55 protein-coding genes (2 of these 55 only partly in view) are annotated in these 57,671 nt (G+C 41.3%); 13 read left to right on the forward strand and 42 right to left on the reverse strand.

Annotated elements, in window-relative coordinates:
- Positions 1-733: the 5' portion of an acyl-CoA dehydrogenase gene (locus CUU64_RS09310; RefSeq protein WP_101633297.1), read on the reverse strand. The gene continues 479 nt to the left of window position 1, outside the view; 733 of the gene's 1,212 nt are visible here — the first part of the coding sequence; it begins with the start codon at positions 731-733; the stop codon falls past the left edge of the window.
- Positions 734-884: 151 nt separating this feature from the next.
- Entirely contained in the window at positions 885-2,240 is a 1,356-nt protein-coding gene (locus CUU64_RS09315) for a TrkH family potassium uptake protein (RefSeq protein WP_101633298.1), read from the reverse strand.
- 542 nt (positions 2,241-2,782) lie between these two features.
- Here CUU64_RS09315 and CUU64_RS09320 point away from each other — a divergent pair.
- Positions 2,783-2,980 carry an alpha/beta-type small acid-soluble spore protein gene (locus tag CUU64_RS09320; protein ID WP_101633299.1) on the forward strand — a complete coding sequence of 66 codons (198 nt, stop codon included), beginning with the start codon at positions 2,783-2,785 and terminating at the stop codon, positions 2,978-2,980.
- Positions 2,981-3,116: 136 nt separating this feature from the next.
- On the opposite strand, the gene CUU64_RS09325 is transcribed toward CUU64_RS09320, so the two are convergent.
- The 3 genes from CUU64_RS09325 to CUU64_RS09335 form a co-directional block, all read right to left on the reverse strand.
- Positions 3,117-4,280 carry an anti-sigma factor domain-containing protein gene (locus tag CUU64_RS09325; protein WP_101633300.1) on the reverse strand — a complete coding sequence of 388 codons (1,164 nt, stop codon included), beginning with the start codon at positions 4,278-4,280 and terminating at the stop codon, positions 3,117-3,119.
- A complete protein-coding gene (gene sigI, locus CUU64_RS09330) occupies positions 4,277-5,017 on the reverse strand; it encodes an RNA polymerase sigma factor SigI (protein ID WP_101633301.1) in 741 nt (246 codons plus the stop codon). The genes CUU64_RS09325 and sigI overlap by 4 nt, the downstream gene beginning before the upstream one ends.
- A 256-nt stretch (positions 5,018-5,273) precedes the next feature.
- Positions 5,274-6,038 (reverse strand): TerC family protein, encoded by a 765-nt coding sequence (locus CUU64_RS09335; protein ID WP_101633302.1) that lies wholly within the window; start codon positions 6,036-6,038, stop codon positions 5,274-5,276.
- Between the two features lie 265 nt (positions 6,039-6,303).
- On the opposite strand from CUU64_RS09335, the gene CUU64_RS09340 reads away from it, so the two are divergent.
- Positions 6,304-7,485 carry an FtsW/RodA/SpoVE family cell cycle protein gene (locus CUU64_RS09340; protein ID WP_257985468.1) on the forward strand — a complete coding sequence of 394 codons (1,182 nt, stop codon included), beginning with the start codon at positions 6,304-6,306 and terminating at the stop codon, positions 7,483-7,485.
- 85 nt (positions 7,486-7,570) lie between these two features.
- Here the strand turns inward: CUU64_RS09340 and CUU64_RS09345 are convergent, their stop codons facing one another.
- The 4 genes from CUU64_RS09345 to CUU64_RS09355 form a co-directional block, all read right to left on the reverse strand.
- Entirely contained in the window at positions 7,571-8,575 is a 1,005-nt protein-coding gene (locus tag CUU64_RS09345) for an EAL domain-containing protein (RefSeq protein WP_257985469.1), read from the reverse strand.
- A gap of 215 nt (positions 8,576-8,790) precedes the next feature.
- Positions 8,791-10,362, reverse strand: coding sequence for a peptide chain release factor 3 (locus CUU64_RS09350; protein WP_101633306.1), 1,572 nt, complete (start codon positions 10,360-10,362; stop codon positions 8,791-8,793).
- 289 nt (positions 10,363-10,651) lie between these two features.
- A complete protein-coding gene (locus CUU64_RS22530) occupies positions 10,652-10,777 on the reverse strand; it encodes a hypothetical protein (protein ID WP_257985470.1) in 126 nt (41 codons plus the stop codon).
- Positions 10,778-10,862: 85 nt separating this feature from the next.
- Positions 10,863-11,330, reverse strand: a complete 468-nt coding sequence (locus CUU64_RS09355) for a hypothetical protein (protein ID WP_101633308.1) — start codon at positions 11,328-11,330, stop codon at positions 10,863-10,865.
- Positions 11,331-11,756: 426 nt separating this feature from the next.
- On the opposite strand from CUU64_RS09355, the gene CUU64_RS09360 reads away from it, so the two are divergent.
- Together CUU64_RS09360 and CUU64_RS09365 are read left to right on the forward strand one after the other, a co-directional pair.
- Positions 11,757-11,960, forward strand: coding sequence for a cold-shock protein (locus tag CUU64_RS09360; protein ID WP_101633312.1), 204 nt, complete (start codon positions 11,757-11,759; stop codon positions 11,958-11,960).
- Between the two features lie 160 nt (positions 11,961-12,120).
- Positions 12,121-12,540: an organic hydroperoxide resistance protein gene (locus CUU64_RS09365; RefSeq protein WP_101633314.1), complete on the forward strand. Its 420-nt coding sequence runs from the start codon at positions 12,121-12,123 to the stop codon at positions 12,538-12,540.
- Between the two features lie 280 nt (positions 12,541-12,820).
- Here the strand turns inward: CUU64_RS09365 and CUU64_RS09370 are convergent, their stop codons facing one another.
- The 3 genes from CUU64_RS09370 to CUU64_RS09380 form a co-directional block, all read right to left on the reverse strand.
- Positions 12,821-12,979 carry a YvrJ family protein gene (locus CUU64_RS09370; RefSeq protein ID WP_101633317.1) on the reverse strand — a complete coding sequence of 53 codons (159 nt, stop codon included), beginning with the start codon at positions 12,977-12,979 and terminating at the stop codon, positions 12,821-12,823.
- Between the two features lie 174 nt (positions 12,980-13,153).
- Entirely contained in the window at positions 13,154-13,372 is a 219-nt protein-coding gene (locus tag CUU64_RS09375) for a DUF2922 domain-containing protein (RefSeq protein ID WP_101633319.1), read from the reverse strand.
- Between the two features lie 33 nt (positions 13,373-13,405).
- Positions 13,406-13,624 (reverse strand): DUF1659 domain-containing protein, encoded by a 219-nt coding sequence (locus tag CUU64_RS09380; protein WP_101633322.1) that lies wholly within the window; start codon positions 13,622-13,624, stop codon positions 13,406-13,408.
- 110 nt (positions 13,625-13,734) lie between these two features.
- Between CUU64_RS09380 and CUU64_RS09385 the strand changes: the two genes are divergently transcribed.
- On the forward strand, positions 13,735-14,592 hold the full coding sequence (locus tag CUU64_RS09385) for a glycerophosphodiester phosphodiesterase (protein ID WP_180954524.1): 858 nt from the start codon (positions 13,735-13,737) through the stop codon (positions 14,590-14,592).
- A 108-nt stretch (positions 14,593-14,700) separates the two neighbouring features.
- Here CUU64_RS09385 and CUU64_RS21935 read toward each other — a convergent pair whose 3' ends face one another.
- From CUU64_RS21935 to CUU64_RS09415, 6 genes are all read right to left on the reverse strand, one after another.
- Complete coding sequence (locus tag CUU64_RS21935) at positions 14,701-15,417, reverse strand: hypothetical protein (protein ID WP_180954525.1); 717 nt, start codon at positions 15,415-15,417, stop codon at positions 14,701-14,703.
- A gap of 155 nt (positions 15,418-15,572) precedes the next feature.
- The gene (locus CUU64_RS09395) at positions 15,573-15,887 is read right to left on the reverse strand and encodes a DUF3243 domain-containing protein (protein ID WP_101633326.1); all 315 of its coding nucleotides are present in this window, start codon (positions 15,885-15,887) and stop codon (positions 15,573-15,575) included.
- A 106-nt stretch (positions 15,888-15,993) separates the two neighbouring features.
- Positions 15,994-17,484 carry a UDP-N-acetylmuramoyl-L-alanyl-D-glutamate--2,6-diaminopimelate ligase gene (locus CUU64_RS09400; RefSeq protein ID WP_101633327.1) on the reverse strand — a complete coding sequence of 497 codons (1,491 nt, stop codon included), beginning with the start codon at positions 17,482-17,484 and terminating at the stop codon, positions 15,994-15,996.
- 300 nt (positions 17,485-17,784) lie between these two features.
- The gene (cphA, locus tag CUU64_RS09405; RefSeq protein WP_101633328.1) at positions 17,785-20,400 is read right to left on the reverse strand and encodes a cyanophycin synthetase; all 2,616 of its coding nucleotides are present in this window, start codon (positions 20,398-20,400) and stop codon (positions 17,785-17,787) included.
- Positions 20,397-21,209, reverse strand: coding sequence for a cyanophycinase (locus CUU64_RS09410; protein ID WP_101633330.1), 813 nt, complete (start codon positions 21,207-21,209; stop codon positions 20,397-20,399). Before CUU64_RS09410 ends, cphA begins: the two co-directional genes overlap by 4 nt.
- 244 nt (positions 21,210-21,453) lie before the next feature.
- The gene (locus tag CUU64_RS09415; RefSeq protein ID WP_101633332.1) at positions 21,454-21,753 is read right to left on the reverse strand and encodes a DUF3817 domain-containing protein; all 300 of its coding nucleotides are present in this window, start codon (positions 21,751-21,753) and stop codon (positions 21,454-21,456) included.
- 149 nt (positions 21,754-21,902) lie between these two features.
- Here CUU64_RS09415 and CUU64_RS09420 point away from each other — a divergent pair, with 149 nt between their 5' ends.
- On the forward strand, positions 21,903-22,025 hold the full coding sequence (locus CUU64_RS09420) for a 3-methyladenine DNA glycosylase (RefSeq protein WP_101633333.1): 123 nt from the start codon (positions 21,903-21,905) through the stop codon (positions 22,023-22,025).
- Positions 22,026-22,069: 44 nt separating this feature from the next.
- On the opposite strand, the gene CUU64_RS09425 is transcribed toward CUU64_RS09420, so the two are convergent.
- On the reverse strand, positions 22,070-23,113 hold the full coding sequence (locus tag CUU64_RS09425) for a M42 family metallopeptidase (protein WP_101633334.1): 1,044 nt from the start codon (positions 23,111-23,113) through the stop codon (positions 22,070-22,072).
- 151 nt (positions 23,114-23,264) lie between these two features.
- Positions 23,265-23,417: a hypothetical protein gene (locus CUU64_RS21940; protein ID WP_180954526.1), complete on the reverse strand. Its 153-nt coding sequence runs from the start codon at positions 23,415-23,417 to the stop codon at positions 23,265-23,267.
- A gap of 247 nt (positions 23,418-23,664) precedes the next feature.
- Here CUU64_RS21940 and CUU64_RS09430 point away from each other — a divergent pair, with 247 nt between their 5' ends.
- A complete protein-coding gene (locus CUU64_RS09430; protein ID WP_101633336.1) occupies positions 23,665-24,300 on the forward strand; it encodes a Bax inhibitor-1/YccA family protein in 636 nt (211 codons plus the stop codon).
- A 58-nt stretch (positions 24,301-24,358) separates the two neighbouring features.
- On the opposite strand, the gene CUU64_RS09435 is transcribed toward CUU64_RS09430, so the two are convergent.
- From CUU64_RS09435 to CUU64_RS09455, 5 genes are all read right to left on the reverse strand, one after another.
- The gene (locus tag CUU64_RS09435) at positions 24,359-24,871 is read right to left on the reverse strand and encodes an acyl-CoA thioesterase (RefSeq protein WP_101633483.1); all 513 of its coding nucleotides are present in this window, start codon (positions 24,869-24,871) and stop codon (positions 24,359-24,361) included.
- A gap of 79 nt (positions 24,872-24,950) precedes the next feature.
- A complete protein-coding gene (locus CUU64_RS09440) occupies positions 24,951-25,499 on the reverse strand; it encodes a M15 family metallopeptidase (RefSeq protein WP_308302349.1) in 549 nt (182 codons plus the stop codon).
- Positions 25,500-25,677: 178 nt separating this feature from the next.
- Positions 25,678-26,382: a DUF459 domain-containing protein gene (locus tag CUU64_RS09445; protein ID WP_101633338.1), complete on the reverse strand. Its 705-nt coding sequence runs from the start codon at positions 26,380-26,382 to the stop codon at positions 25,678-25,680.
- Positions 26,383-26,567: 185 nt separating this feature from the next.
- Positions 26,568-26,741 carry an aspartyl-phosphate phosphatase Spo0E family protein gene (locus CUU64_RS09450; protein WP_101633340.1) on the reverse strand — a complete coding sequence of 58 codons (174 nt, stop codon included), beginning with the start codon at positions 26,739-26,741 and terminating at the stop codon, positions 26,568-26,570.
- Between the two features lie 634 nt (positions 26,742-27,375).
- Positions 27,376-28,587 (reverse strand): MFS transporter, encoded by a 1,212-nt coding sequence (locus tag CUU64_RS09455; RefSeq protein ID WP_101633341.1) that lies wholly within the window; start codon positions 28,585-28,587, stop codon positions 27,376-27,378.
- A 365-nt stretch (positions 28,588-28,952) separates the two neighbouring features.
- Here CUU64_RS09455 and CUU64_RS09460 point away from each other — a divergent pair, with 365 nt between their 5' ends.
- Entirely contained in the window at positions 28,953-31,193 is a 2,241-nt protein-coding gene (locus tag CUU64_RS09460; RefSeq protein ID WP_180954527.1) for an EAL domain-containing protein, read from the forward strand.
- A 295-nt stretch (positions 31,194-31,488) separates the two neighbouring features.
- Here CUU64_RS09460 and helD read toward each other — a convergent pair whose 3' ends face one another.
- Positions 31,489-33,837 carry an RNA polymerase recycling motor HelD gene (gene helD / locus CUU64_RS09465; RefSeq protein WP_101633343.1) on the reverse strand — a complete coding sequence of 783 codons (2,349 nt, stop codon included), beginning with the start codon at positions 33,835-33,837 and terminating at the stop codon, positions 31,489-31,491.
- Positions 33,838-34,188: 351 nt separating this feature from the next.
- Here helD and CUU64_RS09470 point away from each other — a divergent pair, with 351 nt between their 5' ends.
- The 4 genes from CUU64_RS09470 to CUU64_RS09485 all read left to right on the forward strand — a co-directional run bounded on the left by CUU64_RS09470 (position 34,189) and on the right by CUU64_RS09485 (position 39,933).
- Positions 34,189-35,676 carry an aldehyde dehydrogenase family protein gene (locus tag CUU64_RS09470; RefSeq protein WP_101633346.1) on the forward strand — a complete coding sequence of 496 codons (1,488 nt, stop codon included), beginning with the start codon at positions 34,189-34,191 and terminating at the stop codon, positions 35,674-35,676.
- 335 nt (positions 35,677-36,011) lie between these two features.
- On the forward strand, positions 36,012-37,244 hold the full coding sequence (locus tag CUU64_RS09475; protein ID WP_101633350.1) for an aminopeptidase: 1,233 nt from the start codon (positions 36,012-36,014) through the stop codon (positions 37,242-37,244).
- A gap of 620 nt (positions 37,245-37,864) precedes the next feature.
- Positions 37,865-38,857 carry an LLM class flavin-dependent oxidoreductase gene (locus tag CUU64_RS09480; protein ID WP_101633352.1) on the forward strand — a complete coding sequence of 331 codons (993 nt, stop codon included), beginning with the start codon at positions 37,865-37,867 and terminating at the stop codon, positions 38,855-38,857.
- A 296-nt stretch (positions 38,858-39,153) separates the two neighbouring features.
- Complete coding sequence (locus tag CUU64_RS09485) at positions 39,154-39,933, forward strand: Cof-type HAD-IIB family hydrolase (RefSeq protein ID WP_101633354.1); 780 nt, start codon at positions 39,154-39,156, stop codon at positions 39,931-39,933.
- Positions 39,934-39,987: 54 nt separating this feature from the next.
- Here the strand turns inward: CUU64_RS09485 and CUU64_RS09490 are convergent, their stop codons facing one another.
- The 8 genes from CUU64_RS09490 to CUU64_RS09530 form a co-directional block, all read right to left on the reverse strand.
- Entirely contained in the window at positions 39,988-40,281 is a 294-nt protein-coding gene (locus tag CUU64_RS09490) for a YxcD family protein (RefSeq protein WP_101633356.1), read from the reverse strand.
- Positions 40,269-40,703 carry a hypothetical protein gene (locus CUU64_RS09495; RefSeq protein ID WP_101633358.1) on the reverse strand — a complete coding sequence of 145 codons (435 nt, stop codon included), beginning with the start codon at positions 40,701-40,703 and terminating at the stop codon, positions 40,269-40,271. The genes CUU64_RS09490 and CUU64_RS09495 overlap by 13 nt, the downstream gene beginning before the upstream one ends.
- Before the next feature lie 242 nt (positions 40,704-40,945).
- Complete coding sequence (locus CUU64_RS09500; protein ID WP_257985471.1) at positions 40,946-42,214, reverse strand: coiled-coil domain-containing protein; 1,269 nt, start codon at positions 42,212-42,214, stop codon at positions 40,946-40,948.
- A 371-nt stretch (positions 42,215-42,585) separates the two neighbouring features.
- Entirely contained in the window at positions 42,586-43,362 is a 777-nt protein-coding gene (locus CUU64_RS09505; protein WP_101633361.1) for a CPBP family intramembrane glutamic endopeptidase, read from the reverse strand.
- 572 nt (positions 43,363-43,934) lie between these two features.
- On the reverse strand, positions 43,935-45,641 hold the full coding sequence (locus CUU64_RS23335; RefSeq protein ID WP_101633363.1) for a methyl-accepting chemotaxis protein: 1,707 nt from the start codon (positions 45,639-45,641) through the stop codon (positions 43,935-43,937).
- Between the two features lie 14 nt (positions 45,642-45,655).
- Positions 45,656-46,234 (reverse strand): helix-turn-helix domain-containing protein, encoded by a 579-nt coding sequence (locus CUU64_RS09520; protein ID WP_142383608.1) that lies wholly within the window; start codon positions 46,232-46,234, stop codon positions 45,656-45,658.
- A gap of 35 nt (positions 46,235-46,269) precedes the next feature.
- Entirely contained in the window at positions 46,270-47,001 is a 732-nt protein-coding gene (locus CUU64_RS09525; RefSeq protein ID WP_101633365.1) for an EAL domain-containing protein, read from the reverse strand.
- A 359-nt stretch (positions 47,002-47,360) separates the two neighbouring features.
- Positions 47,361-48,071 carry a LytR/AlgR family response regulator transcription factor gene (locus CUU64_RS09530; RefSeq protein WP_101633370.1) on the reverse strand — a complete coding sequence of 237 codons (711 nt, stop codon included), beginning with the start codon at positions 48,069-48,071 and terminating at the stop codon, positions 47,361-47,363.
- A 233-nt stretch (positions 48,072-48,304) separates the two neighbouring features.
- Between CUU64_RS09530 and CUU64_RS09535 the strand changes: the two genes are divergently transcribed.
- Complete coding sequence (locus CUU64_RS09535) at positions 48,305-48,823, forward strand: DUF2179 domain-containing protein (protein ID WP_101633371.1); 519 nt, start codon at positions 48,305-48,307, stop codon at positions 48,821-48,823.
- Between the two features lie 170 nt (positions 48,824-48,993).
- On the opposite strand, the gene CUU64_RS09540 is transcribed toward CUU64_RS09535, so the two are convergent.
- From CUU64_RS09540 to CUU64_RS09575, 8 genes are all read right to left on the reverse strand, one after another.
- Positions 48,994-50,550 (reverse strand): glycine betaine ABC transporter substrate-binding protein, encoded by a 1,557-nt coding sequence (locus CUU64_RS09540; RefSeq protein WP_101633372.1) that lies wholly within the window; start codon positions 50,548-50,550, stop codon positions 48,994-48,996.
- On the reverse strand, positions 50,543-51,697 hold the full coding sequence (locus tag CUU64_RS09545; RefSeq protein ID WP_101633373.1) for an ABC transporter ATP-binding protein: 1,155 nt from the start codon (positions 51,695-51,697) through the stop codon (positions 50,543-50,545). The genes CUU64_RS09540 and CUU64_RS09545 overlap by 8 nt, the downstream gene beginning before the upstream one ends.
- A gap of 529 nt (positions 51,698-52,226) precedes the next feature.
- Entirely contained in the window at positions 52,227-52,745 is a 519-nt protein-coding gene (locus CUU64_RS09550; RefSeq protein WP_101633374.1) for a hypothetical protein, read from the reverse strand.
- 239 nt (positions 52,746-52,984) lie between these two features.
- The gene (locus CUU64_RS09555) at positions 52,985-53,761 is read right to left on the reverse strand and encodes an ABC transporter permease (RefSeq protein WP_101633376.1); all 777 of its coding nucleotides are present in this window, start codon (positions 53,759-53,761) and stop codon (positions 52,985-52,987) included.
- 37 nt (positions 53,762-53,798) lie between these two features.
- Positions 53,799-54,548: an ABC transporter permease gene (locus CUU64_RS09560; RefSeq protein WP_101633377.1), complete on the reverse strand. Its 750-nt coding sequence runs from the start codon at positions 54,546-54,548 to the stop codon at positions 53,799-53,801.
- A complete protein-coding gene (locus CUU64_RS09565; RefSeq protein WP_101633378.1) occupies positions 54,548-55,360 on the reverse strand; it encodes an ABC transporter ATP-binding protein in 813 nt (270 codons plus the stop codon). The genes CUU64_RS09560 and CUU64_RS09565 overlap by 1 nt, the downstream gene beginning before the upstream one ends.
- Before the next feature lie 91 nt (positions 55,361-55,451).
- Complete coding sequence (locus tag CUU64_RS09570) at positions 55,452-56,516, reverse strand: ABC transporter substrate-binding protein (protein ID WP_101633379.1); 1,065 nt, start codon at positions 56,514-56,516, stop codon at positions 55,452-55,454.
- Positions 56,517-56,930: 414 nt separating this feature from the next.
- Positions 56,931-57,671, reverse strand: the 3' portion of a protein-coding gene (locus tag CUU64_RS09575) for a hydroxymethylglutaryl-CoA lyase (RefSeq protein ID WP_101633380.1). 141 nt of this gene lie beyond the right edge of the window; only the last 741 of its 882 coding nucleotides appear in the window; its start codon lies off the right edge, out of view; its stop codon occupies positions 56,931-56,933.

Consider the following 57,671-nt stretch of genomic DNA (forward strand, 5'->3'; position numbering starts at 1 on the left):
CCCAGAGCATATTTTCAGCAGGCACCCTTACGTTTTCATATGTAATCTCTGCATGTCCATGAGGGGCATGGTCATATCCGAAAACCGGGAGCATCCGTTCGATTTTTACACCTGGAGTGTCAAGGGGTACCAAAATCATCGATTGTTGTTCATGACGGCTTGCTTCGGGGGCAGTTTTTCCCATGACGATGGCGATTTTGCAGCGAGGATCCCCTGCCCCTGAAGACCACCATTTACGGCCGTTAATCACATAATGGTCGCCGTCCCTTTCAATCCTTGCTTCTATATTGGTAGCGTCTGAAGAAGCGACATCCGGCTCGGTCATTGAAAAACAGGAACGGATTTCACCTGCCAACAGCGGTTTTAGCCATTCGTCCTTCTGTTTTTCAGTGCCATAACGCTCCAAGACTTCCATGTTGCCCGTATCCGGGGCGTTGCAATTGAATACCTCAGGCGCGATTAGTGAACGGCCCATAATTTCACAAAGCGGGGCGTACTCAAGGTTTGTTAATCCAGCTCCATTTTCGCTCTCTGGCAAAAACAGATTCCACAGGCCCTCTTCCTTTGCTTTTGCAGTAAGTTCTTCCATGATAGGCGGTATAGCACTCCATCTATCGCTTTGAGCTTTAAGCTGCTGTTCATACACCGCTTCATTTGGATAAACATGCTCCTCCATGAAACGTGTTAATCTTTGCTGAAGTTCTTTTACCTTTTCAGTGTAGGAAAAATTCATGAACTGATCCCCCTTTATTAAACTAACCGGTTAGTATGTATCACTTTTAAGTATACGTTCTTTTGTAAAATATTCAACTATTAAACTAAAAATTTTAAATATTCAAATACAATTCACAAAAAAGGGCGGCCAATTTTGGCCTACCCACTTTTTAACCAATGATAATTCTTTCTTTTGGATAATGGTAATTGTCCGTTTTTTCTTTCCGCCCGATGATAAAAAGAAAAGAAACAATTCCAACACGGCCAATGAACATCAAGATCATGGCAATAATTTTCCCCGTGATGCTTAACTCTGGGGTAATGCCAAATGAAAGTCCCACTGTACCGAAAGCCGAGCATACCTCAAATATAATTTTTATAAGGGGAAAATCCTCAGTTATCGTCATGATGATGATTGAAATAAAACATAGTACGATACCCATCAGCATGACTGCCGTGGCTTTATAGATATCTTCCTCGCAAATTTCCCGGTCAAATACTTTGATGGACCGGCTGCCTTTTGCGAAATTCCATAAAAATAAAATCATGATTGCAAACGTAGTCGTTCTTATGCCGCCACCCGTGGAGCTTGGGGATGCCCCAATGAACATCATAAAGCTCATCAACAATTGGGTTGGCTCAGAAAAGTCATTGATATCCATCGTGGAAAGCCCAGCGCTTCTTGTATTGGAAGACATGAATAAAGAATAAAAGAATGCTTCATGCCATTCTTTCCCTGCCATAAACCCATTAATTTCCAATAAATAAATAAATAAGGTCCCTCCAAATACAAAGCCGAAAAACGTGACCGAGGTTATCTTTGTAAAAAGTGAAAAGCGAAACTTATACACCCTGGCCCTGTTTGAAAGAAATTCCTTTGTTTCGATCAAGACCGGAAACCCGATTGCACCGAGAATTAGGAGAAGAATCGTGACCGTCTGGATAAAATAATCGTCTTTATAAGGAATGAGCGATTGCCCGGTGATATCAAAGCCGGCATTTGTCGTAGCGCTCACCGCAAGGAACAACCCATGAAGCACGGCATCATTAAAATTAGCAAAATATCTAAGAAAATAAATCCCTAGCACAATCGCACCGATTAGTTCGATGATGACAATAATCTTGATTAACTGAATCAGAAGATTAACCAAACCTGATAGCTGCGTTTGATTTTGGTCTGTCATAATCAATTGCCGTTCCTTAAGACCAATCTTTTTTCCAAGGATGACCCATAGAAAGGTTCCAAGTGTCATCACGCCTATGCCTCCGAACTGAAGAACAAACATAAGAATAAAAATGCCTGGTGTTGTGAAAGTATCAACAATATTTATGACTGACAAGCCTGTTACACTTACCGCACTGACAGCTGTAAATAAAGCATCAATGAACGTCCATCTTACTCCCGGCTTTATTGCGATGGGAAGGCTTAACATCAAAGTTGAGACGCTAACCGCAATAAAATAATACCCTATCATGATTTGTACAGGGCTCAGTTTCTGAAGCCCCTTTTTAAATGAAGTCCACATAAAATTATTCCTTTCATTATATTCGCCGAGTGTGTCCATTTTTATTATGTATGAAAACCAAAAGGTTTTACACAAGCTATAAACGTGTTTAATTTGAATTTCACTTGTAGAACATTATTTTCGCGTTGATATATCCTGAATGTTTCTGATACTTCCCTATGTTTCCTGAAACCTGGGATTTTTCTATATACCCAAAATTTCAATGGTAAATTCCCAGGGTTCCTTGCGGATTTTCTTCTCAGATCAAGGGTAGCCGTTTTAACCAGATACCTGCTGATATTTCACATAGTATTTTTCTGAGAATACTTTTTACAAACTAAATGTCTTTGTCAGATTTAACATTCAATATCCATTATACACACAGTGTCAAAAAAGCAGGTAATGTCTGTTTTTTCTGCTTTCTTCATAACTGGCATCTTGAACCTTGTGAAATTACAGGAAGTTTTCCCATCATTATTTTTAGTAAAACATGCAGCAGAATCCATACTAGTAAATACAGGGGGCTTGTATCCTCTGTAATATGTGTTAGGGGGAGAATTACTATGGCAACGAGAGGCAGCAGAAGGCAACTTTTAGTACCAGGCGCTGAACAGGCATTGGAACAATTCAAATACGAAGTTGCACAGGAATTCGGCATTAAGCTTGGTGCTGAGCAGTACTCCCGGGCAAACGGTTCTGTTGGCGGTGAAATCGTAAAGCGACTCATTGCACAAGCTCAGTCTGAATTAAAAGGCCAATAACTGGTTTAAAAATTTCATACCATATGGATGATCCGCTTCGATGAAAAGCATTCAGATGCTTTATTAATTGGCAAATATAAAAGGCTGTCATCACTTTTGTTGTGATGACAGCCTTTCTTCCACTGAAAATGACATGTTACTCCTTGTGCAATTGGGGCTTGTTAGGATGCTGAACCTTTTTATTGTTCTTCTCAGCCTCATTGCCTTTTGTGCGATTTCCCGGTTGTTGTATCTTGTTTTTATTTTTTTCCGTGGCCTGCCCCTTTTTTAATTGATTTTTTTCGGGGATATGGATGTTTTTCCGTTCGGTCTGCTGTATTTTTTTATTTTCCGGCATTCTTTTCACCGTATTCTCGCGAGATGGCGGAGTGGGCTTTTTTATAGTGGCCGTATTAGGTCTGTTCGGTTTAGGATGGTCAGGTACTTTGGCTGGTGGAGCATGGTTCCTATGAACAGTGGTTTTCTCTTCTTCTTGCTTCAATTGATTTGGAACCATTCTGGATTTTACCGGTTCCTTCACAGGGTTTGCAGGTGTTAATGTTTTTTCCGTTCCCGCCCCCTTATTTGGCATTAATACCTTATCTTGCTCCTTTTTCCCGTCTTCCTCAGAATTAGAAGATTTATTTTTTGGTTGAAACATTTCAAGCTTCTTTTCCATGTACTTTCCGGTTGATAGGCCTTGTTTCTTCGCATTTTCCCGATCGGTTTCGGTCCCATCAATAATTTTAATATTTCTCCGGGGGACAAAGTCAGCCGTATTGGCAAGACCGGTGACCCTGTTTTTCAGCTCTTTTTCGAGCTTTTCATCCTCGTCGATTAATGTCGTCGACAGGACTAATTCCTGTTGTTTTTTGAAATATCCAAGCTTGTTTATTGTGCTGACAATTTGGCCCGTCACTTCGCTCAAGCTTTTGTCCCGTACAGCAATTTGGTGAACTACTTCTTCCCCTTCCTTATTCAAGCCTTTCACGTCTACTATTTCCAAATCATCATTTAAGGCCAATTCGATGCTGGGATTTACGTCTATCGTCATATATGCTGAGACTTTTTCCTGAAATGCTCCTGGCAGAATGGAGCATGTAAGGACGATTGCCGCCACCGAAACAAGAACCGATGTCTTTTTTATAGAAAGATGAAATAACGATGAAATTCTTCTTCTTTTCGGGTAAATGGGTGTAAATGAAATCTCTCCACCTATTTCATATGTCGCTTTCCCGCGCCGGGCCTTATGAAACTCACCTTCAGGGGTTAAGACGGTGACAAACTCCTGATCGATTTCTAAAATGATACCTTTTTTCATCGTTCAATCCCCTTTATATACTCATGCAAATAGAAAAAATCACCATTTAAAATGAGTGCAACAGCAATGATGTATTTTCGATTTCTTTCTATAGTTTTCCTGCTGACCTTCACTTTTGCTTCAAGCTGCTTTATAGGCAAACGTTTTTTAGCTAACAGCTTTTCCTGCAATTCTGGGTCGTTCACAAGCAATTTTGCTATGGAAATCGCACTCTCTCTCGCATCTGCATGCTTAGGTGAATTCTGGGCTAGATCGGCGAATGTCACATCAAACTCCGACAAACGTTTCTGGTAACGCAATATCTCTTCCCTGCGTTTTTCTGCTTCCTTCAGCTTTACATATTCCTGCATGGATTTTTCTGCTTCCAGATAATCCTGTGCTGAACTTTCCTCATTATCCAAACCAAGGTCAACGATGAGATCCTGCTTTCTGGACTGGCTTCTTAAATAGTCGATTACCCTTCGTTTAACCAAGGTTTCAGCAAACGCCAATAACGAGCTGCCCTTTGTGGGGCAATATTTATCTATGGCTTCATTAAAAGCAATAAGGCCTATGCTGAACTCATCGTCTGATTCATTTATAAAGCGTCTGCACACTGATGATACTGTTTTAGCAATAAACGGTTTGAAAGAGCTTATTAATTCATTGCGGAGAGGACCGTCCCCATTTTGGATTTTCATCACAGTCTCTTCTAACGATCCTTTTTTCTTAAATGGTGTAAATATCAGATTTAGCATAAGCTCCCCCCGTTTCTATGGCATATTCTAGGCATAGAAAGTACCAATTCTATTCTTATAAAGGTGAGCCTATAAAGACAGGTGCAAAAGACCTATTTTCTAGTACTTCTATCATGTTTCCTTGCAACTTGTTTGTAACTGATCCTTAAAGGACTATAAACAACAATACGAACCAAGGAGACATTTTGTGGGGGTAAAGGAATTTATTATCTATGTTATGCAAACAGCAAGGCCTGCCGTATGGCAAGCCCTGCTGTTATACTTCTTGTGTGTTCTTCTCTTTTTTTCCGGACAAAAAAAAGCCACCAACCGCAATCCCAATCAGGACAGTCCAGAAAATCGTTTTCCATCTAGTGCTTTCTGGGAAATGGGGATCCAGGACACCAACTTCAGGATGGGCGAGGGTGAAAATAGCGAGTTTTACGCCAACCCAACCAACAATTAGAAAAGCAGCCGTTTCAAGAGTTGGACGCTGATGAAGCAGCCTGACAAATGCTGTAGCAGCAAAGCGCATTATGGTTAATCCGATTATGCCTCCAAGGAACATAACCGTAAACTGCCCGGCATCAATACCGCCAATTTCGGACCATCCTGTTTCCGGAAGGGTTACCGCTAACGCAACCGCAGCCAGCATTGAATCAATGGCGAATGCGATATCGGCAAGTTCAACTTTTAATACAGTCACCCAAAAACCTGTTCCGCCATTCGTTTTTACTTCATTTTCATTTTCTCGTCCGACAAACCGTCGGTATATATGCTGGAATGCTATATATAAGAGGTAAATGGAACCTATTGCCTGCACCTGCCATACATCGGCGAGGAAGGAAATCATAAAGAGGCTCAGGAACCTGAATACAAAAGCTGCTAGAATCCCATAGAACAACGCTTTCCTTTGTTGTTCCTGAGGTAGATGCTTAACCATGACGGCCATGACCACCGCGTTATCAGCGGACAGGATTCCCTCCAGTCCTATAAGGACAAGTAAAACCCATCCATATTCCAGTAACATTGTTGTATCCATGTCATCGACCTCCATTTCTTAATATTCCTTTTCATAACTGTAATTAACGATTTTAAGGCAAAAAAAAAAGCGTCTACAAACTAAGGCCAAGCATCTTATATTTTGCAAAATATTTCCTATATATTCATTTGTGTTTTAAGTTCAAGATATTTTTAATATAAAGAAGCAAGAAAGAAAAACTTTTATTATGATTAAAGAAGTTTTTCCGTTACTATATAAGAAAGCAGTTAGAAGGCTTTTATCAACACAAGAGGTGAATGCACAATTGAAAAGAATAGTTAAAGCCTATGATTACCCGATTTTCATAGCTGTTGTGCTGCTCTCCCTATTTGGATTAGTCATGGTTTACAGTTCAAGCATGATTACAGCAGTAGCCCGTTACGAATATTCGATGGATCATTTCTTCCAAAACCAAAAAAATGCGCTCATTCTGTCCTTTATCATCATGATGTTTTTCATGATTTTGCCGTATAAACTTTATAAACATAAAACATTCTTAATGGTCATGATGGGGGGCATTGCCTTTCTTCTCCTGATTGTTACCATCGTTGGTCATACGGCCGGAAATGCGACCAGCTGGTTTAAGTTAGGGGCACGCGGGGTTCAGCCTGCGGAATTTTCCAAGCTCGCAATCATCATTTATTTGTCAGCGATTTACGGAAAACGGCAAGACAGGATAAATGATATCGACAAAGCGGTCATCCCTCCCATCGTCTTTTTGGCCGGCATCTGCTTTTTAATCATCCTTCAGCCTGACTATGGGAGTGCAGCGATTATCCTCATGATTGCATGTGCCATTATCCTTTGTTCAGGAATGAATCTAAAAAGCATTGGGAAATTACTTACGATCTTTTTATTGGTAGCCGGAATCTTCATTCTTGGTGTTGTCGTCACAGGATATACCTCGGATGTGTTTTCGAAAGAAAGAATTTCCAGGTTCACAGGGGTATCCAATCCATTCGACAAGGGTGATGAAGGCTTTCAGCTCGCCAATGCCTTGCTTGCCATCGGTTCTGGGGGCATAACCGGGGTCGGGCTCGGCGACAGCGTACAAAAATATGGATATCTGCCCGAATCCCACACGGATTTCATCATGGCAATCGTTGCCGAAGAGCTAGGCATTTTTGGAGTGTTGTTTGTGTTAGGAACCCTTGGGTTTATTGTATTAAGAGGCCTTATACTTTCGGCTAAATGCAAGGATCCTTTTGGGAGCCTGCTTTTAATCGGCATTTCATCCATGATGGGTATCCAGGTAGTGATCAATGTGGGCGGTGTCACGGGTCTTCTGCCAATAACGGGAATAACAATGCCTTTTATTAGCTATGGCGGTTCATCACTGCTATTGCTTATGGTATCGATCGGCATAATGGAAAATGTAATCATGAGAATGAATGTAATGGAACAAAAAGAAATCGTACAGACAAGCTCGGGTAATAAAAGCATGTAAAAAAGCAGGAGAAATCCTGCTTTTTTATTTCCAATATATAAAAGTAGCCGTTATGTGTTATATGGAATGTATCAGTTAACCGCTTCTAGTTAAAACCAGGTTCAGCTTCCGGCCTTCCGATTAAATAGCCTTGGGCCAAATCGATGCCGATATCCTTGCAAAACTGCAGTTCTTCTACTCTTTCAACCCCTTCTGCCAGTGTTCTGATGTTCAATTCCCTGGCTACATGCACAACATTTTTCAAAAACTCCTGTTTTCCTGTATCGCTGTCACAGAACATAATATTTGAACGGTCAATTTTTACATAATCGGGCTGGAGTTGTACCAGAACATCAAGTGTAGAATATCCTGCTCCGAAATCATCCAGAGCCACTGCCATACCCTGGTTCTGATAGGTACGGAATATTTTTTTCAAGTGGTCAATGTCATCTATTTTTTCCGTTTCTACAACCTCAAAAACGAGGTCTTCCGGATTTATGCCATATCTCTCTACAATATGGAACGTGTGCCGTAAACAGTAATCCGGATTATATATTGTGGAAGGCAGGAAATTAATAAAGCTTTTAATCCCGTTATTGATCTTTCCAACACGGCCTTTTATCGCAGTTTCCCTGGCTTTTTGATCTAAAAGGCTTTGCATGCCGGTTTCCTGGGCAACCTTAAACAGCTGGCCGGGAGAAATCCTACCGAGTGGGTCTCTCAGTAATGATTCATATGCAAATAGACTCTTATCCCTAAGTAACACTATTGGTTGGAAAAAACCGATAAATTCTGTTGATTGAATGATTTTTACGGTTTCATGGTTGCCAACCCTCGAGGCAACTTCCCTTAATGGATAGGTTATAATCGGATCTTCCAGCTTTTTTAGCAAAGTGCTTTCGAACGTATCTGCCTCGGGAACAAGGCTTAGTCTTCCGAGTTTGTCGGATAGGTCTGCACTGGAATGGTAAGCAATAAAAATTCCTTTATCATTTTCCATGCGGCTTGGAATAGCTTCCAGTATATCCATACTTTGTTTTCCTTCCAGATAGATAAAACCCTCTTCATGCAATGAAAAATTTATCCCGCACATTTTACAACTTGTTTCCATTTTTATTCTCCCTTAAAATAATTTTCCAGCTAAATAAATGTAACATGAAACTTTAGGTCCGTCATGGGTGAAGGCTCTTAATTTTTAATCACCTCATATGGCCAAATAATCAAAAAAATCATTTCAGATAAACAAAAGAAGACCCCCTCCATTCAAGGAAGGGGCCTTGTGATTTTTGCTTTATCTGACCACATTTGTTTATTTTTTATCTAAGATCAATCCATAGGGTTATAAAGCTTAACATCGGGATTTTTGTCGTTGAACCAGCGCAGGGCAAATTCGTTTTCGAATAGGAACGCATATTTATCGTATCGGTCTTTGACTAGTATGCTTCGTGAACTGTGAAGGTTTTCGTCCACCTTCTCGTCTTCAACCCAACGTGTAATCTTGCTTCCCATCCGTTCCATGATGACCTCAACATTGTATTCATTCCGCATACGGTGTTCAAATACCTCAAATTGCAGCTGCCCTACAGCACCAAGCAGGTATTCTTCCATTCGCACAGTCTTGAAGAGCTGGATGGCACCTTCCTGGACGAGCTGGTGGATTCCCTTATGGAAATGCTTTTGCTTCATCACGTTCTTTGCAGTGACCCGAACAAACAATTCCGGAGTAAATTGAGGCAGCCGCTCAAACTGATACATTTCCTTACTTGTCGTGATTGTGTCTCCAATTTGATAATTTCCCGTATCGTACAGCCCGATAATATCCCCGCTGACCGCTTCATTTACAGTGGCACGGTCATCTGCAAGAAATTGTGTGGATGAAGATAGATTGATCGGTTTTCCAGTCCTGCTGAGGAAAACGCTCATTCCCCGTTCGAACTTACCGGAGCAAATGCGCAGGAAGGCAATACGGTCACGATGCTTCGGGTTCATGTTTGCCTGGATTTTAAAAATGAAGCCCGAGAAGTCTCCGCCAACAGGGTTTATTTCTCCGTTTGTAGCTTTCCGCGGCTGCGGAGCAGGTGCAAATTTCAAATAAGCATCCAGGAATGTCTGCACACCGAAGGTTGTCAAAGCACTACCAAAGAAGACCGGACTCAATTCACCTTTTGCAATTTTTCCTTCAGAAAATTGATTGCCTGCCTCTGACAACAGCATGATTTCCTCAAGTGTTTGCTCATATAGGGGAGAATCCTTTAATTCATGTGGGACCGCCAGTTCTCCGGCTTCATCAAGCGGCAGGAAACGGTCCTCTCCCTCAGTTTTAAATTGTTCAATCCGATTGTTGAAGCGGTCATAGATTCCAACAAAATCCTTACCCATCCCGATGGGCCAGTTCATTGGATACGATTCAATGCCAAGAACCTCTTCTAACTCCGCAAGTAATTCTAGAGGCGTTTTCCCTTGGCGGTCCAATTTATTAATAAAAGTAAAAATCGGGATGCCTCTCATTCGGCATACCTTGAATAATTTAATCGTCTGGTCCTCGATTCCCTTTGCAGAGTCGATAATCATCACTGCACTGTCAACGGCCATTAATGTGCGGTACGTATCTTCACTGAAATCCTGGTGGCCGGGAGTATCAAGTATGTTGACCCTAAAGCCGTCATAATCAAATTGCATAACGGAAGAAGTTACGGAAATGCCGCGCTGCTTTTCGATTTCCATCCAGTCACTGGTCGCGTATTTGCCAGTTTTCCTAGCCTTTACAGTTCCGGCATCACGGATTGCCCCTCCAAATAGTAATAGCTTCTCAGTTAATGTCGTTTTCCCGGCATCCGGGTGAGAGATGATCGCAAAGGTCCTTCTAGACCCAACTTCATCTTGTAGTTTGTTAGCCATGAAATAAAACCTTCCTTTATTTAAGATCGCTCAATTCGATTTATTTAATGAATCTGGATCGGTACTCGCAATATTTTTTTACATTAGCAATTTCTACCTTTCCTTATTGTTCTATTACAGTACATCCTAAATTCCAGATGGAGCTTTATTTATATAAAATGCAAAGAGTTGCTTTTTCGCACATAAAGAAATATATCATACAGGCTTGCTGATGACTATAAGCCGGCATGATTTTCTCAAGCCTCGTCACCATTTCCTCAAAAATAAAAGGCGCTCCGGTGAGCGCCTTTTATTTTACCATATTCATCTTCTGGATGTTTTTCATCCGTTTTTTGTTTTTCATATACTTTCTGGCTTCATTGATGACCAACGGTACAGCAGCAACAAGAAGTCTCTTCAACATATTTTTCATCACTTTGCATCATTCCTTTCTTGTTACTCTTTACCCAATTAATCGGGATGGAAACTATTAAGGAATGATCCGGATTGCAAGCCAGTGCTTATTTTTCAACTTTCCCTTTAAACTGCTCAAGTTTGGCCTTTGTTTGTTCACTGAAATTCTTGACCTTGGCTAGGTCCGGCGTTGTCTTTTTCATTTCTGCAATCAGAGGATACAAACTCTTTTCAATACTTATGTAATCTTCTGGAAACCTTTTCTCAACTGTTTTTTCAATCGTATCCCATTCTTCTTCCAATCGGCTTCCGAATTCATTTACAGTTTTTGTTTGAGCGCTACGTTCCATCATTTGCTCAGTTTCCTTAATGGTCAACAACACCTTCTGTACTCCGTCAAGGATGCCCGTACTTTGTCCATCGTTATCTCCTTCTGGTGTATGTGATGGTTTCATTGTTTCGATATCTTCAGATGCGTTACCCCGCTCTGCTTGGTCATTGTGGTTAGGTCCAAATGAACAGCCTCCCAACAGAAGGATACCGAAAAGGATGGAAGGGAAAATAATATTTTTCATTGGGAAAACCTCCTTTATTCGCAAGTCTATCCGTAGGCCGGTATTCATAAACCTCCGCACTATTTTTCCCTTTTTTAAAAAATTAGGTTTAAATTGGGTCGAGAACGGGAAAAAGAAATATAGTCATTTTTTGCTTTATGTTAATCCATGCAAAAACAATAAATATCTTGTCTACTTCCTTTGTTCCGTTGGCAAAAAAAGCTGGTGCAGACCCTAATTTTCTTGTGAAATTAAAATTGATAGTTTATAATTTAAGCTAGCAGGATTTCCTAATTTACCCTTTTAATTCACATATTATCAAGGATCAAAGGGATCCTCGTGAATATAAACCCTGGGTACTTGATAATGTGTGAATTATTATTTCCAGGTTGGGAAATATGTAATTGACATATTAATTTTTGTTTTTATATTAGGAGGATTCATTGAATGACAGTAACAGGCAGAGTTAAATGGTTCAACGGTGAAAAAGGTTTTGGATTTATCGAAGTTCCAGGAGGAAATGATGTTTTCGTACATTTCTCCGCTATTCAGGGAGAAGGATTCAAATCTCTTGATGAAGGCCAAGAAGTTGAATTCGAAATTGAAGAAGGCGACCGCGGACCTCAAGCTAAAAACGTTGTGAAGTTATAATAATAATTATTCGAAGGATGCTGCTTCTTTTGCAGCATCCTTTTTATTTATTGTCAGAAGAAATGCACCAGACATTGTAACGTGACTCGCCTTTTTACTAGTTTACCGGCTCCATATTCGGGAATTACAATAATGTATAAATGAGAAGGAGTTGTTTTATATGAAACCTTTATATACAACTGCCGTAAAAGCTACCGGCGGAAGGGAAGGCCATGTACAGTCAGAAGATGGCATTATCAATTTTGACGTACGGATGCCAAAAGAGCTCGGTGGCTCTGGAGAAAAGGCGACGAATCCGGAACAGCTTTTTGCTGCAGGATATGCAGCCTGTTATGATAGCGCCTTACAGTTAGTAATCCGCAGAGAAAAGGTCAAGGCAGATAACACCGAGGTCACGGCAAATGTGACAATTGGCAAGGATGAAGCGGATGGCGGCTTCAAACTTGCTGTCAGGCTTGATGTATCGATTCCTGAGATAAGCAAAGAAGAAGCAGAGCGGCTGGCCAGGGAAGCCCACAAGGTCTGTCCATATTCTAAAGCGACACGCGATAATATCGATGTTACCATTATCATTGTTTAACGTAATAAAAAAAGGCTAAACCTCCAATAGGAGGTTTGGTCTTTTACTTTGAGTTCATTCACCAATATTCTTAACCGCAAGCAGCTTTTTGCAATCATCATCCTGCAATGACGTATATCCATCAATCCTTTCCTCTGAACCTGGTACCGTGAATATACCCTCTCGTCATCAACATGGCTTCAAAAGGGAACGCTAGACCCTTCGCCGTCTGTCAAAAATTAAAAAGCAATATGAATCAAAGCGGATTCATATTGCCTCTACTCGAAAAAGACTACAGTATTCACCCATATTTATTCTGGAGTTCATCCCTTAAGCGGTTTGGTAGGTTGACCAGCGTTTCATTGAGCACATCCAGCTTTGCTTCGATTCTATGAAGCAAATATAGAGTGACAACAATGGGAAACCCAACATCACCGATAAAGGGCAGAAGTTGATCCATTTTTATTCACCTGCCTGCGGACAAATTGATTGGCGTTCCGGACAAATTAATTGGCATTCCGGACAAATTAATTGTCATTCCGGACAAATTAATTGGCATTTCCTCACAAGTTTTATTGCTTATCCAGAGATAGCCCGCTGACTAATCGGCCTATCTCTGAATCCAGCTGGTATGTTATATCAACTCATATTCATTGACATTTCTTTCAACAACGCGTGCACCCTTTTTGCCGACGAAATCACCGGACGGGGACGTAAAGACGTTCGCTGCAAGAATGGTATCCATTGACTGCTTTACGACATTGATATTAATAGGTTCGATTGGATCCTCAATAGAGATGGATGCCGTTTTGCCTTCCTCCGTTACAAAAATCAACTCCAAAGTCTTTGCCATTTGATTCACCTCCTCTGTGTTATTTTGTTAAAATTAAGCAGAAATAGTTGCCGTGTCCTGACGTGCTATTTCGGTTAGGGTATGTTTTTGCAGATTGGTAAGCGATTGGGCAGTTTTCAATAGCTCCTCAGCCGTCGCATCAGTTTTAATGTTTGAAAAAAGTTTTCTTTTTAATTGTGGTTCGCCCTTTTCATTTACACCCGTTTCGAAAGTAACCCTTAATGTACTTGCATATACCATTTGACTGGCCATGTGCGCCTCACCTCCTTTCACTCTTTATATACCGGGAATGGAAAGGAAAGTAGCATCGCGGGAAAAATAATTCCTGATTATTTACACCCAACATGACAGGAGAATCTAGTATGAAGCTTGTTTTCTTATTTTCGCTCTGCATCCTTTTCATTCTAGCCGTACTTATTCTGGGAAAAAGAAGAGATGCAACAAGACTATTAGGAGGGAATAAGCAGGCGTTTTCCCCACTAAAAATAGCCCACCGTGGTGCGGCGGGCTATTGTCCTGAAAATACAATGGCTGCTTTTAAAAAGGCAATGGATCTCGGTGTTGATTTCATAGAAATTGATGTCCAGTTAAGTAAGGATGGAAAGCTCGTCGTGATTCATGACCCAACACTTGAACGTACAACGAACGGGAGCGGCAATGTACGCGACTATGATCTTTGCGAACTGAGGGAATTAGATGCCGGAAGCTGGTTTCACCCCCATTTTAAAGGTGAAAAAATCCCAGTATTTGAAGAATTGCTGGAAATCATACTGCCGCATGCAGGCATATTAATTGAGCTGAAACATCCTGCATTTTATCCAGGAATTGAAAGAAAGCTTGCAATGGAAATCATGAATCATAATTTGCATGTGGGAAGCAGCCATTTGCTCATGATTCAGTCATTCGACATTGATTCAGTCAAAAGATTTCATGCTCTGCTTCCTTCTCTTCCCTCCGGTGTTCTGATAAAGCGTCCACTAGGGGTTTCTCATAAAAAGCTTAGTGAGCTGTCCTCGTTTGCATCCTTTATTAATTTGAAACAAACGATGATGACTTTGAAACGGAAGAAAAAGATCCATTCATACGGAATGAAAGCTTTTACATGGACGGTTAACAATGAAAAGAAAATCGATCGGTTCGAAATGATGAAACTGGATGGCGTAACCACGGATTACCCCGACCTTTTTACGAAAAAGAACGAGCGAAAAGAGGTTGACTAGCAGGGTGTAGAGTTTAGTATACTCCCTTTTTACATGCTCCTGCAGGGGTGTAAGTTTTCCTCTTTGCTACCTTAGTCATTACCTTTGTAGCAACTTTGCTATTTGAAATTATGAGCATTGGAAGCTACGAATTTCACCAGTGTCGATTCCAGTATATACCCATCTGTTCTGATTTCGTCTCCAACGATAGCCGGCAACAGAAGTCCGGCCTATATAGGTTGGATAGAACCAGAATGACCGTCCGTTTCTAAGCCAAACATAAGTGAATCGGTACAAACACCTTCTTATAGATCCAGGATCTACTGCGTAAAGTCCGGTTTGCGGCATTTGTGGCACATACGACGGAGGCGGGGATGTCGGTGGACCATCAGACTGGCCTCCGGATGGAGTGCCATATTGACCTCCGGGTGCACCGCTGTATTGGCCTCCATATGGGCTGTCATATTGACCTCCGGATGGACTGCCGTATTGGCCTCCGGGTGCACCGCCATATTGGCCTCCATATGGGCTGTCATATTGGCCTCCGGGTGAAACGCCGTATTGGCCTCCATATGGGCTGCCATATTGGCTTCCGGGGGGAACACTATATTGGCCTCCGGATGGACCTCCATATTGCCCTCCGTATGGACTGCCATATTGGCCCGCGGATGGAACACCGTATTGGCCTCCGGGTGAAACGCCGTATTGGCCTCCGTATTGAAGCGGCCTGGGAGGCTCAACGCCACCAAACACATCATCTTCCCCCATCTGCCGGGAGATTGTCTCCTGTTCTTGTTCTACACCATTCCAAGGAATTTGCGGGTACCATGGTCCATATCCAAACATATGCATTCTCCTCATAAAGTAAATTCTTTTTATTGATATGTAGGCAAAAGACCATGTGTGCGTGTCACAATTCCTTCAATTAAGATTGTATTTCTGTGATACGCCATTTGTCAAAATCCCATAAAAAAAGCCTGCCTACCGGCAAGCTTCCTTTTTTATTGAACCATTCTGACAAGCATATGAGCCAGCTTATGCTGTTCTTGTTCATTACCCACTTTCCATAATTCCTGTAACAGCTTCTCTTCACGATTTCGTGGCTCTTCGTGAGCAGCAAGATAATCTGCAACTTTTTGTGCAGTTTTTGCAAGCTGTTCCTCATCCATTCCCATTTTTTCGCCTTTAGCCACTTTTTCACCTAAATAACTTTTAAACGTTTCAAAGCTTGAAAGAATCTCATCCTTTTGCCCTTCACCCATAGATTGCATTTGTTCGCTGACTTTGCCTTGATTAGCAGAATTGTTTGTTTCCATCATACTTCACTCCTTTCGGTAGTATGTGTATTCAATGCCCGGATTTGGATGGATTCAAACATAATAATCTGCAACTTGTTGTTTGTTTTGAAATTTTTTACAATGATTATTGGAAATCTGCCGTCGCATCCTGTAAAGAAAAACTCTGATCCATTAGAAGTGTTTCTATCATCTCCTGATCTGAACGAGCGGGAATAGAAAACATTTCTTTATACCGTTCAGGCCCTTTGCCGGTTATAAATACCCACTCCCCGGCTTTCGCATTTTGCCAGGCTTCTGAAATGGCAACGGTTCTGTCCGATATAACCTTTCCTTTTCCCATGCCATAATGGGCGGCCAACTGTTCCAATTCGTTTATCATTACATCTCCATTAATCCCATTCAAATCATCAAAAGTTAAAATGAAACTGTCGCTCATGCCTGCGGATGCTTCTACTATATGCTTTCTCTTTGAAGGATCTCGCCCACCTCGAAAGCCATAGATATGGGAGATGTGCTTTGCACCTAGCTGTTTAGCCGATTTAAGGCAATATTCAACTGCGTCCTGAGTATGCGCGTAATCAACGACAAAGGTGGCCCCGGCTGGATGTGAATATACTTCAAAGCGTCCTGGTACCCCCTTGAAGGATTCAAGCGCTTGAATAATTGTTTCATCGCCAATTCCGATCGTCTTTGCAGCCGCATAGGCCAGTGCTGCATTATAACCGTTGTGTAAGCCAGGGAAAGATAGATTTAGAGTATATTTTTTATTACTGTGATAAAGCTGAATGGAGCTTTTTTCAGAGATATGAATACAGCCAAGTTGAATATGATTATAAACCGATTTTCCAACAGTAAAAATTTTTCTTTGCTCCATTTCTAAAAGATTCGATAGCCTAACCCCCCATTCATCCAGCTGATTGACCACCGCGTGCCCATCCTTTTTTAAGTGTTTCATGAACATGCTAGCCTTGGTTCTAAAATAATTTTCCATTGTATGATGATAATCTAGATGATCATGTCTTAAGTTCGTGAAGATGCCCACGTCAAATTCAATTCCTTCAATCCTTGCTTGGTCCAGTGCATGAGAGGAGACTTCCATAATGACAAATTCGTCTTTGCTATCTGCCAGGAGCTTTTGCAATTTTATAGGATCCGGAGTTGTATGAGAGGACTTTTTATGTTCGCCGTTAATGATATAGGCTACCGTTCCAAGCAAGGAACAGGAATATCCTGCTTCACTTAAGATATGCCGCAACATATAGGAGGTCGTTGTTTTTCCATTTGTTCCAGTTATGCCTATCAGCTTATGCTTTCTAGCTGGAAATCCATAAAATGCGCTTGCAAGCCTGGCTGCCGCCGTTCTGCTATCGGTCACCTGAATATAAGGGACTGATAGATTTACAGCCTTCTCTCCTATGATGGCTGCAGCACCTCTTTGTATCGCATCCTCGATAAAATCATGCCCATCATGCATAAAACCCGGAATGGCAATAAATAGATAACCCTGTTCTATTTTTTTCGAGTTCATTTCGATCCCGGTTACATTTACATCTACAATGGGGGGAATCTGCACAGCAAGTTCCTTAGCGGCACCTACAAGTTTCGATAATTTCATGAGCAACACCCTTTGTTATCATGCGTCTATGTTATATCTTTCGTTTGCCCAAAAATACCGATTATCATTAAGAAATTGATGTGTTTCCCACAACCTGGGAATTTCTGTTGGTTTTTCATTTTGAAACCCCATCTAATTTAATTAGTTCCCGCCTTGTGTCCTTCAACCCCCCTGATGAAGGACATTTCAGTGCTTGACTCCTGTAAATCCCGGATACATATTCTTTCAAAGTGAAAAACCCGCCGAACCGACGGGTTTTCAGAGGGCCGTCTGTCATAGTGTCAAACGGCTCAAATATCCTTATTGAAGTTGGTGCGTACCTGCTAATTCAAAAAACTTCTTTACATAATTAAAGTCTGTATAGAAGAACAACAGAAGATCTCCGGGCTTAGAAAGCTCCCATGCTTTTTTAAAGGCATCTAGCTCGTTTAGTATGATAAACGTTTGTTCTTTTCTCAAATTTCTTTCTATCGCCGCCTGTTGAATCAGATGTGCCAGTTCATACTGCTGCCTGTCTCGCAAATCGTCATCTTCTTTGATTATTAACAAGTCGGTATGGTCAGCAGCTAAATAAGCCATTTTGATAATGTCCTCATTTTTTCTGTCTCCAGGCCCGGCTAATACAGTAATGATTCGTTTTTTAGCGAAGCTGCTTACGGTATCATAAATCGCCTCCATCCCTGATACATTGTGGGCGTAATCTACAATAAGCGTCCGGCCTTTCATGTCTCTTCTGTTGAATCTTCCTTTTGAAAGAGCAACATCAGGTATGAACGCAAGGGCTTTTTTTATTAATTCGTCCAATGGTACCCCTTGAGTATGGGCTGCTGCCATCGCTTGCAGCAGATTGGCAATATTGTGTTTTGCCGCGCCGCCAATGGTAATCGGAATATACTGGCACGGATGGACAGGCTGTAAAACACCATTTGATGCGTAGATAATCCAGCCCGACTGGTCGATATACCACGCTTTCTTTCTTTCAAAGATTGCTTTGCGGATGTATGGGTTATTTTGATTGAGCGAAGTATAAATGACTTCTCCCTTTGTGTATTGCGCCATTTTTGCCACATGTTCATCATCCGCATTCAGAACGCAATACCCAGTTTCAATTACGACCTCCGGAATCAAGCGTTTTAGTTTTACAAGCTGTTCAAATGTTTCGATTCCATCAAGTCCTAGATGATCTTCAGCAACATTCGTAACGATCCCTACATCACAATGGCGGAATGCAAGCCCTTCCCGAACTATTCCGCCCCTTGCTGTTTCCAGCACCGCATAATCTACTGTTGGGTTCACAAGGATCTTCCTGGCGCTGATCGGTCCGCTGCAGTCCCCATCCTCAATGGCGACACTATCCAGAAATACACCATCGGAGTTTGTCATGCCAACCGTAACGCCTTCTTTTTCCAGGAAATAATTCACAAGTCGGGTTGTGGTTGTTTTCCCGTTAGTGCCAGTGACGGCTATTATGGGAATGGCGGCATCTTCACGCCTTTTAAAAAGATAGTCCACTATTGCCTGGCCTACATTACGGCTTATCCCTTCACTTGGATAGTGATGCATTCTGATTCCTGGGGCGGCATTGATTTCGATGATCGCCATTTCTTGTTTACTAAATGGACTGGAAATGTCTTTACAGATAAAATCGATGCCAGCAATATCCAGACCAATTGCTTTTGCGGCGGTCACCGCTATTTTTCTTATCGTTGGATGTACCTGGTCCGTCACGTCAATCGCCTTGCCGCCCGTCGATAAATTGGCATTTCCAACAACCTGGATGATTTTCCCCTTGTCCGGAATGGAGTCGAGTGTTAAATCCAGCTTTTCCAAATAGCAGGAAACGGTATGGTTTAGCGGAATCTTTGACATTGCTTTTTCATGTCCATCCCCGCGAAGCGGATTTTTATTTTCCTCATTGATCAATTCACGGATTGTAGCCTGCCCATTGCCGATTACAAAAGGAGGTACACGGAGACTAGCGGCTATAAGCTTCCCATCGACCACAAGCATTCGATAGTCATTTCCTTCGTAATGCCGCTCTAAAATGAACTTGTCCACATGATCGTCAAGACAGTTTGCAACGTTAAAAAGTTGTTCTTTCGTTTTGATATTTGTAATGACACCCTGCCCCTGCCTGCCATTCAAAGGCTTGATTACAAGAGGGAAGCCGAGCTTATCCGCTGCTTCAAAGATTTCTTCCATGGTTGATACTACTTCTCCCTCAGGAACCGGCAAGCTGCATGAGCGTAATATTTCCTTTGTTAGCTGTTTGTCACATGAATTTTCGACACCAAGGCTAGATGTCTGGCTAGTTATGGTAGCCTGTACGAATTTTTGGCGCGATCCTGTCCCAAGGCGCAAAAGACTGTCTTCACCGATTCTTTCCACCGGGATGTTCGATAAAATGGCGGCGTCATATATGGCCTCTGTACTCGGTCCCAGCTTGTTTTTATAATAAAGGTCAGCCACTTTATCGATGTACGGCCGAGAATTAACATGCGTTGCCCCTTTCAACAGAAGTCCGGCAATTTCCATGGCGGCTTCAAAGGAATAAAGCCCGGATTTTGGCTCCTTATAAGCGTATGTCACATAATATATGCCGGGCTTTTTGGCCGTGATGGTCTTTCCGCGCCTAACATCTATACCGGCTGAAAGCTGGAGCTCAATGGCCATATGTTCCAGAATATGGCCCATCCAGGTTCCTCGAGTCAGGCGTTCAACAAATCCTCCTTCATATCCAGGGGAACAGGTATGCTTCTTAAGGCCCGGTAAAGTTTCCACAAGGGCTTCAGTAAAACCAGGTATTGTATCTGACGGCCGAAGCTCGAGATCCTCTATATCCACTTCGATAAACATCATCGGTTTGTGTGCAAAATAGTTAGGTCCCTTCAAATACCTTACACGGTTGATTTTCATTCTGTTTTCCCCTTTTTGAGAATTAATTGGCGACGGGCTAGATCAAAACTGTAGCCGCGGGTTAGGGCATGCAGCTTAAACCCTGAAATCGTAAGCTCTTCGCTTCCATTTTCGCCAATTTTGATGTCGACATAATCACTGCTTTTTCCATCGATAACTAACACCTGGTGTTCTCCATATACTTCAAACTTATTATCTTGAACTAATATCGCTGTATTTTCATCAATTCCAATTCCGATAATTTCTTTGTTATCCGCAATCGCACTAAGAAGCCGGTCAAACCTGGCCCGCTGCGAAAAGTGCTGGTCAATAAGGATATGATCCAAGAACCCGAATCCGGTTCCTAATTCTACATTTAGTTTATCATCATTAAGTTTGGTGTCTGCAGCGACTATCATTTGTTTCGCCATGATGGACGCTCCGGCACTTGTCCCGGCAAGGACCATGCCGTTTTTCCACTTATCCGCCAGTTTGTCGTGCAATTTTGTACCACCAATCAACTTTGAGAGCCTGCTTTGGTCACCACCAGAAATAAAAACAGCAGATAACGACTCCACAAGCTCCAAAATTTCCGGATGCCCTGAGCGTTCCCTAGAATCTACATCAATCACTTCCACACGCTTTACTCCCAGCTGTTTAAAGGTTTGTATGTAGTCAGCACTAACTTCGTCGGGAATTTCCGAAGCGGTCGGCAGGATTCCAATCCCCTTGTTGTCACGGCCGGCGAGGTCAACAAATTTTTCTAAAACCTCTCCTCCATGAAATTTCTCTTCCGCCCCGCCTATAATCAATAATTCACCAGGTTTCATGAATTTCTCACCTTTGCTTAAGAGATTGTAAAAACAAGTCCAGCCACGAACTTGTTTTTTACATTTCAAAATACATACTTGGTATTATGTATTATTGTTTTGTGAAACATTCATATTTTCGACGATCATTTATAGCAGAATACCTATAATTTGGAAGGTTTTATCTTTAATTTATGCGTGGTTTCGAAAAGAAGAAGCGCAGAGGCATTAAAAAGAAAAACGCCCGCAATAAAAGCAGGCGCTCCTAGTATTTATTAAGTTTTTGCTGAAGTTTCGAATCAAGAACAAAGTTTCCAAATGGAATGAATGCAACAGCCACTGCCCCGAACACCCATTTCCAAAACCAGCGCACCCGAAATGCTGTGTATCCAATGGCTAGAATGTACAGAATAAAAAACAATCCATGTAAAGAGCCAACAATTCTTACGGCAATTGGAATATCGAGGAAATATTTCATAGGCATGGCAATAGCGAGTAATACAAGGAGAGATCCGCCCTCAATGACCCCCATTATTCGAAATAGCTTGATTGGTGATTCCAGCATATTGATCCTCCACTTTTTACTATCATTATAACCACTAATAAAGGAAAAAAGTTACTTTTTTCGAAAATGATAGTAAAAACATCCGTAATGTTATTTTGCACGTAGAAACGGGAATGGATGAATATACGCAGCAAAGGAGGAATCTACACATGGCAGATAACAATACACGTAATAAAGACAATTCAGTGGAACAGAACGAGAAAAAGGAACGAAACGAGGATATTAGCGCGCAGCGTGATCCTAAAAAAAATGACCCTCCAAAAAATAAATAGAATGGAAAGCCTGCTCTCTCCGTAGACAGCAGGCTTTCGTTTTTTTAGGCAAGCTCCGATTCAAGATAAAAGGAGAGCAAATTTGCAGTATGCCTCAAAGAAGAAATATGAGTCCTTTCAAAGGCATGAGATGCATCTATCCCAGGACCTACAAGGCCGTGTACGATATCATGTCCAGCGCGAATGGCAGCAGATGCATCGGAACCATAATAAGGATAAATATCAACCCGGTAATCAACGTTATTTTTCTTTGCAAGATTCACCAGATGCATCCGTAATTTATAGTTGTAAGGGCCAGAAGAATCCTTGGCACAGATGGAAACACTATATTCATCGGTCGCTTGCCCCTCACCGATAGCACCCATATCCACTGCTAAGTATTCAACCGTTTGATCTGGGATATTAGAGTTGCCACCGTATCCGATTTCTTCATTATTGGAAATCAGAAAATGGGTTGTATAACGTAATTGGATGCTTCCTTTTTGAATCAAATCCATTAAATGGAGCAAAATTCCTACACTTGCTTTATCGTCCAGGTGCCTGGATTTTAGGAATCCGCTTTCTGTTTCCTCCACCCGTGGTTCAAAAGAAACAAAATCACCAACTGAAATTCCGAGCGCCTCTGTTTCTTGTTTTGATTTTACAGGTTCATCTATCCTGACTTCTATCGTATTCTCATCTCGCTTTGCTTCTCCTGCGTTTTTGTATACATGTACTGAGGTTTGGTTGATTAAAATCGTGCCTGTGAATTCCTTCCCTGCTGAATGGATTTTGCAATATTCCCCTTCGACAGAATTCCATTTAAAACCGCCAATCATGGTCAAGCGGAGGCGGCCATTCCCCTTAATTTCCTTCACCATCGCACCAAGCGTATCTACATGTGCCGTCAGAAGCCTGTGCTTGCTGTCGTCCTGACCTTTTATGGACGCGAGCAGTGCCCCTTTATTCGTAATCCGGTAAGAAACTCCTTTGTCTTCCATAAAGCCGGCTACATATGAAATGGCAGCCTCGGTGTATCCGGATGGGCTAGGTATGGCAACTAAATCTTTTATGTATGATACGATTTCTTTTTCAGTAATTAAGGACATCATCATTTCCTCCTTATTTTGTACGAATGTAAACATTTACTGGCCTGTTAAAAGGTGAGGGATACTCAAGCTCAATCTTATTATTACCTCTATCTTTTATTCATGAAAAAAGCCGCTTGAATAGAAACGGCTGTTTTCTGGATAATTTTTTCTAGCTAAACATGTCGGTAAATGGGGCAATGGCCATTACTATAGCAGGCATAACATACAGCAGGGTATTCTCCATGTTCACTCTGCTTTTCCAACGGCTTCTCCACTCTTTATAACGGGGTTCCCGTTTTGCATACCAATCTGCAAAATTCATGGCATATCCCTCCTTTTTTGAATGGCTTCTACCCTCTATATACCCCTTTTTTTCCTATATTAAGCTAGAGATGCTTTACAAAATGAAACATAAAAAACAAATATGCACGCTACGACTAGTGAATCCGTACCAACCCTAACTCAAATTGATAATCCTTAAAGGGTAGAAGGATAAGATAAATGATGAAACTTTTGCACTGCTCGTACGTATTAGTTTAGTATAGAATGAATAATAATGAGGTGATTTTATGTACTCTCAAACGGCACAAAATTATATGCCTTCTGTTCTAAGGACGTTTTCCCTATCATTGGCAGTTTCGGTACTTGGCATGGCAGCGGGGATGTACGTACCGCCCGCTTTATTTTTGCCCCTGGCAATATTAGAGCTGATTATGCTAATAGGTGCTTTTATCCTGAGAAGAAGAAAAGCAATTGGGTACACCTTCCTTTATACCTTTACCTTTATCTCAGGCGTCACCACATATCCGATCGTTTCCCACTATGCAGCCGCTGCCGGCACGGAAATTGTTCTGCTTGCCGGGGTCACTACTACTGCGGTTTTTGGCGGCTTGGCGCTTTATGCATGGACAACGAAGCGGGACTTATCATTCCTTCGCGGCATGCTGCTGGCTTCTCTGCTTGCTTTGATTGTCATTGGGATCTTCAATGTCTTTGCACCGTTAAGTTCTACTGCAATGCTGGTGTATTCATTCATCGGGATTCTGGTTTTCAGCGGATATGTTTTATATGATATCAACCGTATGAAGCGGTACGGAGTAAGTGCAGAAGAAGTCCCGCTTATGGCCCTAAGCCTATACCTTGATTTCATTAACCTATTTGTAAATATCCTACGGTTCTTTGGAATTCTGTCCAACCGTGACTAAAGCTGGGGAGGTGTCCTTTTTTAGGACACCTTTGTCATTATCTCCCGCTGTAATTTCCTCACCATGGCAGATCCGCACCAAAAGTCTTCGCAAGTTGTTCGGTATCTTTTCTCCTTTTTTTTCTGATCTCTGCTCTTTGTTTGCCGGTCTCAAACAGATTCTTTTCCGTTTCTGTTTGTGGCACCAGCCTTGGAACCGGTGTAGGTTTTCCGTCTTTATCAATGGCGACAAATGTTAAGAATGATATCGCGCATACATTTCTTTCCCCAGTGAGCAAACCCTCTGCGATCACCTTGACCATAACCTCCATGGAGGTTCGCCCGGTATAGGTTACAAACGCCTCCAGGCAAACAGAATTTCCTATTTGAATCGGATGAAGAAAATCCACGGAATCTGTTGATGCCGTAACGCAATTCGTTCTTGAATGGCGCATCGCGGAAATCGCTGCGACATCATCGATATACGCCATTAATTTGCCGCCAAACATCGTACCAAGATTATTCGTATCAGGCGGGAGGACAATGCTTGTTTTAATGACGAGCGAGTCCCTGTTATGTTTCGTTTCTTCCATAGTTGTTCTGGCTCCTTCGGCTGTAAATTCTTCACTATTCCAATTTATTATAAAATGACCAAGCAAGGCAACCTTAGAGCTATTCACTTCCAGGCGGTTTCTTGCCACGCTGCAGTTCCATTAAGGTAAGCCCGAAATCCATCTGCAAATGGGGATAATCTTTGAACTCGCCTTGCCAGTCTGCCCCTGATTCAAATCCGAGCTCCTTTGCAAAGGCCACAACCTCGTCCCAATCCTTCTTTCCATTTCCATTTCCATCGTATTCCATATCCCAAATAGCTTCTCCATTTTTGTTCAGCAAAGCGAAGTCGATGGCCAGACCAAAATTATGGTAGGATTCTCCGCCCTTTGCATTTGTTACGATATTTCCTAATGTGGTTCTTCCCTGGTTGTACAGTTCGTTCTGTTCATCAATCGATCTGAATCCAGCTGTAATCAGGATTGGAATCCCCGCTCTTTCTGCTTTAGCGATCAGTTCATCCCTTTTTTCTGCCACGACCGGATGAAGGCCCTTTGGCACCTCCAATTTATCTAAATCCGGTGGTATCACATAATTTTTGATCAGCCATGCAGAAATCAATATAACTGTCAACACCACTACCAGCATTCTAATATACTTTGCGGCCACTTTATTCCCCTTCCAGAAATCCTGTGTTTTGTTTTACTTCGATAGTAACTTTTGAAAGATTATACCTTTACATACAATACCAAACCATTAAAGTATACTCTCTGGCACCCTTTCTAAAAAAAACACCTGGCCCCATCACACCCCGGGTCCAGGCTTTATTATTATTTCTTTAAAAACGTTACCTTTCAAAGTGGTATCGTTCTAATATTCTTTCCGTAATCAATTGATATCCTTTTTCGTTTGGATGAAGGGCATCACTAAAGTAGGTTTTCTTGTCTTTATTTTTGAAAAGGTCATTGGTTGGTATGAAAACGGCTCGCTTTTCCTTTTTAACAATATCTTGAATCTCTCGGTCCCAATCATCGATATGTTTTTCGATTTGGCGATCCTCCGGGATAGGATTGTAAAGCCCAAGCACCAAAATTGGAGCCTCTTTATTTCCTTTCTTCAGCTGATCCAAAATAGTTTTCACGTTTTTTATATATCCATCCTTTTCGGCACTTAACCTTTCATGGTTGATTTTCTTTAGGTCCCCGCCGTTGCTGTTGATTAAATCGTTTGTTCCGATAAAAACAATGAAATAATCGGCTTTATCAAGCTTGCTTTTGATGCGGGCATCTGAAAGCTGCTTCAAAACTCCCTCTGTTTCCTGACCAGTAATTCCATAGTTCCAGACTCTGAATTTTTCTTTGCTGCTCGGTTCATTCAGTGCATTTTCCAAACCATCGACATATCCTTCCCCGTTTTTATCACCATAGCCGAACGTGAGTGAATCACCCAACGCCATAATAATCGGATCATTCTTCTTTGCTTGAGATTGAAAAGAAAACCAAACTACAGAGATTACTATAAATATGATTAATACAATCGATAATTTCTTCATGACAGACTCCTTTACTATTATTCCGGTATACGAAACCCAATTTGTTATACCCGAAAAGAGAGTCCGCTTAACACATCGATGGCTCGAGTGTCACAACTACACAGATGCGTACCTGTGCATAAAAAATGCTGTCCTGCATGAAGCAAGACAGCTCTTTTTCCAATTTATATGTATCAATTTCCTAATTAACAAACTTTGGAATAAGTGTGTTTTCCAAATAAAAATGCATTCATCAATTCATCTAGTTCCTGACTTGCCTTTATTGTATCTGGGCTAGTGAAGCCAGAAGCATGTGCCAAGTTTATCATTTCTTCCCTCTTTTGCTCTATCTCTATTAGTATGTACTCCGCCAGTACCATTATCCCAATTCCTTTCTATATTTCTATATATTAACAATGATTTTAATGGGAGAACAAAGAATACACAAGCCTTATTGCCCATAAAATTTGAACTTTTTGCGACAATGTGAGAATTCATTATACAGTTGCAATCTTCTTTATGTAAAAAGAACATAATCGGAAAGGAAAAAATCCACAAAACAACAATGGCAATCGCTGGCTATAATAGGTACGTGAGCCAGGGTTTCCTTTCCAATCAACATGATATAATAAAGGATCAATAGAATACGGTTTCTGAAGGGTGGTCATCATCCCCCTATGGAAGGGGGTGATGCTGTATGACAGTGTTTGAAGCGTTAATGCTTTACTTGTCTTTTACAAGCTTAATCGCGGGGGATCCTGTCAAATGATCATAAAAAATAATCCACCTTTGAGCCTGCAAGCATAAGGTGGATTATTTCCGCTTTTGTAGCTGATCGCCCTTCACAGGGGACCGTCTATTGCATGACCGTTCGGTGTTACCAGCACCGGCGGTCTTTTTTAATGTATCACTATTCTATTTGCATTATTCCCGAAACAAATGGATGATACCAATGAAAACATTATCGGCACAGCCAAAATTTCAAACCGCTCGTATACGGGCGGTTTCTCCTTTTTACCCAGCGAGCTCCGTATTTTTTGTTTCTTTCCCAAAAATCCCAACAACTAGTGCGCCGATCAGCACGGCTATCGTAAAGATGGTAAAAATGTTTGTTACCGAAGAATTCTGCGCGACCATGTAACCGACCAAAAGAGGGCCAAGTATCCCGCCAATCCGGCCGACAGCCGCAGCCATTCCCGCACCTGTCCCCCGGATGGAAGTTGGATACTGCTCTGGTGTATAAGCATATAACGCGCCCCATGCTCCAAGATTGAAAAAAGAAAGAAAAATTCCAGAAATAATCAAGAAAGACAATTCCTCGGCCGTTCCGAAAAAATATGCACTTATGGCTGTCCCTATCAAATAGGTTACCAGCACGAATTTTCTGCCCATCCTCTCAATAAACCACGCAGCGGTGAAATAGCCTGGGAGCTGCGCAAGCGTCATGATCAACACATATTGAAAGCTTTTGATCATGCTGAACCCCTTTAATGTCATCACACTTGGAAGCCACAAAAACATTCCATAATAAGAAAAGACTACACAAAACCAAAGGATCCATAGTGTAAGGGTTTGGCGCAGATGCTCTTTGGCCCACACACTCTTAATATTATGCGAAATAGATGGCTTTTTTTCTTTTTGTTGGAAAACAAAACGCGGTGAATCCGGTAAATCCCTACGGATAAACAGTGCATATAACGCCGGTAAAGCACTTAATAAAAGGGCAATCCGCCAGCCATATTCCGGAATGACGAAATACGAGATCAAAGCAGCAATGAGCCAGCCTACAGCCCAGAAACTTTCGAGCAAGACTACAACCCGTCCTCTTCTTTCGGCCGGAACACTTTCAGAAACAAGGGTTGAGGCTACTGGGAGCTCCCCGCCAAGCCCCATTCCAATGAAGAATCTCAATATTAAAAAGAGCGCAAAAGATGAAACCAAGGCCGACAGTCCGCTGCCTATCGAAAATAACAATAGTGTAATCATGAAAACAGCTTTTCTGCCAATCCGGTCAGCCAGAATTCCAAAAACAAACGCACCAGCCGCCATACCGATAGAATTCATGCTTCCAATCCATCCTACTTCCCCGGGTGAAAGGGCCCAATCCTGTGCAAGCGCAACCACAATAAAAGAAAGCATGCCGACATCCATAGCATCAAACATCCATCCCGTACCAGCTATGCCTAGTAGCTTGCGTTCTGAAATCGTTTTTTGTTTTTTGACCATAGTAACCTCCAGGTGCCCTAATCTCGAAAATAATCTCTCACCTATTTTACCTATTATTCCACATTTCTACTACTTAAAAAATTTTGATAGTCAGAAATTTTTTCCAAAATTACAAACTTTTCTGGTACAATAGCCTTACTTTCATCTGTAACTCTTGGAAAGAAATTAAGAGACAACGTTTCTCTCCTATCATCTTGATGCTTTTTCTGAAGAGCCGGGAGGTCATTCACATAAATATTTACTATATGATTGTTGCGGTCCTCTTTTCTATCCTTACTAGCTATTTGTGTTTGTTTGAAAAACGACGTTTAGAAAAAGGCACTGAACTATTAACAAGGGCGATTGGAATCGGGATATCCTTTTGGATGGCACAAATATTTGTATCCCTTTCTTTTCAATTGCAAACCAGTTTATACTACATAGCTGTTTATTTTCCGTTTTTTATGCTGATAGGTATAATTACCTCATTTTTTTTACTTAGGTCTATGAAACAACAACAGCTTCGAAAAAACGGCAGGTTCATACCGATTATGCTTGCAGTTATCGCCATGATCTCTCTTGTCTATTTCGCCCTGGCATATCTTCATTTTGCCGATTTCCTATCACTGCAGATTAGCCGGCTGGCCATAACCCTCCTGTTTATTACAGGGGTAACCATGGCAGGAGTGAAATTCATGATTCAGTTCACTCGTGAACAACGCAGCAGGCTTGCTTTTATATGGAAATTGGCGGGTTCTGTTACGTCGGGAATTGCTTTAGCAGGCCTTCCGTATTTAATGATTTTTTCTACAACCAATTTAGAAACATGGTTTGAAAATAATATTAGCGGCATCCCATTGATTCTTTATTGTTTTCAGTTGTTGATTATGATTTTGTTATTCGTGCTTCCCGATTTATTAAGGGAAAAGCAAATTGTTGAGCAGGAAAAAAGAATGGAGGAACACATACATAACTATGAAGCTTTGTTTAATCACCATCCGAACCCCGTGTTCCTGGTTGGCAAGGATGGAAACTTCCTGACCGCCAACCGCGAATTCATTTCCTGGTCAAAGATTCCCAAAGAATCTATCATCGGAAAGAATATATTAGACTTTGTCGCAGAAAAAGATATCAAAAAAGCAATAGGGTATATGGAGAATTCCTTCAAAGGGAATGCAAACCATTTTGAGATATCAGGAATCAGTGCCGAGAGAAAAATATATGAAACACGCGTTACATCGATTCCAATGTGGAGCAACGAGCAGATAACAGGTGTTTATGGAATCGTGCAGGACATCACAAAAGCAAAGGCCAATGAGAAAAAAATTACATATCTCGCCTATCATGATGAATTAACAGGATTACCAACACGCCGTGCTTTCTTTGAAAAAATTAGCTCCCTCGAGGCTTCCTATCAAACGAAAGGCAATGAATTTTCAGTTTTATATATTGATCTGGATAAATTTAAAGAGCTAAACGACCTTTTTGGCCATTCTTTTGGCGATGAAGCATTGAAAGAGGCTGTATTGCGCATTAAGCAGTGTTTACCAGAACGTACTTTCCTAGCAAGGATGGGCGGGGATGAGTTTAGCCTCCTTCTCCCCGGATTAACTGAACATGATGACATTGGCAAAATTGCGGCCAGCATCGTTGAAACAATCAGAAAACCGTTTATTATCAGCAAACATGAATACGTTCTCACGGCAAGTGTAGGTGCGGCTATATATCCAGAGCACGGCATTAGTCAGGAAAGCATTGTAAAAAGTGCTGATACCGCTATGTACTATGCAAAGGAACATGGCAAAAACAACTATAAAATCTTTACTGACGAACTTGAACAAAGCAGCAAACGAAAATATATTGTTAGCAATGAATTGCGAAGTGCAATCGTTAAAAAAGAGTTTGAAGTGCATTACCAGCCGAAGGTAACGCTGACCTCCGGCGAAATTTCAGGTGCAGAGGCCTTGGTCCGCTGGATTCATCCGGAAATCGGTATTGTTGGCCCAAACGAGTTCATTCCAATAGCCGAAGAAAATGGATTGATCATTGAAATTGAGGATATTGTCATTGAAAGGGTTTTCCGGCAGCTAAAGTCGTGGAAGGATGAACACACAAAACCACTGCCGATTGCAATTAACCTATCGCAGCGCCATTTTTACCAGGAAAATATTGTCGATAAATTCAAGTCTTTTCTTGATGAATATGAGCTTGATCCAAATTTACTGGAAATAGAAATTACGGAAACGATCATGATGGATCAAAATCCTGCTGTTATTAACCGATTGCACGGACTTCGGGATCTTGGCATAAAAATCAGCATGGATGACTTTGGGACTGGCTACAGTTCACTCAGCTATATACAAAGGCTCCCGATTGATAAGCTAAAGATCGACCGTTCATTTATCACAGATCTTTCAAACAATGAAGACAGCCAGGCAATCGTTTCTCTCATTCTTTCCATGGCTGAGTACCTGAACCTCGAAGTTGTTGCAGAGGGCATTGAAGACCAAAGTCAGCTGAAATTCCTCCAAGACCTCAAATGCAGTGAAGGCCAGGGATTCCTGTTCAGCAAGCCGCTTGCCATAAATGACTTTCAGAAACTACTGAAACAAACAGCGAACGTATGACCAAAGAACAAGTGATGGAGCCTTAGCCTTCACTTGTTCTTTTTTGATTAACGCCGATGGGATATTTGGTGTGACTTTCGATTTGTTGTAAACATGCGTAAATAGCTAGGCCAACATTCGGGTTTGTTGGGTACATTCCAGATGTTGCGAAAGAACCGGGTTTGTTGCAAAATTCCGGATTGCGTTGCGAACGCCCTAGGTTTGTTGCAACATCCCACATTTCATTAGAAAAGAGTTTGTTGCAAAATATTGGAATCAATTATGACCGGTTTGTGTGTTTAATTTTTATCGTTTCCTATAGACAACCATTTTTCCAACTTTTTCTCTCATATAAATCGGCAGAAATTCCTTCAAGGAATGGAGTAATCTCGCCCGGACTGCAGATATAAAGCTCGTGCATCGCCCTTGTGCATGCTGTATAGAAAAGCCTCCGTTCACTTTCCTTTTCGTAGCTTGCCCGCGAACCGTCATAAATGATAACGGCATCAAATTCGATTCCCTTTGCTAAATAGCATGGAATGACCACTACTCCCGCTTCGTAATTCGTTTTCCCTTTTCCAATCAGTCTTACCTGCATAATGTCACTTAAGTGAGTATACGCCTCTTTACTTTCGGCTGCAGTTTTGCATATGATGGCGATCGTTTGATGACCTAGCGACTTCAGATGAGTAATCACAGAAGCCAAACAATGAGTGATTTCCCTCTTTTCTGTAACTTCCACAACGACGGGCTTATTTCCATGCCTATTAAAAGGCTGTATGTCATTTCCCCCATTAGTCAGCATATCCCGGGTAAATTCCACAAGTTCACGCGTAGAACGGTAGCTTCTCGTCAAAACGATTTTTTCTGTTTCCTCGTCTTTATATAAGGTCTTCAACACATCGAGCCCCTCTTCATTTCCATGCGCAAAGATCGTTTGATTCAAATCACCAAGTACAGTCATTTTGCTTCGCGGGAACAATCTTTTTATAAAAGCAAACTGGAATGGCGAGTAATCCTGGGCTTCATCAATGAAAACATGGCGAATCAAGGTGTTGGTTTTAAAACCTAACAACTTCTCTTTGAAAAATAAATAAGGAGTGGCATCTTCATAATAAAGTTCACCGGCATCAAGCTTTGTCACCGTATCTTTGCTGATTTGTCCCCAATCCTCCGCTATACCAGACGCCGCTTTCCCCAGAAAAAGTTTACGGTAAAGTTCAGCAACATCAAGGAAAGCAAATTCTTTTACCTTTTTATAAAGCGGACGATACCGCCTTTTTACAACTGAAGCTGCCAACACCTGCTGCTCCTGATCAAAATCATCAAAACTATCCTGTTCCGCTTGTTTGTTTTTATTGACCTTTTGATAGCTTTTCATATACTCTTCTTTGCTTAAGTATTGGATTTCTTCTTCGACCCAGGACTTCTTCATCTCTTTTTTCTCATAGTGCCTGAGCTCCTTTTTTAGCCATTCGGAAACTAGCAACAGCCTGTTCGGGATGGGCAGGGTAAGGCTTAGTCCGTAAAAATGGTCATGGATGGATTGAGCAGAAACCAGGATTTTCTTCCTGAACATGACATCCTTAAAAATAAGCCCGGCTTCCATTAATGAATTATAATAATCTTCAATCATTTCCAGGAAGCCAAGAGAAGATTTAACAGCAATCCCTTTGAGCCTCGATTCATAGCCGGGCTGATCGTTAGATGCCAGTACGAATTCCGTTTGCGCAAATACATCTTCTACGTTAAATTCGTCATCAAGCATTTTCTCGATATATTGCTGGAGGGTACTTTGCTGCATATTTTCCTCCCCAAGTTCGGGAAGAACATTGGCAATATAGCTGTTGAATAGGGGGTTTGGTGAGAACAATAAAATGTGATCCGCAGTAAGTCGCTCCCGATACCGGTAAATAAGATAGGCCACACGCTGGAGCGCTGCAGAAGTTTTCCCGCTGCCAGCGGCACCCTGGACAACAAGCAAACGCTTGCCCTCACTTCGAATGATAAGGTTTTGTTCTCTTTGGATAGTAGCCACGATGCTTTTCATTTGGGCATTAGCCTGGCCTCCAAGAACCTCCTGAAGCAGTTCATCTCCTATGGTGACCCCAGTATCGAATACACTGATCAGTTTCCCTTTCCGTATGATATACTGCCTCTTTAATTCAACGCGTCCAGTTATCTTGCCAAAGGGGGCTTGATATTCTGCAGGCCCAATCGAGTAATCATAATAAACGCTTGAAATGGGAGCCCGCCAGTCATGGACCAGGAATGCTTCCGATTCTTCATCATAAAAGGAACCAATTCCTATATAGATGCTTTCTACTTCTTCCTCTCCATGTTCGATAAAGTCGATTCTCCCAAAATAAGGAGAATTTCTTAATCTATCGAGAATATGTAGCTGTTTAGTGGAATGACGATGCCTGCGCTCCCTTTCACTAAGCAGCTCTGATTGCTGCTTGATGCTCGTAAATGTTTCACCGATATCATCAGGATGATCAAGGTTTACCGTCACATCCTCCCAAAAGTGCTTTCTGATAGCAACGATTTCATCACTTGCTCCTACGATTTCCTTTTGCAACACTTGTATTTGTTTCGTCACCTTATCAGTAACCTCATCCACCCGTTTTTGTTCCTTTTCCAGTCCCACTTCCCGCTCACTCATACAATCTCTCCTTTTAACACTTGTGGCTTCGATTCTTTACACACTAAATGAAACAATTTTATAAGTACATTTCCCCGTATACAAAGGACATATAGATATATATTACCTTCAAATGGAAAAATTTGAAACTTTGTTGAGGGTACCGCTTCTAGTATAGATCTCATATCTGGATTTATTTATACCTTCTTATCCATGATTACTGTCTCTTGCTGTTGTAATCTGTCGGTAGTTATTAATTGAAAATTAAAAATAATTTGTTTATGATAATGGTTGAGAGTGCAAACGGTTACAAGCTCTTGACTTTCAACATGATTTGGGCAGATACCATTACGACTATTCGAGGAGGTATTTATGGCAAATCTAACACTAGAAATCAGCGAAAAACTACAAAAATTTCTTCAAGGACCGAAAAAGCTCTATATTAACGGTCAGTTTGTCGAAAGCGCTTCAAGAAAAACTTTTGCTACACCGAACCCGGCAACTGGAGAGACCCTGGCTGAAGTATACGAAGCGGACCAGGCGGATATCGACTTAGCTGTAAAAGCGGCACGGAAGGCATTCGATGAAGGCCCTTGGTCTAAAATGGGAACAGCTGCAAGAAGCCGGTTAATGTACAAGCTGGCAGATCTAATGGAAGAAAATAAAACAGAACTAGCGCAATTGGAAACATTGGATAATGGAAAACCAATCAACGAGACAACCCATGCGGACATTCCGCTGGCTATTGAACATATGAGATATTACGCCGGCTGGGCCACGAAAATCGTCGGCCAAACCATTCCGGTAAACGGCAATTATTTTAACTATACAAGGCATGAGGCTGTCGGTGTGGTCGGGCAGATCATCCCTTGGAACTTCCCTCTTCTCATGGCTATGTGGAAGCTGGGTGCTGCCCTGGCTACAGGCTGTACCGTAGTGTTGAAGCCTGCCGAGCAAACTCCGATGTCGGCTCTTTATCTGGCAGAATTAATTGAAGAAGCCGGTTTCCCAGAAGGGGTCATCAATATCGTTCCAGGGTTTGGTGAAACTGCAGGAGACGCTCTTGTGAACCACAAATTGGTCGACAAGATTGCCTTCACCGGATCCACTGAAGTAGGAAAGATGATCATGAGAAATGCTTCCAATTCATTAAAAAGGGTTACCCTTGAGCTTGGTGGAAAATCTCCGAACATCATCCTGCCTGATGCCGATTTAACAAGAGCGATCCCTGGCGCCCTTAACGGTGTCATGTTTAATCAAGGGCAAGTATGCTGCGCTGGATCCCGTGTATTCATCCAAAAGAAGCATTATGATAATGTGGTGGCTGACATGGCATCCCATGCCAAAAATATTAGGCAGGGTGCCGGCCTAAGTCCAGAAACTCAAATCGGTCCTCTTGTTTCACAGGAACAGCAGGACCGAGTCCTCGGCTATATTGAAAAAGGAATGAACGAAGGCGCCGAAGTACTCGTTGGCGGCAGCAAGCCGCAGGACGAAGGATATTTCGTCTCGCCGACAATCTTTGCAGCCGTTAAGGACGAAATGACAATCGCACGTGAAGAAATCTTTGGCCCTGTTATCGCTGCAATGCCGTTTGAAGACCTCGACGAAGTAATTAAACGTGCCAATGAAAGTGACTATGGCCTGGCTGCCGGGCTATGGACACGCGATATCTCCAATGCCCATTATGTCGCTAGTAAGCTTCGTGCTGGCACCGTCTGGGTAAACTGCTACAATGCCTTTGACGCAGCTTCCCCATTCGGAGGGTTTAAGTCCTCCGGCATCGGCCGTGAAATGGGTTCTTACGCACTAAATAACTATACAGAAGTAAAGAGCGTTTGGATTAATCTGGATAAATAATGGTTATAAGCCGGCTTTCTCAGGAGGGCCGGCTTTTTTGACTACCCGCTGCGTTTGGATAATTGTTAAGAAAAAACAGTCCCCCTACTACCTTAAATTGGTAAAAGTTGCGATTAATGTCATCAGTGAAATGATTGGCGAAACGCTAGATGGATCCCGACATTCTAAAAAAATAATTTCAAATTAGGGAGGGAATCTTATGATATCCCTCCTTTGTAATTAAAATTAAGGCCTCCCCTGATTGTGTAACCTTCACAAGCAAGGTCAGAAAAGTTTCTTTTTTTAAAAACAATCGCTAAAATATTAATAAAGATTTTGGAAAAGGAGACGATGCTATGATTAACTTTCAAACAAATTTGGATAAATACGCTGAGCTTGCCGTAAAGGTTGGGGTTAACATCCAAAAAGGTCAAACGCTTGTTGTTAATACTACCTTGGAAGGTGCTGGGCTTGTCCGGCTGATTGCCAAAAAAGCTTATGAAATCGGAGCACGCAATGTAGTCGTAAATTGGTCGGACGATACTGTAAACCGGACAAAATTTGATCTGGCGCCAGAAGATGTGTTCCAGGAATATCCTGAACATCGCGCGAAGGAAACGATTGAGCTGGCTGAGAAGGGAGCAGCTTTTATATCTGTCATTTCATCCAGTCCCGACTTGCTGAAAGGGGTAAAGCCTGAGCGGATTGCAAACTCACAAAAGGCCTCCGGTACAGCGCTAAAAAAATTCCGCCAATATATCCAATCTGACAAAGTCAGCTGGACAATCGTCGCGGTCCCTTCACAAGGATGGGCCGACAAAGTATTCCCCGATGCCCCGCAAGAAGAAAGAATACATAAATTATGGGATGCAATTTTTAACGCGACTCGTGTGTATTCCGATGACCCGGTTGCAGCATGGAAAAAACACGATGAGACACTACACGAGAAAGTTAATTATTTAAATAGCAAACATTATAAAAAACTCCATTACAAAGCACCAGGAACAGATTTAACAATCGAACTTCCTGATAAGCACATTTGGGTCGGAGCGGGCAGTATCAATGAAAAAGGCCATGAATTCATGGCAAACATGCCAACTGAAGAAGTCTTTACGGTTCCTGTTAAAACTGGCGTTAACGGAACGGTTGCAAGCACAAAGCCTCTAAGCTATGCCGGGAATATTATTGATAATTTCTCTATTACCTTTGAAAATGGACGAATTGTCGGCGTAAAGGCAGAAGAAGGAGAAGAAATCCTAAAACAATTGGTAGAAACGGATGAAGGTTCCCATTACCTAGGAGAGGTTGCGCTCGTTCCGTATAATTCACCAATTTCACAGTCAAATATTTTATTTTTCAACACATTATTTGATGAAAATGCTTCTAACCATCTCGCCATTGGCAGCGCTTATGCGTTTTGTATTGAAGGAGGCAAAAAAATGTCGGCGGAAGAGCTTGCAGAAAATGGATTGAACGAAAGCCTCACTCATGTTGACTTCATGATCGGTTCCCGTGTAATGGATATCGACGGAATTAAGGAAGACGGCAGTACGGACCCTATTTTCCGCAACGGGGATTGGGCGTTTTAATCAAGCAAGCTACCACAACTATTTATGGCCATGTGCAGTTGAATGCACATGGTTTTTTATCGTGTAGTTGTTTTTTTCCTACCACTCACGGTCCAGATCCCCGACCGATTTGGGAGACCTGCCCAAACCTCTGGCCTTCTTACTGAATATACTAAAGGAAAAGCGTAAGAAACAGGTGATCGAATTGAGAAAGCTTAAGTTGAGATTATTAAACATGCGCGCGAGGAAGCTGGGCAATCGGAATAAATATAACCACAGTTACTGGGATCATTTTGGCGACGATTTATTCTATGACGACCGTTTGAAATATAAAAACGGAGTGAGGTACCAATCTTATAAATGGAAATAACACGTTACAGCCTTGTGCCGACCCAAGGCTGTTTTTGTTTAGTAATAACCATGGGAAAATTTCCAGATACTTAGATTTTCTCCTTCATAAAGGAAATCTTCCTTACCTGTTGCTTAGAATATCGAGTAGAAATGAGCTCCCACCTCCCTCTCGCAATATAAGAAGCGCTTAATCAAAGGTGCCTCCTTTTTTATTTTGAAGCAGGACTTTTTAAAATGTCCCGGAAAAAGGATACACTATTATTATCTTTATTCTGAAAAGGAGTTTTACCATGCAGCTAAGCGTACTCGACCAATCTCCTATTTCAAAGGGTTCCAATGCCCGCATCGCGTTGCAGCAAACATTGGAACTTGCCAAAGCGGCTGAACAGCTTGGGTACACCCGTTTCTGGGTCGCTGAACACCATAATACGAATGGTTTGGCGAGCTCTTCCCCCGAGATTTTAATCTCCCATATTGCATCACATACCAAGCATATTCGTGTCGGTTCAGGCGGAGTGCTTCTTCCCCAATACAGCCCATATAAAGTAGCGGAAAACTTCCGCACCCTGGAAGCTCTTTTCCCTGGACGTATCGACCTTGGCATAGGCCGTTCACCCGGTGGTGCCGCCGATACACGCTTGGCACTCACAGATTCGATAAGAAAAAGCTTGAATGAATTTCCACGCCAGTTAAGGGATTTAAAAGGTTTTTTATCTGATTCCCTGCCTGAAGGCCATCCATATGTAAATGTAAAAGCAGCCCCAGTAACGGAATCTCATCCTGATTTATGGCTTCTAGGCATTTCCCATCGCGGTGCGCGGATGGCAGCAGAAAACGGTATTTCCTTTACATATGGCCACTTTATTTCACCAGGAGAAGGACGCAGGGCTGCTGATGAATATATGTCAAAATTCCAGCCCTCCCCCATGCTTTCCGAGCCTAAAATGAATGTATGCATTTTCGTTGTATGTGCAGAAACACAGGAGCAAGCAGAGGAATTAGCTTTAAGCCAGGATACTTGGCTGCTGAAGGTCGGGAAAAATGAAGATACCCAGGTTCCATCTATAGAGGAGGCAAAAAACACCTTTCTTATCGAAGAAGACAAACGAATCATCCGGAATAACCGCCGCAGGACGATTGTTGGAACTCCGGAAAAAGTAAAGGAAGAGCTAATGTTGCTGCAGGAAATTTATCAGACGGATGAATTTATGGTGATAACCAATATCTATGACTTCCAAGCAAAACTGCGTTCATACCATCTGCTCGCCGAAACCATGCTATGATATAGAATTTTTCTTAATTTAGAAGCAAACTTTTATTGCTGATAGTGATGTTCAGATGGATTACATGTTGCTTTTAATGTTATAACTGCTATATGTTATTCAACTGCCCTACATAAAAAATGTAATTGTATGTGAAAGGTAACAAAAAAAAGAAAGAAAATTGTTCTTTTTTGTTGTTACCATTATAAAATTCGGTTTGACCTGGAATGCGTTTCATACTTTACAATCGTAAAGTGGATTTGTATGTTACATCTTACAAGATTTTATCAGATCATTATTAGAAAGCAGGAACGAGAATGACAAAACAAAGCGTTATATTCTTTGATATTGATGGTACCTTGCTAAATCACGATAAAGAATTGCCTCTTTCAACTAAGGAAGCAATTTTTACATTAAAGGAAAAAGGGCATGTAGTGGCAATTGCGACAGGACGAGCACCTTTTTTATTCGAGAATTTACGCAGAGAATTAGAAATAGATACCTTTGTTAGTTACAACGGACAATATGTTGTTTTAAATGGCGAAGTGTTATATACAAACCCGTTAAATATTGAGTCGCTTGAAAAACTGACAGAAGCAGCACTTCAGAATAACCATCCTGTTGTGTTTATGGACCATGAAGAATGGACGGCGAATGTACCAGAACATGACTACATTACAGAAAGCATTCACACATTGAAAGTTGAGCGTTTTCCTATACATGACCCGCATTATTACAAAGGACGCAAACTATATCAAAGTCTCCTGTTCTGTCCAGAAGGAGAAGAGAAACAGTATGAACAGGCGTTCCCAGACTTTGATTTTGTAAGATGGCATCCTGTATCTGTGGATGTACTTCCACAAGGCGGGTCAAAAGCCAAAGGAATTGAAAAAATCGTGGAGAAATTAGGTTTTACTCCTGAACAGCAATATGCTTTTGGTGATGGGCTGAATGATATGGAGATGCTCTCTAGCGTAAAAAATAGTGTCGCAATGGGAAATGCAGAAGAAAAAGTAAAAGCAGTGGCAAAGTATGTTACAAAGTCTGTCCAAGATGACGGAATCCTTCATGGTCTTAAAATGGTTGGCCTATTATAGAAGCATTTCAAAAAAAGGCAAATTTCCTTAGCTGGAAATTTGCCTTTTCTAACGTTATTTGCCTTTAATATGGGCAATAATCCCTTCTTCTTCATCGAGCACAAGCTCAATTCCGGAATACGGATTCATATGGAGCACCTGGTCAAGCCATCCGCGAAGGGCTTCAATCAGGTTTTGGGTGATTAACACCTGTTTTCGATCGCCGACATATACCTCCGCTGAAAATCCGTAATCATCGTCGTACATTAATTCAACTTCGACTTCCTGAGGCTTGATTTGCCTTTTTTCTGCGATATAGATACAAACCGCATTAATGATATCCTGTTCTGGAATGATTAACGTCTCCATTGGTTATCATCCTGGCGTCTCCGATTATTTCTCAGCATTCTAAATACTGCGCGGATGATAGCGATAAGCGCAATAATGGCGATTAAGTTAACTAAAAATCCGATAATAGCACCAAAAGCCCCCAAGTTTCCTAACATGCCGCCAAGCAGGAACCCTGCCAACCCTCCAAATAGCATGCCGCGCATGAAGCCGCCTCTTTTTTGAACTGACCGGGTAAAGTTATTATTAGGACGGTTTACATTATTATTCTGTCTGTTTTGAAAATTACTTGATGGGTTATTGTTGTTATACCCTCGCTTGCCCGATTTGTAGGATTTCGCGCTAGCCACTTGATCATGGCCGCTGTTGTAAACAACGCTGCCTACAGGTGTAAAAGCAAGTGAAAACATTAAAACTGCTGCAGTGAGTATCTTTTTTACCATAGTATTGTCCTCCAATTTTTTGTGATATACGTTGGTGATTTTTTCGGCACTATTCTTTTATCGGCAATAGTATATACGGGCTAGGTGCAAAAAAGTTTCACTTTTTTTCATTTTTTATATTCTTTTATGCCATTATTTTTTCCTATTAAAGGGTTGTTTAAACAGGTAAATGTCAGAAAAAATTAATAGATTGCTATTAATTAGGAAAAAGGCAGGGAAACCCCCGCCTGCATTTGAAACTATTATTCTAAGATCCTTACAACACGGCCGTTAAACTTCTTTGCATAGTAGCCGCTTGACATGTTTGCAATGGCGATTCCGGTTGAGCTTTGGGATCCGATGAATTTACCGCCACCGAGATAGATGCCTACATGGCCATCTTTTTTATACGTATTGAAGAATACCAGATCACCAGGAAGGGCTTGGCTAAGTGTAATCTGGCGTCCAGCATGCTTTTGAATATCCGTATGAGCTCCTAACTTGATTCCTGCCTGGGCAAAGGCCCAAGAAGTGAACGCCGAGCAATCGAATCGTCCGTTTGCAATATCGGATGCTGTCCTGCCGCCTCCGAATACATACACAGAGTTTCCGATATATTTATTGCCGGCATTGACAACAATTGACCTGGCTCCGGAACCTTTATACGAAACGCCAGGCGAATTGTTGTTCGAGCCTGTGGAAGCAATCGACCGCAGCTTAGCGGCACGTTCCTCAGCTGCCTTAATCGCAGCCTGTCGCTTGGCTTCAAGCTGCATCTCCTCTTGAAGCTTTGTTTGCTGAGCAGCAAGTACGGTATCCTTCTTCTGGAGGTTCGCCTTCAAAGCAAGCGCAAGCTTTTGTTTTTCATTCAGCTCACTCTTCACCAATTTCGCCTGATTTTCCTGCTCTTTAATCTGGGCCATCATTCCTTCAAGCTCCAGCTTATAATCAGTTAGGTCGGTAAGCTTTTGCTCAACGTCGGATTTCTTTGCTTCCAATTCTGATTTGTCGGCTTCATGCTGCTGAATGATTTCACGGTCCGCTTCAACAATTGTTGCAACAGCACCTACACGGTCGATAAAATCCCGGAAGCTTGTGGAACCGAGCAGCACTTCAAGATAGTTGACATCTCCACCGGTTTCCTGGAATGAAAGCGCCCTTTCTTTCAGGATTTCGTTACGCCTTTCGATTCTATCTTCCAATTCTGCAACTTGCACCTTAAGTGTGTCTATATCAGTTTTTGTATCAGAAATTTTTTCTTTTGTTTCTGTTATTTTACTAGTATTATCCTTGATTGCTGTTTCAATTCGTTTAATTTGGATGTTCAGCTGGTCCTGCTTTTGCTTCAGAAATGTGATTTCTTGATTTGCATTCTCAATCTTGCCCTTAATTTCTGAACGGTCGTTTGCAACTTTATTCTGCTGGTCTTTTATTTCATTGATCGGTGCAGCTTTAGCTGCCGGAATGGTGAATACGCTGCCAGTTCCAAGTAATATGGCAGTTTGTAACGCGATTAACCTTCTTTTCAACACTCTCGTTCCCCGCTTTCTCCAGGCCAAACTCTGTATCTATATGTTAAAGGAGTAGTCATTTTCTAGATTATACAGCAGTTCGACACGTAATCATTTGCTTTTAGTTTTGCACTGTTCATTCTGCCTGTGAATATGTATCTACGAAACAGGCAGCGAAATTCTCAGAATGCTGTCAATTTCTGTTGAAACTAGTTAATATCTACTAAGTTATTTAGGCTGAAATTAGTATATCATCAATCATTGGCAAAATTGTAATAGAACCATTACATTTATGTTACAAGAATTACAATCCGATACAAAATTCCGTTTTTAATCTCTTTAAAAGAAAGGCTAGCCCTGTATAGATCAGCCTAACCAGTTTTAACATGAATTTATTTCCCAACTAAATACTTTCTACGCGATAAAACATAAAAAATAATCAGAATAGCTGCCGTCATTAAGAATGAAAGCATAGGATTCACATCTGTTACTTTAAAGATTGACGGGAGTTCCCCGCCTACTGATTGCTCGTCTGAAATGAACCAGAACAAAAACATATTATTAGCAGCATGGGCTCCAATTGAAAGCTCAAGGCTGCCTATTTTTACGGCAATCCAAGTAAGCATAAAACCAGTGAAAATATAATCCAAGCCTACCCATACTGCCGAACGTCCCATCTCCGGATTCGAAAAGTGGAGGGAACCGAATATGGCAGCGATGATGATAGATAAGGTAATAGGGCTGGCAATCTTTTTGGCGAACCACTGCAACAGGAAGCCCCTGAAGAATAACTCTTCGACTGTCGTCTGGATTGGGACCAGGAAAAGGACCACAAGAAACAAATAAAAGAAAGCACCCCAGGAAAAATTATTAAGTACCGTATCACCTGGGAAAATTATAAAATCAAGCACTTGGAACGCTATCATTAAACCAAAGAATACGGCAAACCCCCAACCAGCTTGTTTCCAATCTATTTTTGGCCGTGCTGTTACAAGTGTCCGCAGCTTCCGTTTGTGAATCACCTTTATAACGAACCATAAACCGAGCATCCAGACAACATTCATTAAATTACTGTATAGCAGATCATTCGTAGGACTTACGCCGATAAACGAGTCGGAAGTTCCCTGCATGTAAGCAGGTAACGTTCCCTTCATGCTCATCTCAATCATGCCGAGAACCCCGTAAATGAGGCTCCCTAATATAACGGAAATAATAATTATGATTAATGAAAGAACATACCTCTTCCAGCTATTTCTCCCGGGTACATTAAATAGATAGTGAATATAAATCTCTCCTTAACTTCGACTTTTTAGAATTATCTTAAAATACAGTATACATACCTCTATTCCTTCCCTCGGTTTTTGCCTGGGAAAGGCCTGAATCTGCCTTTTCTATTATATCATTCACTGATCTGTCATCAATATCATATAGTAATACCAATTGTTATTTGTACTCCTAAAGGGTTAATAGATTGGTTCAATATCGGCACGCTGCAAGTAAAAAAAGCTAGATTATCAACCTCGGATCTGATAAATTTGCAGGCAAATTCAACCTTACATAACTAAGAAACCACGATTCTATATTGGCTAATATTATTAAATCTGAGGTGTCCAGCCAGTTATTTTTAGCCTCTTGAAAAACTACTAATCTTATTCGTTTCCCAGCTTTTAAAGGATAAAAGCAAAGAAGAGGCATGTCAGACGGCCTCTTCTTCATTGGTCCATATATAAATCATTATTTCCTATACTTTAAATTTACTTAACATCTCTTGCAAGTCTACAGCTCTTTGGGTCAATGAACTGGCAGAGGCTGTGATTTCTTCCATGGAGGCAAGCTGTTCTTGTGTGGAGGCAGCTACACTTTGTGAATGGCCGGATGTTTCCCTCGATATTTCCGAGATTCCTGCTACAGCAGTAGATACCTCCTGTGCACTTTTGGAGATGTGCAGGGAAGTAGAAGCCATCTCATCAACCTGCCCCTGTATATTTACCAAAGATAGCATAATTTCCTGAAAGCTTTTTTCCGTTTTCCCGATGACAACCAATCCCTCTTCCACATCCGATTGCACTTGGCCAATCGACGCTGTTGAACGTTGCATGTCTGATTGGATTTCTTTAATCAGATCAGCAATCTGGGAAGAAGAAGCTTGGGATTGTTCAGCAAGTTTCCGCACTTCATCAGCAACAACTGCAAAACCCTTCCCGTTCTCTCCAGCACGGGCAGCTTCTATCGCAGCGTTTAAAGCCAGTAGATTCGTTTGATTGGCGATACCCGTAATCACCTGCGTTATTTCTCCGATTTCCCGGGATCTTCTTTCCAGCAGGCTAAGTACTTCACTGCTTACTTGGACGGATTGCTGAATCGCATGAATTTGCCTGGCTGTCGAGCCTATATGTTCGCCTCCCTGGGATGCCTTGCCGTTTACAAGGGAGCCTGCCTCTGATACAGCAGAAGCATTTGCGGCAATTTTTTCGATTCCTTTCGTAACCTCCGCTACAGACAGGGAAGTTTCTTCTACGTTTTCAGTCTGGCTTTCCGCGCCATTCGCCACTTCCTGGATTGCTTCGGTAATTTGTTCTGTGGCCTTGCTGGTTTGTTCAGCCCCGGCTGATAATTCCTGTGCTGTCGCAGCAACATGCTCTGATGTTTCATATATCGCATGAATCATATTCCGGATATTGTCTTTCATTAGATTATAGCTGGATGCAAGATCGCTTAATTCATCTCCATTTTTATCGGCCACTTCAATGGTGAAATCTCCATTTCCCGCATGAACGAGAGCATCTGAAATCGTTGTTAGTCTCTTTTTTAAGTTTCGCGTAAACCAGAAAATAACCAAACAAGAAATAATGATGACGATAACTAGGGTGTATAGGAATGTCTTTAAGATTGCGGAGGTGATGCTCTGAACAATTTTATCCGATGCCCCTACATAAAATATACCTATTGTTTTTCCACTTATGTCCTTTAAAGGCATATATGCCGTTTGATAGTGCTTTCCAGCTACATCGGCGTCGCCGTAAAAATTCTCCCCATCCTTTAATACACGGCTTCCAACCTCTGGCGAGATTTTTGTTCCGATTGCCCGCTCCCCATTTACCATAACATTGGTAGAAACCCTTGTATCCTGTTGGAAAATAGTTACAGTATCTCCCGTGTCACTCCCGATCTTATCAACAGCTTCAAAGTTGCCGTTCATTAGAGCAGACCCTTTGTATAATTGCCCATCTTTGATAGCCCAGTCACCAGGATATTTGTTATTCATATACCGGTAAGCCAGACCCAAATCACCTTTTGCTTTTTCTACGGCAAATTGTTTGATGCCTGACCCAATTTGCTGAACGAGGGCAGCACCTACTGTTATAGATAAAAAGACCAGGATGGATAAAACCATCAAATTGATCTTTGCACCTAGCTTTAATGTTAATTTCCTTTTTTGCTTGCTCATCATACATCTCCTTATTAAAGAAAACCAATATTCTGTGAATCCTTCAGCCTACCGTATTTGCGTTGCACACTAACAATAGAACGATTAAGCCGACCGGCAACTTCCTTGGCGGAGTATCCTTCCGAAAACAGGACTAACAGCTTTTCTTCTTCCTTAATGCTCCATGCCTTATAATTTGCCGTTTTTTCTTTTTTTCTTTCTCCTGCCACCCAGCAAGGTTCGGGAATGATCGATTGGTATTCGATTTTTGAAAAGTCCAGCTTCTCTCTATTTACTTCGGCCCACTGCCAAAAATCTTCAGGATGAATTAAGTAAAACTTTTTTGTTGTTCTTGTTATTTTTTTAGTACAATTTAGTCCATGCCTTGAAATCCAGCCTCTAACAGTAGCAGGATCCACCTTCAAAGCTTTGGCTAGTTCATAGGTTGTTAAATATCCGGTCTGTGCCTTTGTATTAGAAATGCCAATCCGCTTCATTTTGCTCAACAACGCCTGCTCGGTACGTCCCAGCTGTCTTGCAATGGTTGAAAGCTTCATGATACCTACCTGTTCTTTAAGAAATTCAATTTCTACTTCTGTCCAATTCTTTCTCAAATGTCTCACCTTTTTGCTAAATTCTACGATTGTTTTCATTGCCCACTCTGTTTCATTGCTTCTAACGGCATAGGTCTCTCCAATACGTACCCCTGTCCGAACCGGACCTTGAGGACCTTTGCCATAGCAAGGTCTACCGGTGTCTCGATTCCTTCCAAAACCACTTCAATTCCAAACGATTTGCAATAGTTTACCAGGAAAGATACCATCGCTTGCTTCTCAAGGTTTTTTGAGAGTTCCGTCGAAAAATAACGGTCCAGCTTTATATAATCCGGCTTGAACTCTATGATTTTTTGTAAGGAAGCAGCACCTTTCCCGACATCATCCATAGCAATTAAAAAGCCTTGATTCTTGATCCTTTCCACCATGTTTTTTAATTGGGGAATGTGCCAGATTTCCTCCTCAGCATATGATTCATTTAATTCAAAAACGACCTGGCGGACAATATTGGGATTCCCCTTTTTGACAGACTCTATAAACGTTAAAAAATCATGGTTAATTACGGTAGAAGGAAACACATTTACAAACAATTTTTTATCTCGCAGAAAAGGTAAAGATTCAATAGCTTGTAAAATGGAAATCGTATCAAGCGTAGATAAACAATTATTCTTTCGGGCATAGGAAAAAAAGTGTTCAGGATTTTCGAAATATTCATGACGCAGCAGAGCTTCGTACCCATATATGCCCCATTCTCTTAAATCCCATAGTGATTGATAATGGTGGTGAATGTGGTCTTCTAATGTTCCAGCTACAGCTGTTTTGTCCATAACATCACCCACTCCTTTCAAGTAATCACTAGGATTTTCTACCTAACCGTCCAAGTGGTTTAATAGGAATATATGAATATTTTCAAAAATTGTCCAATCCCTTTAAGACATAATATTCTTGGTTTCAATCCTTAAAATAGTCCTTTTGAGCATAAAAAAAGACCTATCATGCAAAAATTTACAAATTTTTTTAAAATAATCCTGAAATCCAGGGTCATAATGTCATGGGGGCTAGGCAAACTTTTCTCCATTGTGAAAAAATAAAACGGCTGCCGACTTTGTCGACAGCCTTGATAACCTCGGTAGTTGGGGGCTCTCCCCCTGAGAAAGTAGGACGTTCAAAACTACAGGTATTACCTTTATATTGACTTATAATATTGCAATTCACTCAGTTTATGCTTTGAGATCTTAGCAGTTTCCCGATAATTTTTGAAATATGCTATATACATTTGCCCGCAGGCTTCTATTTTTGATAAGTAATCCAGATTGATGATATAAGATCTGTGCGATGCCATAAATCTTGTATCTAGTAACTTTTCAAGAGATGTTAAAGCTTCTTTTGCTTCTATTTTATTATGAATAGTATGAATGAGGGACTTTCTGTCGGTTCTCTCGATGAAATATATTTCTTCGAACGGGATAAACGTAATACTATTTTGCTGCTTAATCATCAAGTTTTTATGGCTTACCGCTTCATTTTCATAATTTTTATTTAATACTTGGCCAGCCCTTTCAAGAGCGGCATACAACCGGGTTCTCTCAATGGGTTTGAGGATATAGTCGATGGCGCTGACATCAAAGGCCTCCAGCGCATATTCATCATTGCCTGTAATGAAAATGACCTGCAAATCCGGAAAGAGCTCCTTGCAGGATTTGATCGCTTCCATTCCGTTTAAAAGCGGCATTCCGATGTCAACCAGGGCCACATCAGGCCTATCTGTCACGATCCGGCGTATTAGTTCTTCTCCGTTAACTGCTTCCCCCGTAACCTTGTAATTCGGAATAGACTCAATGAAGTGTTTTATTAACTTTCTTGAGGAAGGATCATCCTCGGCAATCAAAATGTTCAATAATTCCTCACCCCCTTGTATAATATTTAATAAAATACCCAATCAAAATGAGGATATCCTTTATGTATAAAAGCAATAATAACAATGCACAAGTTAATTGGAAACAATTTCTGCATTTATTATCGGGTTTTTATACTATTATTATAGTAGTTATACAAGTATATCAAAATAGTCAAAACTAGGTAATTTTCCTTATGTTTACGATTAAATAATAAATTTTTCGAGGTGCCAAATTGAAAGAAATACTTTTAATCTTATTGTTGCAGCTAGCGTATGTTCCCCTATTAACATTACGAACTATTTTCCTGGTCAAAAATATTACAGTTCTTGCTTCCATTATGGGCGTTTTTGAAATGCTGATTTATGTATTCGGCTTGTCCTTAGTGTTCAGCGGTGACCAAAGCATCTTGGCGATGGTCGTTTATGCGGTCGGGTTTGGGATTGGAATCGTGTTTGGAACTAAAATTGAGCAGAAGCTCGCGATAGGTTATATTAATGTGACAGTAAATACCCAGCATAAAAATAAAGAACTAATCGATACTTTGCGGATCAACGGATTCGGTGTTACCCTCTACGTTGGAGAAGGCAGGGATAGCAACCGATACCGGATGGAAATCCTGACAAAACGAAACCGTGAGGATGAATTGATTTCCACCGTCGAAAAATTTGAGCCAAAAGCATTCATCATTTCTTATGAGCCGCGGCGGTTTAAAGGCGGATTTTTATTGGATCGAATGAAGAAGCATAGTTAAATGTAAAAGAGACTGTCTTTTTTTGGACAGTCTCTTTTCGTGTTTAAGGAGCTAAATCCGCTGAAAGGTTGCTCCATATTATTTACTTGCACGAACTTTGGGTTTGGGTTATATGCCTTGGGTTGAAGGACATTCCACTAGCCTGCACTTTGGATTTTTTCCTTCACGTTTTATTTTATTAATTCCTTTTCCTTTAAAAATTCTCTCGCCACTTCCCTCGGGTCTTCTTTATCCAAATCCACCCGTGCGTTCATTTCTGCCATGTCCTTCTCAGATATTTGGCCCGCAAGTTTATTGACGACTTCTTTTAATTTAGGAAACTTTTTCAATGTGTCTTCGCGAACAACAGGTGCTGCATAATAAGGAGGGAAGAATTTTTTATCATCTTCCAGCACCTTCAGATTGAAACGTACAATTCTGCCATCGGTTGTGTAAGCAGGAATGGCATCTACTTCTCCTTCTTTTACAGCAGAGTACATTAGATTTGGATCAAGGCTGCGTTTTTCACTAAAACTCATGTTATAGGTTTTAACAAAAGCATCAAATCCATCTTCGCGCTCATAAAAATCAGTCGGTCCTCCAAATCTTAATCCGGATGCTTTTGGAACAAATTCTGAAATGGTTTTTGCACCCGACTGTTTAAAGCTTTCCGCATTAAGGGCAAGCGCATAGGTATTTTCAAAGCCTAATGGTTTTAGCCATTCTAAATTGTATTGTTCGCTATATCCTTTTTTTACCCTATTGTATATTTCATCCGCACTGTCTTCAGGCCTGTACTCTTCTTTAAGGATCGTCATTAGGCCTGTTCCTGTATATTCTACGAACATATCAATATCGCCTTTTCGAATCGCCTGGGTGATAATAGGAGTTTCTCCCAGCCCTTCCTGTACCGTTACATTATAGTCTGTTTGGTCCTTCACATATTCAGCGATGATATGAGGGAGAATATATTGCTCAGTCCATTTTTTCCCAGAAATTACGATGGTGTCTTCCGTGTTTCCTCCTCGCAATCCAATGAACAAAGCTACTGCAGCAATTGGCACAAAGATCAAGCTTAGTTTTTTCCACGAAATTTTCTTTCGGGACTTAGGGTCTGTTGCCGTTTCGATCCGTTTTAAAATAAGATCAATAACAATAGCTAGGAATGCAGCGGGAATAGCTCCTGCAAGGACAAGTTCGTTTCTTGCAGTCGATAATCCACGGTAAATTAAATCACCTAGACCTCCTGCGCCGATAAACGCCGCCAAAGTAGCAACACCAATCGTCAAGACAGTCGCTGTCCTAAGCCCAGCCATAATGATGGGCAACGCAAGAGGCAATTCAATCATGCGTAAAATCTGGTTCTTTGTCATTCCCATTCCCCGGCCGGCTTCAACAGCTGATTGGTCGACACCGGTTATTCCTGTGAAGGTGTTTCGCAGGATTGGCAGTAGGGCATAGATAGTTAGAGCAATAATGGCTGTTATATTCCCAATTCCAAACAGCGGCAATAAAAAGCCGAATAATGCAAGACTCGGTATGGTTTGGAAAATAGAGGCCACACCAATCACTGGTTCAGCCAATTTTTTTCTTCTCGCAATAAAAATCCCGACCGGTATAGCGATTAGAGTTGCAATCACAAGTGACACAAGCGATAAAAATAAGTGCTGCTGTAGTGCTTCAAGTATTTCCGGCCACCTTGTTTGGAATGTATTCACAAGATTGACAAAAAAGTTTTCTTTATTCATTTCTTCCTACGTCTCCTTCCACAGGTGCCGGTGGTGCAATTTTCATTCCTGCCAATCCTCTCATCATGGTGGAGCGTGTAATAAGCCCTACCAATTTTTCGTTTTGTAAGACAGGTATAAGGACGGCCCCTTTTGCAAAGAGTTCAGCGACATCAGTATAAGGTGTGTCGGCTTCCACAGTTTGAATATCACGATCCATAATTTCCTGCAAGGTTTTGTCTTCCTCCGCATAGTAACGTTCCACATTATCAATGGTGGCGATTCCGAGCAGTTGGTTTTGCTGGTTGGTTACAAGCAGGGTGTCAACCTTATAGGTTTTCATTGTTTTAAGGGACTGTGCAAGACCCCGTGTTGGACGTGCAGTCACCACTTTGTTCAACATAAGATCCGCTGCAACCGGAGGAGAGTTATCCCAGGCTTCCAGACGTTCTTCCCCAATAAAACCTTTCACGAATTCATTTTTTGGATGGCGGAGTATTCTCTCCGGTGTATCAAACTGTACGATTTCACCATCCTTCATAATGGCAATCCTGTCAGCGATCTTGATTGCTTCGTCCATATCATGGGTAACAAAAACGATCGTTTTCTTAATGTCCTCCTGCAGATTCACCAGCTCATCCTGAAGCTGCTCACGGCTGATTGGATCTAGTGCAGAGAAAGGTTCATCCATCAGGATAATCGGAGGTTCCGCTGCCAACGCCCGGATAACGCCTACACGCTGCTGCTGGCCCCCACTCAATTCGGCAGGAAAACGTGTCTTATATTCATCAGGATCTAAACCGACCATATTCAGGAGTTGATCCACTTTACTCTCATACCGTTCCGGATCCCATCCTTTTAATCTAGGTACAAGCGTAATATTCTCCTCAATGGTCAAATGGGGTAAAAGGCCGATCTGCTGTATAACATAACCGATATTTCTTCGAAGCTGGACAGGATCAATGTTAGAAATGTCTTCCCCATTTATTAAGATTCTGCCGCTAGTCGGCTCAATTAACCGATTTATCATCCTCATCGTAGTAGTTTTCCCGGAGCCGCTGGGACCGATTAAAGCAACTAGCTCCCCTTCTTCAATGTGAAAATCAATATCCTTCAACGCAACAAATCCATCCGGATATTTTTTTCCAACATGTTCAAAAGTAATCAATAAAAATCGCCTACTTTCCTAAAACTTGCGTAGCTATGAAGTGCGTGCCTATTACTTAGGTAATTTCCCAATTAGAGTAAATTAAAAATGATAGATTCTTGGGAATAAAACGCATCGGATTGTGGTATTTCATCAGGAATTGAAAAGGATGGCAAATAAATAATTTAGCGGAGTTTTTCCCTAACACCGGGGACTTACAGGTAAGGGAACTGTTTTAGAATCGTTCCGTGAATTAGAAAAAGAAAGGGAAACGATTAGAGGCTTTCATGAAGTCGAACCCATCTCAAAAACAGGAAATATGGTTGCACGAATCACAATTATTAATCGATCAAACCAAACCGACAATCAATTAAGACAAATGTATGTAACTTATCTTCCAAAACTCTTGGCCAATTATCTGACATAACCTATGCTTCATTCATGATGCGACACAGCAATAAACACAATCCTATGAAGTATCTTTACCCGTGATGAAGACCTGGCAAACCCCTTTTTATAAAAAAAGAAGAGATTCAACAAATGAATCTCCTTACCTATCATTCTCTTCATCTGAACGCCAAAGAAGATCATCCGAGGATTTACCTTGGACTTTATCCTTCCAAAGCTGCCAAACCGCCTTCCCGTCAGAAGGAGTGCCGCTCGGGTAATTCATCGGAAAAATAGACCAGAAAAGCGCAATAAATGAGAAATAAACAAACTGGTACCACCAAACACTTGGTTCTAGCACTCTCATATAAATAAGAATATTGACAGCTGCAATACTGATTCCGTTGAAAATAGCACCGCCAAGCAATATAAAAGTGTTGGTTAACCGATTATTAAATTTAATCATCGTGAATTCACAACCGCCTGCCCAAAAGTAGTACTGGCGGATTTCAAATTTTAAAAAGCTGAACAGCTTTTTGCCATGCCCGATTACTACCTTCTTCTCTTTGCCGCCAAAAAGAGTAACAAAAAACAAATGGCCCGATAAATGAATGATCGTCACCACAGGATAGATCAAGAAAAAAGCGAGGAAAAACTTCCAAAAGTCATTAAAACCAAACATGCTACAGACCTCCTAAGCTGATGACTTCCGGCCCACGGTTTCATATCTACCCTGTGTGAATTCAAATAACCTAGAAGTTTTTTCATTGGAAGATGGTAGTTAAAAATTCTTTATAGTCTTGCTGCCTGTTGTAAGAAAAATAAGGATAGCCATTAATCTGCTATCCTTTGTTATAGCTTAATATCCCGCCGTCTTTACTAAGAGGTGGACGGACCCTACCCTCTTCAATTCACAGCATTCTATGACAAATTAATCTGCCGCTTGCCAATCTTCTGTTCGTTTTTTTCTTGCCATAACAGGAAGAGAAAGGTAAAGAAAAAGGCAATAAAAATAATGAAGATAATGATGGCAAGTATAGAAGATGGCTGATTTAGGGACATATAATGTACTAATCGATGCCCCAATCCTTCGTAGGAAGCAAACATTTCAGCCAAAGTCAATCCTAAAAAGCAAAGACTAAAGCACATACGAAGACCTACTACTAGTTGAGGCATAATGGCAGGAATAAGGATTTGCCTAGTTTTTTGCAAGAAAGACATTTTGTACGACTTTGCCAGCTTCAAATATATTTCTGGAATCGTCCTTGTTGCCTCCATGCAGATAATCATGATGGGGAATACCCCATGAAAAACCGAAAAAGCTACCCTTCCCTGTATGGTTAATCCAAATATTAATAGAAATATAGGATAGAGTGTTACCTTTGGGATGGAATATAATCCGAGTATTAATGGAGACAGTGTTTTGGTCCAGAAAGCACTTAATCCTATAAAAAAGCCAAGAACAGTTCCTAAAATGGCTGCAATGATAAAAGAAATGATCAATGTGAGGACGGTATTCCCCATATCACCCAACCAATTATTCGCATTTTCTTTCAATTCGACTACACTTTGCCAAGGAGATGCCATTGCGGGTTCTCCCAGCATTAAATAAATAATCTCCCATAACAGGATAATCGTAACCGGGACCATATATCTCCCAAATGTATACCACTTTTCAAGTGACGCATTGGCTTTCAAGCAGGTCTCCTCCTTTCAATGTATAGTAACAACAACATCATGAATTCCTTCTATAGGCTCGTGATTCTATATATCCAAGCACCACATTAACAATCAGTGCGATCATGATTACCAGAAGCACCGAACCATACATACCGTTCATATCAAAGTTGTTATAGGCGTACGAAATCGTGTAGCCTAATCCACGTGAGGATAATATAAATTCAGTAGCGATTACCCCAATAATCGAATAGGCAGCAGCGAGCTTGATCCCTGTAAAAATAGACGGCCACGCAGCTGGAAAATAAATGTGTATAAGCATTTGACGAAATGAAAGATTGCAAGAACGACCGACCTTAACTAACACCTTTCTAATCTCACGAAAACCAATGGCTGTGTTAGTGATTACTGCCGGAAGTGAAAAAAACAACCCAATCATGACAACTGGCAGCGGCCCGATTCCGAGGATACTAATAAAAATAGGGTAAAGTGCAAAAAAGGGAATGGCATAGAATAACATTAAATACGGCTGGAGAACATGGTGGGCAAACTCAGAACGCCATAGAATAACACCAAAAAGAATTCCAAAAAGAATGGCACCTATGAAGCTTGTGATAATCTCTAGTGCCGTTACCGCAAAATGGTTCGTAACATATTCGGGATTAGTTAGATTTTCTATCATGTTCATGAACATAGTGGAAAAGGGGATAAACGTAAATGAATCAAGCCATTGACTTCGGGTGCTCACTTCATAGAGTACCAGCAAGGAAACGATAATAAGAATTTGTGTAAGCCGATCCCGTTTCATTATCCTACCACCCGATTATTTTTATTGGTATAATCCGGTTGTTTCATTAAAGACTCTTCTTCAAGACTTGACCAAAGCTTTTGTGTTATTTCAGCAAATTCTGGGGTCGTTAAAGCAGCTGCATCCCTAGGTTTTGGCAATGTACTTTTGATAAGATGCTTAACCTTTCCTGGCCTGGCTGACAAAACTACAATTTTATCAGATAAAAGCGCCGCTTCTTGAATGCTATGCGTGACCAGAACCACTGTGGCTTTTGTTTGTTCTACTATTTTCAGCAGCTCTCCACCCAGTATTAAGCGCGTCTGCTCATCCAATGCACCGAATGGTTCATCCATAACGACAATTTCCGGTTGAGTAACCAGGGTCCTGGCAATAGCAACACGCTGCCTCATTCCTCCTGATAATTCATATGGATAAGAGTTTTCAAACCCTTTTAAACCGACAAGTTCTATCATCCTATAAGCCTGTTCTCTATACTCCTTCTTGGATCGCCCTTGCATTTGCAGTCCGAAGGCAACGTTTTCCAATACAGTCCTCCAAGGAAAGGTAGATTCCTCCTGAAACACGATTCCTATTGATTTTTGAGGACCAGTCACAATGTCACCTTTAATTTTTACAGCACCCGTGGTAGGCTGCCGCAGTCCAGATAAAATTTCCAATAAGGTCGTTTTTCCACAACCACTTGGACCAACAATAGAAATAAATTCCCCTTGTTGTACTGTAAAGTCAATGTTTTGTAACGCAATCACTTCTTTAGCATCACTTGAATAAATTTTTGTTAAATTCTCCACTCTCATTAATGGTTCAACCATTTATGCTCGCCCCTTTGCTCCTGGAATGAAGGTATAGGCCGTAGCCGTCCCACGCCAAACAGCTGGACATGTGCGGCTACGGCAGAGGAAACTATTTATTTGTACTTAGCTCGGATGGATCAAGCCTTTGATCTTCTGGAAGGAATTGCATATCCAATATCTCTTCCCAGACAATTTCCTGTCCTTTCTTGAGGGTATTTGCAAGCTGCATTCCCTTTACTACATTCTCCATTGAAGCCGCCTCAATTTTGCTTCCCCAATGCTTCTGTTGTGCCAAGTCTTTTAGCGCAGCCACCGATGCGGCCTCATCAATTTCAGCGTTTTTCGCAAAAATCTTTCCAGCTTCTTCAGGGTTCGCATAAACCCACTCTACAGATTTTTGGTAGGCAGCAAGGAATCTTTTCACAAGTCCCGGATTTTCTTTAATCACCTGTGGACTAGTGATGATAACGCTCTGCTGGTAGTTGGATAAGTGTTCAGAAACACGGAACAAGGTTTTCCAATCATTTTTCTGGACGGAGTAAGCTGGTTCCAACATTAATGTTGCGTCCACTTCCCCTTCTTTAAGTAACGTAAGACCTTCACTGACACCTCCAGATGCCACCATTTTTAGTGATTTCGGATCAATGCCAGCCTCATCCAAGACTAGCTGTGAGGTAGTTTCTGATACAGAGCCCGGATTGGTAAACGCCCAAGTCTTTCCAACTAAGTCTTCTATTTTACTAATCTTGTCGTCCTTACGGGTTACGTACACCAAATCACTCACACTTTGTACTCCGCCGCCTACAATCTTTAATGGTGCACCAGCTAGGTATGACTGAAGGACTGCAGAGGTAGAAACATCCCCAAACGGAAGATCCCCTGAGAGTACATTACGTACCGTTGTTCCTCCACCTGCACTGCCCACAATCGTTTTTAGCTTAATGCCCTCTTCCTCGAAAAATCCTTTTTCTATCCCAATGTTATAAGGGACGCCATATAGCCCTGTAGGATAGTGGGTTACGGAAATTTCTATCTCATCAACTTTCCCTTTACCTTCGCTTTTACTTTTAGCAGTTCCACTTGCTGCATCATTACCGCCACAGCCAGCTAATACAATTAAGAGCAACCCAAGCATCACACCCATAAATTTTTTCATGATTAATGTTGTCCTCATTTAAATACCCCCTCCTATTTTTTATATATAGATAGCGCTTTCATTTTTCTTTATTAATCCCTCCTGTATTGTTTTATTGGTGTTTCCCACTCTATGAAGTTACTTATGAATAGTTAAGGGTGAAGTAGGAAAAACTGCTTTTTTTTGAAATTGTATCACTTTGTATACAATTCGTCTATCTATTTTACTGAAAATTTAGACAAATAAAAATAGTTAGAATACTTATCATATAATCCGACTACTTTCTTGTTATTTCCACATTATTATTCGGTTATTTATTGCAAAAAACAATCTGAATGTTAAATTATGTAGAGGATTTTTCGGATTCAAAGGTCCATTATAAAATTCTTGTTTTATCAGAATTTTATAATGTATACATTTGTTAAGCTGACTCTTTTCGGTTCTTGCATGGATTTATATTCCTGCTTTCATAAGCATACCATCTAGCGGACGTTCTATGATTATTTCCATCCACTTAGCAATATTGATTAATAGTTCAAGGTTGGTTTGGGTCTCTGCCCCCATTTTATGAAACATATTTACCATGTCTTCCGTACATACATTACCAACTGCTTTAGGGGCGAATGGACAGCCTCCTAACCCGGCAATAGAAGAATCAAAACGCCTTACCCCCGCTTGGTATCCTGCTAGTGTATTGGCAAGGCCCAATCCGCGGGTATTATGGAAATGAAGCCCAAGCGTAACATTTGACCCAAAGTTTTCTTTAAATAATAAAACGATTCGCTGAACCTGTACAGGATTTGCCATCCCAGTAGTATCAGCAAGTGTAATTTCAGTACAGCCAGCATTCAAAAAGGCTTCTGCAACCTGCAGGATCCTTGTTTCAGGCACTTCACCCTCAAAAGGACAGCCAAAAGCTGTACCGAGCACACCGGCCACTCCTTTCCCAGCTTTTACTCCTTCATCAATAACCGCTGTCAGTTCCTTAACGGCTTGTTCTACTGTCCTTTTTGCATTTTTCATATTAAACTGGTCGCTTGTTGCTGTTACAACATGTAAAAAATCCACTTCAGAGTTTAATGCCCTCTCTAAACCTGAACGGCTCAGTACAAGCCCGCCATATCTAACGTCCTTCCTCTTCGGGACATATTTCATCACTTCTTCAGCATCAGCCATTTGGGGTACGACCTTAGG

The sequence above is a fragment of the Bacillus sp. V5-8f genome, assembly GCF_002863565.1.
Classification (GTDB): domain Bacteria; phylum Bacillota; class Bacilli; order Bacillales; family DSM-1321; genus Peribacillus.

Excerpts from the sequence above, each read along its gene's own strand:
- CUU64_RS09315 (WP_101633298.1), bottom strand. The coding sequence starts at position 2,240 with ATGTGGACTTCATTTAAAAAGGGGCTTCAGAAACTGAGCCCTGTACAA.
- CUU64_RS09320 (WP_101633299.1), top strand. The coding sequence starts at position 2,783 with ATGGCAACGAGAGGCAGCAGAAGGCAACTTTTAGTACCAGGCGCTGAA.
- CUU64_RS09325 (WP_101633300.1), bottom strand. The coding sequence starts at position 4,280 with ATGAAAAAAGGTATCATTTTAGAAATCGATCAGGAGTTTGTCACCGTC.
- sigI (WP_101633301.1), bottom strand. The coding sequence starts at position 5,017 with ATGCTAAATCTGATATTTACACCATTTAAGAAAAAAGGATCGTTAGAA.
- CUU64_RS09335 (WP_101633302.1), bottom strand. The coding sequence starts at position 6,038 with ATGGATACAACAATGTTACTGGAATATGGATGGGTTTTACTTGTCCTT.
- CUU64_RS09345 (WP_257985469.1), bottom strand. The coding sequence starts at position 8,575 with ATGGAAACAAGTTGTAAAATGTGCGGGATAAATTTTTCATTGCATGAA.
- CUU64_RS09350 (WP_101633306.1), bottom strand. The coding sequence starts at position 10,362 with ATGGCTAACAAACTACAAGATGAAGTTGGGTCTAGAAGGACCTTTGCG.
- CUU64_RS09355 (WP_101633308.1), bottom strand. The coding sequence starts at position 11,330 with ATGAAAAATATTATTTTCCCTTCCATCCTTTTCGGTATCCTTCTGTTG.
- CUU64_RS09360 (WP_101633312.1), top strand. The coding sequence starts at position 11,757 with ATGACAGTAACAGGCAGAGTTAAATGGTTCAACGGTGAAAAAGGTTTT.
- CUU64_RS09365 (WP_101633314.1), top strand. The coding sequence starts at position 12,121 with ATGAAACCTTTATATACAACTGCCGTAAAAGCTACCGGCGGAAGGGAA.
- CUU64_RS09370 (WP_101633317.1), bottom strand. The coding sequence starts at position 12,979 with ATGGATCAACTTCTGCCCTTTATCGGTGATGTTGGGTTTCCCATTGTT.
- CUU64_RS09375 (WP_101633319.1), bottom strand. The coding sequence starts at position 13,372 with ATGGCAAAGACTTTGGAGTTGATTTTTGTAACGGAGGAAGGCAAAACG.
- CUU64_RS09380 (WP_101633322.1), bottom strand. The coding sequence starts at position 13,624 with ATGGCCAGTCAAATGGTATATGCAAGTACATTAAGGGTTACTTTCGAA.
- CUU64_RS09385 (WP_180954524.1), top strand. The coding sequence starts at position 13,735 with ATGAAGCTTGTTTTCTTATTTTCGCTCTGCATCCTTTTCATTCTAGCC.
- CUU64_RS21935 (WP_180954525.1), bottom strand. The coding sequence starts at position 15,417 with ATGTTTGGATATGGACCATGGTACCCGCAAATTCCTTGGAATGGTGTA.
- CUU64_RS09395 (WP_101633326.1), bottom strand. The coding sequence starts at position 15,887 with ATGGAAACAAACAATTCTGCTAATCAAGGCAAAGTCAGCGAACAAATG.
- CUU64_RS09400 (WP_101633327.1), bottom strand. The coding sequence starts at position 17,484 with ATGAAATTATCGAAACTTGTAGGTGCCGCTAAGGAACTTGCTGTGCAG.
- cphA (WP_101633328.1), bottom strand. The coding sequence starts at position 20,400 with ATGAAAATCAACCGTGTAAGGTATTTGAAGGGACCTAACTATTTTGCA.
- CUU64_RS09410 (WP_101633330.1), bottom strand. The coding sequence starts at position 21,209 with ATGAAACCTGGTGAATTATTGATTATAGGCGGGGCGGAAGAGAAATTT.
- CUU64_RS09415 (WP_101633332.1), bottom strand. The coding sequence starts at position 21,753 with ATGCTGGAATCACCAATCAAGCTATTTCGAATAATGGGGGTCATTGAG.
- CUU64_RS09420 (WP_101633333.1), top strand. The coding sequence starts at position 21,903 with ATGGCAGATAACAATACACGTAATAAAGACAATTCAGTGGAACAGAAC.
- CUU64_RS09425 (WP_101633334.1), bottom strand. The coding sequence starts at position 23,113 with ATGTCCTTAATTACTGAAAAAGAAATCGTATCATACATAAAAGATTTA.
- CUU64_RS21940 (WP_180954526.1), bottom strand. The coding sequence starts at position 23,417 with ATGAATTTTGCAGATTGGTATGCAAAACGGGAACCCCGTTATAAAGAG.
- CUU64_RS09430 (WP_101633336.1), top strand. The coding sequence starts at position 23,665 with ATGTACTCTCAAACGGCACAAAATTATATGCCTTCTGTTCTAAGGACG.
- CUU64_RS09435 (WP_101633483.1), bottom strand. The coding sequence starts at position 24,871 with ATGGAAGAAACGAAACATAACAGGGACTCGCTCGTCATTAAAACAAGC.
- CUU64_RS09445 (WP_101633338.1), bottom strand. The coding sequence starts at position 26,382 with ATGAAGAAATTATCGATTGTATTAATCATATTTATAGTAATCTCTGTA.
- CUU64_RS09450 (WP_101633340.1), bottom strand. The coding sequence starts at position 26,741 with ATGGTACTGGCGGAGTACATACTAATAGAGATAGAGCAAAAGAGGGAA.
- CUU64_RS09455 (WP_101633341.1), bottom strand. The coding sequence starts at position 28,587 with ATGGTCAAAAAACAAAAAACGATTTCAGAACGCAAGCTACTAGGCATA.
- CUU64_RS09460 (WP_180954527.1), top strand. The coding sequence starts at position 28,953 with ATGGCACAAATATTTGTATCCCTTTCTTTTCAATTGCAAACCAGTTTA.
- helD (WP_101633343.1), bottom strand. The coding sequence starts at position 33,837 with ATGAGTGAGCGGGAAGTGGGACTGGAAAAGGAACAAAAACGGGTGGAT.
- CUU64_RS09470 (WP_101633346.1), top strand. The coding sequence starts at position 34,189 with ATGGCAAATCTAACACTAGAAATCAGCGAAAAACTACAAAAATTTCTT.
- CUU64_RS09475 (WP_101633350.1), top strand. The coding sequence starts at position 36,012 with ATGATTAACTTTCAAACAAATTTGGATAAATACGCTGAGCTTGCCGTA.
- CUU64_RS09480 (WP_101633352.1), top strand. The coding sequence starts at position 37,865 with ATGCAGCTAAGCGTACTCGACCAATCTCCTATTTCAAAGGGTTCCAAT.
- CUU64_RS09485 (WP_101633354.1), top strand. The coding sequence starts at position 39,154 with ATGACAAAACAAAGCGTTATATTCTTTGATATTGATGGTACCTTGCTA.
- CUU64_RS09490 (WP_101633356.1), bottom strand. The coding sequence starts at position 40,281 with ATGGAGACGTTAATCATTCCAGAACAGGATATCATTAATGCGGTTTGT.
- CUU64_RS09495 (WP_101633358.1), bottom strand. The coding sequence starts at position 40,703 with ATGGTAAAAAAGATACTCACTGCAGCAGTTTTAATGTTTTCACTTGCT.
- CUU64_RS09505 (WP_101633361.1), bottom strand. The coding sequence starts at position 43,362 with ATGATTGAGATGAGCATGAAGGGAACGTTACCTGCTTACATGCAGGGA.
- CUU64_RS23335 (WP_101633363.1), bottom strand. The coding sequence starts at position 45,641 with ATGAGCAAGCAAAAAAGGAAATTAACATTAAAGCTAGGTGCAAAGATC.
- CUU64_RS09525 (WP_101633365.1), bottom strand. The coding sequence starts at position 47,001 with ATGGACAAAACAGCTGTAGCTGGAACATTAGAAGACCACATTCACCAC.
- CUU64_RS09540 (WP_101633372.1), bottom strand. The coding sequence starts at position 50,550 with ATGAATAAAGAAAACTTTTTTGTCAATCTTGTGAATACATTCCAAACA.
- CUU64_RS09550 (WP_101633374.1), bottom strand. The coding sequence starts at position 52,745 with ATGTTTGGTTTTAATGACTTTTGGAAGTTTTTCCTCGCTTTTTTCTTG.
- CUU64_RS09560 (WP_101633377.1), bottom strand. The coding sequence starts at position 54,548 with ATGAAACGGGATCGGCTTACACAAATTCTTATTATCGTTTCCTTGCTG.
- CUU64_RS09565 (WP_101633378.1), bottom strand. The coding sequence starts at position 55,360 with ATGGTTGAACCATTAATGAGAGTGGAGAATTTAACAAAAATTTATTCA.
- CUU64_RS09570 (WP_101633379.1), bottom strand. The coding sequence starts at position 56,516 with ATGAGGACAACATTAATCATGAAAAAATTTATGGGTGTGATGCTTGGG.